Annotated in this window: 57 protein-coding genes and 3 tRNA genes (1 of these 60 only partly in view); 16 read left to right on the forward strand and 44 right to left on the reverse strand. The window is 51.5% G+C overall.

Annotated elements, in window-relative coordinates:
- Positions 1-24: 24 nt before the first annotated feature.
- From FDW96_RS15975 to aspS, 3 genes are read right to left on the reverse strand one after another with little or no spacing between them, the layout of a single operon-like run.
- Positions 25-768: a YebC/PmpR family DNA-binding transcriptional regulator gene (locus FDW96_RS15975; protein WP_006684137.1), complete on the reverse strand. Its 744-nt coding sequence runs from the start codon at positions 766-768 to the stop codon at positions 25-27.
- Positions 769-796: 28 nt separating this feature from the next.
- Entirely contained in the window at positions 797-1,240 is a 444-nt protein-coding gene (nudB, locus tag FDW96_RS15980) for a dihydroneopterin triphosphate diphosphatase (protein WP_042307807.1), read from the reverse strand.
- A gap of 1 nt (position 1,241) precedes the next feature.
- Positions 1,242-3,014: an aspartate--tRNA ligase gene (gene aspS / locus FDW96_RS15985; RefSeq protein WP_042307805.1), complete on the reverse strand. Its 1,773-nt coding sequence runs from the start codon at positions 3,012-3,014 to the stop codon at positions 1,242-1,244.
- 266 nt (positions 3,015-3,280) lie between these two features.
- Here aspS and FDW96_RS15995 point away from each other — a divergent pair, with 266 nt between their 5' ends.
- Genes FDW96_RS15995 through cmoB form a run of 5 tightly spaced genes read left to right on the forward strand, consistent with a single transcriptional unit; the run spans position 3,281 to position 6,858 of the window.
- Positions 3,281-3,847, forward strand: coding sequence for a hydrolase (locus tag FDW96_RS15995; protein ID WP_079223715.1), 567 nt, complete (start codon positions 3,281-3,283; stop codon positions 3,845-3,847).
- Positions 3,844-4,662: a DUF72 domain-containing protein gene (locus FDW96_RS16000; protein ID WP_137348895.1), complete on the forward strand. Its 819-nt coding sequence runs from the start codon at positions 3,844-3,846 to the stop codon at positions 4,660-4,662. The genes FDW96_RS15995 and FDW96_RS16000 overlap by 4 nt, the downstream gene beginning before the upstream one ends.
- A 51-nt stretch (positions 4,663-4,713) precedes the next feature.
- Positions 4,714-5,109, forward strand: a complete 396-nt coding sequence (locus FDW96_RS16005; RefSeq protein WP_003833847.1) for an MAPEG family protein — start codon at positions 4,714-4,716, stop codon at positions 5,107-5,109.
- Positions 5,110-5,149: 40 nt separating this feature from the next.
- Complete coding sequence (gene cmoA / locus FDW96_RS16010; protein WP_042307799.1) at positions 5,150-5,893, forward strand: carboxy-S-adenosyl-L-methionine synthase CmoA; 744 nt, start codon at positions 5,150-5,152, stop codon at positions 5,891-5,893.
- Positions 5,890-6,858 (forward strand): tRNA 5-methoxyuridine(34)/uridine 5-oxyacetic acid(34) synthase CmoB, encoded by a 969-nt coding sequence (gene cmoB, locus FDW96_RS16015; protein WP_038641441.1) that lies wholly within the window; start codon positions 5,890-5,892, stop codon positions 6,856-6,858. The genes cmoA and cmoB overlap by 4 nt, the downstream gene beginning before the upstream one ends.
- 235 nt (positions 6,859-7,093) lie before the next feature.
- Here the strand turns inward: cmoB and cutC are convergent, their stop codons facing one another.
- Together cutC and FDW96_RS16025 are read right to left on the reverse strand one after the other, a co-directional pair.
- Positions 7,094-7,840, reverse strand: a complete 747-nt coding sequence (gene cutC / locus FDW96_RS16020) for a copper homeostasis protein CutC (protein WP_137365939.1) — start codon at positions 7,838-7,840, stop codon at positions 7,094-7,096.
- A 2-nt stretch (positions 7,841-7,842) separates the two neighbouring features.
- Positions 7,843-8,409, reverse strand: coding sequence for a VOC family protein (locus tag FDW96_RS16025; RefSeq protein ID WP_042307793.1), 567 nt, complete (start codon positions 8,407-8,409; stop codon positions 7,843-7,845).
- A 238-nt stretch (positions 8,410-8,647) separates the two neighbouring features.
- On the opposite strand from FDW96_RS16025, the gene argS reads away from it, so the two are divergent.
- Together argS and mrdA are read left to right on the forward strand one after the other, a co-directional pair.
- A complete protein-coding gene (gene argS, locus FDW96_RS16030; protein WP_079223710.1) occupies positions 8,648-10,381 on the forward strand; it encodes an arginine--tRNA ligase in 1,734 nt (577 codons plus the stop codon).
- Between the two features lie 182 nt (positions 10,382-10,563).
- Positions 10,564-12,495, forward strand: coding sequence for a penicillin-binding protein 2 (mrdA, locus tag FDW96_RS16035; RefSeq protein ID WP_137365940.1), 1,932 nt, complete (start codon positions 10,564-10,566; stop codon positions 12,493-12,495).
- On the opposite strand, the gene FDW96_RS16040 is transcribed toward mrdA, so the two are convergent.
- The 11 genes from FDW96_RS16040 to tar form a co-directional block, all read right to left on the reverse strand.
- Entirely contained in the window at positions 12,467-13,606 is a 1,140-nt protein-coding gene (locus FDW96_RS16040) for a glycoside hydrolase family 105 protein (RefSeq protein ID WP_137365941.1), read from the reverse strand. The two genes, mrdA and FDW96_RS16040, sit on opposite strands and share 29 nt — an antisense overlap.
- Entirely contained in the window at positions 13,607-15,193 is a 1,587-nt protein-coding gene (locus FDW96_RS16045) for an MFS transporter (protein ID WP_137365942.1), read from the reverse strand.
- 261 nt (positions 15,194-15,454) lie between these two features.
- A complete protein-coding gene (flhe, locus tag FDW96_RS16050; protein WP_061381096.1) occupies positions 15,455-15,847 on the reverse strand; it encodes a flagellar protein FlhE in 393 nt (130 codons plus the stop codon).
- Complete coding sequence (gene flhA / locus FDW96_RS16055; protein WP_042307781.1) at positions 15,847-17,925, reverse strand: flagellar biosynthesis protein FlhA; 2,079 nt, start codon at positions 17,923-17,925, stop codon at positions 15,847-15,849. Before flhA ends, flhe begins: the two co-directional genes overlap by 1 nt.
- Positions 17,918-19,069, reverse strand: a complete 1,152-nt coding sequence (gene flhB, locus FDW96_RS16060) for a flagellar biosynthesis protein FlhB (protein WP_042307779.1) — start codon at positions 19,067-19,069, stop codon at positions 17,918-17,920. The genes flhA and flhB overlap by 8 nt, the downstream gene beginning before the upstream one ends.
- 157 nt (positions 19,070-19,226) lie before the next feature.
- Positions 19,227-19,871, reverse strand: a complete 645-nt coding sequence (gene cheZ, locus FDW96_RS16065) for a protein phosphatase CheZ (RefSeq protein ID WP_029139578.1) — start codon at positions 19,869-19,871, stop codon at positions 19,227-19,229.
- Between the two features lie 13 nt (positions 19,872-19,884).
- On the reverse strand, positions 19,885-20,274 hold the full coding sequence (gene cheY / locus FDW96_RS16070; RefSeq protein ID WP_042307777.1) for a chemotaxis response regulator CheY: 390 nt from the start codon (positions 20,272-20,274) through the stop codon (positions 19,885-19,887).
- An 18-nt stretch (positions 20,275-20,292) separates the two neighbouring features.
- On the reverse strand, positions 20,293-21,342 hold the full coding sequence (locus FDW96_RS16075) for a chemotaxis response regulator protein-glutamate methylesterase (protein ID WP_038641470.1): 1,050 nt from the start codon (positions 21,340-21,342) through the stop codon (positions 20,293-20,295).
- Positions 21,339-22,211, reverse strand: coding sequence for a protein-glutamate O-methyltransferase CheR (cheR, locus tag FDW96_RS16080; RefSeq protein ID WP_038641472.1), 873 nt, complete (start codon positions 22,209-22,211; stop codon positions 21,339-21,341). The genes FDW96_RS16075 and cheR overlap by 4 nt, the downstream gene beginning before the upstream one ends.
- 19 nt (positions 22,212-22,230) lie before the next feature.
- Complete coding sequence (gene tap / locus FDW96_RS16085) at positions 22,231-23,832, reverse strand: methyl-accepting chemotaxis protein IV (protein WP_137365943.1); 1,602 nt, start codon at positions 23,830-23,832, stop codon at positions 22,231-22,233.
- 43 nt (positions 23,833-23,875) lie between these two features.
- Positions 23,876-25,537, reverse strand: a complete 1,662-nt coding sequence (tar, locus tag FDW96_RS16090) for a methyl-accepting chemotaxis protein II (RefSeq protein ID WP_061381095.1) — start codon at positions 25,535-25,537, stop codon at positions 23,876-23,878.
- Between the two features lie 406 nt (positions 25,538-25,943).
- Here tar and FDW96_RS16095 point away from each other — a divergent pair, with 406 nt between their 5' ends.
- Positions 25,944-27,203, forward strand: a complete 1,260-nt coding sequence (locus tag FDW96_RS16095) for a dicarboxylate/amino acid:cation symporter (protein ID WP_042307769.1) — start codon at positions 25,944-25,946, stop codon at positions 27,201-27,203.
- Between the two features lie 79 nt (positions 27,204-27,282).
- Here FDW96_RS16095 and cheW read toward each other — a convergent pair whose 3' ends face one another.
- From cheW to flhD, 6 genes are all read right to left on the reverse strand, one after another.
- Entirely contained in the window at positions 27,283-27,786 is a 504-nt protein-coding gene (gene cheW / locus FDW96_RS16100; protein ID WP_042307767.1) for a chemotaxis protein CheW, read from the reverse strand.
- 21 nt (positions 27,787-27,807) lie between these two features.
- The gene (cheA, locus tag FDW96_RS16105; protein ID WP_137365944.1) at positions 27,808-29,856 is read right to left on the reverse strand and encodes a chemotaxis protein CheA; all 2,049 of its coding nucleotides are present in this window, start codon (positions 29,854-29,856) and stop codon (positions 27,808-27,810) included.
- 4 nt (positions 29,857-29,860) lie between these two features.
- Positions 29,861-30,790 carry a flagellar motor protein MotB gene (gene motB, locus FDW96_RS16110; protein ID WP_042307763.1) on the reverse strand — a complete coding sequence of 310 codons (930 nt, stop codon included), beginning with the start codon at positions 30,788-30,790 and terminating at the stop codon, positions 29,861-29,863.
- A complete protein-coding gene (gene motA, locus FDW96_RS16115; RefSeq protein WP_032939611.1) occupies positions 30,787-31,674 on the reverse strand; it encodes a flagellar motor stator protein MotA in 888 nt (295 codons plus the stop codon). Before motA ends, motB begins: the two co-directional genes overlap by 4 nt.
- A 124-nt stretch (positions 31,675-31,798) precedes the next feature.
- Entirely contained in the window at positions 31,799-32,377 is a 579-nt protein-coding gene (flhC, locus tag FDW96_RS16120; protein WP_042307995.1) for a flagellar transcriptional regulator FlhC, read from the reverse strand.
- Positions 32,378-32,379: 2 nt separating this feature from the next.
- A complete protein-coding gene (flhD, locus tag FDW96_RS16125; protein WP_003034622.1) occupies positions 32,380-32,721 on the reverse strand; it encodes a flagellar transcriptional regulator FlhD in 342 nt (113 codons plus the stop codon).
- A 793-nt stretch (positions 32,722-33,514) separates the two neighbouring features.
- Here flhD and uspC point away from each other — a divergent pair.
- On the forward strand, positions 33,515-33,943 hold the full coding sequence (uspC, locus tag FDW96_RS16135) for a universal stress protein UspC (protein ID WP_042307761.1): 429 nt from the start codon (positions 33,515-33,517) through the stop codon (positions 33,941-33,943).
- A gap of 16 nt (positions 33,944-33,959) precedes the next feature.
- Here the strand turns inward: uspC and otsA are convergent, their stop codons facing one another.
- The 6 genes from otsA to FDW96_RS16165 form a co-directional block, all read right to left on the reverse strand.
- Positions 33,960-35,381, reverse strand: coding sequence for an alpha,alpha-trehalose-phosphate synthase (otsA, locus tag FDW96_RS16140; RefSeq protein ID WP_137365945.1), 1,422 nt, complete (start codon positions 35,379-35,381; stop codon positions 33,960-33,962).
- A complete protein-coding gene (otsB, locus tag FDW96_RS16145; protein ID WP_079223699.1) occupies positions 35,356-36,159 on the reverse strand; it encodes a trehalose-phosphatase in 804 nt (267 codons plus the stop codon). Before otsB ends, otsA begins: the two co-directional genes overlap by 26 nt.
- A 175-nt stretch (positions 36,160-36,334) precedes the next feature.
- A complete protein-coding gene (gene araH / locus FDW96_RS16150; protein WP_042307755.1) occupies positions 36,335-37,321 on the reverse strand; it encodes an L-arabinose ABC transporter permease AraH in 987 nt (328 codons plus the stop codon).
- A 14-nt stretch (positions 37,322-37,335) separates the two neighbouring features.
- Positions 37,336-38,850, reverse strand: coding sequence for an arabinose ABC transporter ATP-binding protein AraG (gene araG / locus FDW96_RS16155; RefSeq protein ID WP_038641495.1), 1,515 nt, complete (start codon positions 38,848-38,850; stop codon positions 37,336-37,338).
- A 115-nt stretch (positions 38,851-38,965) separates the two neighbouring features.
- Complete coding sequence (locus FDW96_RS16160) at positions 38,966-39,955, reverse strand: arabinose ABC transporter substrate-binding protein (RefSeq protein WP_042307751.1); 990 nt, start codon at positions 39,953-39,955, stop codon at positions 38,966-38,968.
- A 318-nt stretch (positions 39,956-40,273) separates the two neighbouring features.
- Positions 40,274-40,831 (reverse strand): DJ-1/PfpI family protein, encoded by a 558-nt coding sequence (locus FDW96_RS16165; RefSeq protein ID WP_137365946.1) that lies wholly within the window; start codon positions 40,829-40,831, stop codon positions 40,274-40,276.
- A 556-nt stretch (positions 40,832-41,387) separates the two neighbouring features.
- On the opposite strand from FDW96_RS16165, the gene FDW96_RS16170 reads away from it, so the two are divergent.
- Entirely contained in the window at positions 41,388-41,891 is a 504-nt protein-coding gene (locus tag FDW96_RS16170) for a non-heme ferritin-like protein (protein ID WP_038641501.1), read from the forward strand.
- Positions 41,892-42,029: 138 nt separating this feature from the next.
- On the opposite strand, the gene FDW96_RS16175 is transcribed toward FDW96_RS16170, so the two are convergent.
- On the reverse strand, positions 42,030-42,281 hold the full coding sequence (locus tag FDW96_RS16175; RefSeq protein WP_005127709.1) for a DUF2766 family protein: 252 nt from the start codon (positions 42,279-42,281) through the stop codon (positions 42,030-42,032).
- A 129-nt stretch (positions 42,282-42,410) separates the two neighbouring features.
- Between FDW96_RS16175 and FDW96_RS16180 the strand changes: the two genes are divergently transcribed.
- A complete protein-coding gene (locus FDW96_RS16180; protein WP_137365947.1) occupies positions 42,411-43,832 on the forward strand; it encodes an MFS transporter in 1,422 nt (473 codons plus the stop codon).
- A 33-nt stretch (positions 43,833-43,865) separates the two neighbouring features.
- Here the strand turns inward: FDW96_RS16180 and FDW96_RS16185 are convergent, their stop codons facing one another.
- Positions 43,866-44,504 (reverse strand): RpiB/LacA/LacB family sugar-phosphate isomerase, encoded by a 639-nt coding sequence (locus FDW96_RS16185; RefSeq protein WP_042307745.1) that lies wholly within the window; start codon positions 44,502-44,504, stop codon positions 43,866-43,868.
- A 267-nt stretch (positions 44,505-44,771) separates the two neighbouring features.
- On the opposite strand from FDW96_RS16185, the gene yecR reads away from it, so the two are divergent.
- Both yecR and ftnA read left to right on the forward strand, forming a co-directional pair.
- Positions 44,772-45,107 (forward strand): YecR family lipoprotein, encoded by a 336-nt coding sequence (gene yecR, locus FDW96_RS16190; protein ID WP_137365948.1) that lies wholly within the window; start codon positions 44,772-44,774, stop codon positions 45,105-45,107.
- Between the two features lie 192 nt (positions 45,108-45,299).
- On the forward strand, positions 45,300-45,797 hold the full coding sequence (ftnA, locus tag FDW96_RS16195; protein ID WP_042307740.1) for a non-heme ferritin: 498 nt from the start codon (positions 45,300-45,302) through the stop codon (positions 45,795-45,797).
- Positions 45,798-45,842: 45 nt separating this feature from the next.
- Here the strand turns inward: ftnA and FDW96_RS16200 are convergent, their stop codons facing one another.
- Positions 45,843-46,082, reverse strand: a complete 240-nt coding sequence (locus tag FDW96_RS16200; protein WP_042307738.1) for a YecH family metal-binding protein — start codon at positions 46,080-46,082, stop codon at positions 45,843-45,845.
- Between the two features lie 226 nt (positions 46,083-46,308).
- Here FDW96_RS16200 and tyrP point away from each other — a divergent pair, with 226 nt between their 5' ends.
- Complete coding sequence (gene tyrP / locus FDW96_RS16205) at positions 46,309-47,520, forward strand: tyrosine transporter TyrP (RefSeq protein ID WP_042307736.1); 1,212 nt, start codon at positions 46,309-46,311, stop codon at positions 47,518-47,520.
- Between the two features lie 27 nt (positions 47,521-47,547).
- On the opposite strand, the gene FDW96_RS16210 is transcribed toward tyrP, so the two are convergent.
- From FDW96_RS16210 to FDW96_RS16230, 5 genes are all read right to left on the reverse strand, one after another.
- Positions 47,548-48,213: a YecA family protein gene (locus tag FDW96_RS16210; protein WP_042307734.1), complete on the reverse strand. Its 666-nt coding sequence runs from the start codon at positions 48,211-48,213 to the stop codon at positions 47,548-47,550.
- A 208-nt stretch (positions 48,214-48,421) separates the two neighbouring features.
- Complete coding sequence (locus FDW96_RS16215) at positions 48,422-48,703, reverse strand: heavy-metal-associated domain-containing protein (RefSeq protein WP_061381081.1); 282 nt, start codon at positions 48,701-48,703, stop codon at positions 48,422-48,424.
- Positions 48,700-49,056 (reverse strand): mercuric transporter MerT family protein, encoded by a 357-nt coding sequence (locus FDW96_RS16220; protein WP_061381080.1) that lies wholly within the window; start codon positions 49,054-49,056, stop codon positions 48,700-48,702. The genes FDW96_RS16215 and FDW96_RS16220 overlap by 4 nt, the downstream gene beginning before the upstream one ends.
- The gene (locus FDW96_RS16225) at positions 49,034-50,176 is read right to left on the reverse strand and encodes a transglutaminase-like domain-containing protein (RefSeq protein WP_137365949.1); all 1,143 of its coding nucleotides are present in this window, start codon (positions 50,174-50,176) and stop codon (positions 49,034-49,036) included. Before FDW96_RS16225 ends, FDW96_RS16220 begins: the two co-directional genes overlap by 23 nt.
- 206 nt (positions 50,177-50,382) lie before the next feature.
- Complete coding sequence (locus FDW96_RS16230; RefSeq protein ID WP_137365950.1) at positions 50,383-50,853, reverse strand: SRPBCC family protein; 471 nt, start codon at positions 50,851-50,853, stop codon at positions 50,383-50,385.
- Between the two features lie 326 nt (positions 50,854-51,179).
- Here FDW96_RS16230 and FDW96_RS16240 point away from each other — a divergent pair, with 326 nt between their 5' ends.
- Entirely contained in the window at positions 51,180-51,524 is a 345-nt protein-coding gene (locus tag FDW96_RS16240) for a hypothetical protein (RefSeq protein ID WP_061381077.1), read from the forward strand.
- Between the two features lie 142 nt (positions 51,525-51,666).
- Here the strand turns inward: FDW96_RS16240 and FDW96_RS16245 are convergent.
- The 6 genes from FDW96_RS16245 to uvrY form a co-directional block, all read right to left on the reverse strand.
- Positions 51,667-51,753: transfer RNA gene (locus FDW96_RS16245), tRNA-Leu, on the reverse strand.
- Between the two features lie 12 nt (positions 51,754-51,765).
- A tRNA-Cys gene (locus FDW96_RS16250) sits at positions 51,766-51,839 on the reverse strand.
- A 51-nt stretch (positions 51,840-51,890) separates the two neighbouring features.
- Positions 51,891-51,966: transfer RNA gene (locus tag FDW96_RS16255), tRNA-Gly, on the reverse strand.
- A 151-nt stretch (positions 51,967-52,117) separates the two neighbouring features.
- Complete coding sequence (gene pgsA / locus FDW96_RS16260; RefSeq protein WP_038641531.1) at positions 52,118-52,666, reverse strand: CDP-diacylglycerol--glycerol-3-phosphate 3-phosphatidyltransferase; 549 nt, start codon at positions 52,664-52,666, stop codon at positions 52,118-52,120.
- Between the two features lie 55 nt (positions 52,667-52,721).
- The gene (gene uvrC, locus FDW96_RS16265; RefSeq protein WP_137348877.1) at positions 52,722-54,554 is read right to left on the reverse strand and encodes an excinuclease ABC subunit UvrC; all 1,833 of its coding nucleotides are present in this window, start codon (positions 54,552-54,554) and stop codon (positions 52,722-52,724) included.
- A complete protein-coding gene (gene uvrY / locus FDW96_RS16270; RefSeq protein ID WP_006684079.1) occupies positions 54,551-55,207 on the reverse strand; it encodes a UvrY/SirA/GacA family response regulator transcription factor in 657 nt (218 codons plus the stop codon). Before uvrY ends, uvrC begins: the two co-directional genes overlap by 4 nt.
- Positions 55,208-55,667: 460 nt before the next feature.
- Between uvrY and FDW96_RS16275 the strand changes: the two genes are divergently transcribed.
- Entirely contained in the window at positions 55,668-55,892 is a 225-nt protein-coding gene (locus tag FDW96_RS16275) for a DUF2594 family protein (RefSeq protein ID WP_006684077.1), read from the forward strand.
- 66 nt (positions 55,893-55,958) lie between these two features.
- On the opposite strand, the gene sdiA is transcribed toward FDW96_RS16275, so the two are convergent.
- Positions 55,959-56,681, reverse strand: coding sequence for a transcriptional regulator SdiA (sdiA, locus tag FDW96_RS16280; protein ID WP_042307713.1), 723 nt, complete (start codon positions 56,679-56,681; stop codon positions 55,959-55,961).
- Positions 56,682-56,911: 230 nt separating this feature from the next.
- Positions 56,912-57,479 carry the 3' portion of an L-cystine ABC transporter ATP-binding protein TcyN gene (gene tcyN, locus FDW96_RS16285; protein ID WP_003030477.1) on the reverse strand. It continues 185 nt past the right edge of the window, so the window shows 568 of its 753 coding nt (coding positions 186-753); its start codon lies off the right edge, out of view; the stop codon is at positions 56,912-56,914.

Consider the following 57,479-nt stretch of genomic DNA (forward strand, 5'->3'; position numbering starts at 1 on the left):
CTGTTACTTTATGGCTTAACCACATCATTCTAAGGTCGCAGCGACCTCATCGGAGATTTCACCGTTGTGGTAAACTTCCTGTACGTCGTCGCAGTCTTCCAGCATATCGATCAGACGCATCAGTTTCGGTGCCGTTTCAGCATCCATGTCCGCTTTAGTGGATGGGATCATCGTCACTTCAGCGCTGTCTGCTTTCAGGCCAGCCGCTTCCAGCGCGTCACGCACTTTGCCCATCTCTTCCCACGCGGTGTAAACATCAATCGCGCCGTCGTCGTAGGTCACTACATCTTCAGCACCGGCTTCCAGCGCCGCTTCCATGATGGTGTCTTCGTCGCCTTTCTCAAAAGAGATCACGCCTTTTTTGCTGAACAGGTAAGCCACGGAGCCGTCGGTGCCCAGATTACCGCCGGTTTTGCTGAACGCATGACGCACTTCAGCCACGGTACGGTTACGGTTGTCAGACAGGCATTCAATCATCACGGCTGTGCCGCCAGGACCGTAACCTTCATAGATGATGGTTTCCATGTTCGAGTCTTCATCACCGCCCACGCCACGCGCGATGGCACGGTTCAGGGTGTCACGGGTCATGTTGTTGGACAGCGCTTTATCCACCGCCGCGCGCAGACGCGGGTTAGCATCCGGATCGCCACCGCCCAGTTTAGCCGCCGTTACCAGCTCGCGAATGATTTTGGTAAAAATTTTACCGCGTTTAGCATCCTGAGCGGCTTTACGATGTCTGGTGTTGGCCCATTTACTATGACCTGCCATAAATAATATCTCCAAAAAGCGCGCCTTCTCAGGCGACGTTAATCACAAATTCTTCAATCGCCTGCCGATTACTCCACGACTTGGTTAACTGGGCGGCTTCAACCGCATTAACCCAACGATAGGTCAGATGTTCGGTGAACACGATCTCTCGTTCTGAGGGAAGAGCGAGGCAAAACCAGGATTCAGTATTACGCTCAATTCCCGGCGCATAGCGATGACGTAAATGGCGAAAAATCTCAAACTCCACCGTGCGCTGACAGTCAATTAAGGTCAGTTGCTCAGTCGCAACATCAATGGCGACCTCTTCCTTTACTTCGCGCATGGCAGCCTGCGACGCGGTTTCACCCTCTTCCAGGCTGCCGGTAACCGACTGCCAGAAGTCAGGATCGTCGCGTCGCTGTAACATCAGCACTCTCCCGGTGTCCTTTGCATAAATCACGACCAACACCGAGACAGGCTGTTTGTACTTCATATCAGTTATTCTCGGCCTTCTTCACAACCTGAATGCTCAGTTCCGCCAGCGCAGCTTCATTGGCGAAGCTTGGCGCTTCAGTCATCAGACACGCGGCTGCCGTCGTTTTCGGGAAGGCAATAACGTCGCGAATGTTATCAGTACCCGTCAGCAACATGGTCAGACGATCCAGACCAAACGCCAGGCCCGCATGCGGCGGTGTACCATATTTTAGCGCATCCAGCAGGAAGCCGAATTTCTCGCGCTGCTCTTGCTCGTTAATGCCCAGAATACCGAATACGGTCTGCTGCATATCACCGTTGTGAATACGGACGGAACCACCACCGACTTCATAGCCGTTGATAACCATATCGTAAGCGTTGGCAACCGCATCTTCCGGCGCAGCTTTCAGCTCAGCAGCGGTCATGTCTTTCGGCGAGGTGAACGGGTGGTGCATCGCGGTCAGACCGCCTTCACCATCGTCTTCAAACATCGGGAAGTCGATGACCCACAGCGGCGCCCATTTCGACTCGTCGGTAATGCTCAGATCTTTGCCCAGTTTCAGACGCAGCGCGCCCATCGCGTCGGCAACCACTTTCTTGTTGTCGGCACCGAAGAAAATCATGTCGCCGTCTTGCGCACCGGTACGCGCCAGAATCGCTTCCACGATTTCTGCGTTCAGGAACTTAGCCACCGGGCTGGTGATACCTTCCAGACCTTTCGCGCGCTCGGTGACTTTGATGTAAGCCAGGCCTTTCGCGCCGTAGATCTTAATAAAGTTACCGTAATCATCGATCTGCTTACGGCTTAAGCTCGCACCGCCCGGTACGCGCAGGGCTGCGACACGGCCTTTCGGATCGTTCGCCGGACCAGAGAACACCGCGAACTCAACGTCTTTTACCAGATCGGCGACGTCAACCAGCTCCATTGGGTTACGCAGGTCTGGTTTATCGGAGCCGTAACGGCGCTCAGCCTCGGCAAAGGTCATGATCGGGAAATCACCGAGATCCACACCTTTCACTTCCAGCCACAGATTACGCACTAACGCTTCCATCACTTCTCGCACCTGCGGCGCAGTCATGAAGGATGTCTCCACATCGATCTGGGTAAATTCAGGCTGACGGTCAGCACGTAAGTCTTCATCGCGGAAGCATTTTACGATCTGATAGTAGCGGTCAAAGCCAGACATCATCAGCAGCTGTTTGAACAGCTGAGGAGATTGCGGCAGCGCGTAAAACTTGCCTTTATGAACGCGGGAAGGCACCAGATAGTCGCGCGCACCTTCCGGCGTCGCTTTGGTCAACATCGGGGTTTCGATGTCGAGGAAGCCGTGATCGTCCATAAAACGACGAACCAGGCTGGTAATTTTGGCGCGTGTTTTCAGGCGCTGCGCCATTTCAGGACGACGCAGATCCAGATAACGATACTTCAGACGCGCTTCTTCGGTATTGACGTGGTTAGAGTCCAGCGGCAGTGAGTCTGAGCGGTTGATGATGGTCAGATCGGACGCCAGTACTTCAATTTCGCCAGTCGCCATATCGGCATTGACGTTTTTCGCATCACGCGCACGCACGGTGCCCGTAACCTGGATGCAGAACTCATTACGCAGTTCGGAGGCCAGCTTTAACGCGTCCGCACGGTCCGGATCGAAAAATACCTGCACGATACCTTCGCGGTCGCGCATATCGATAAAGATCAGGCTACCAAGATCACGACGACGGTTGACCCAACCACACAGAGTCACCTGCTGCCCCTCGTGGGACAGACGTAGCTGCCCGCAATATTCTGTACGCATGAGATATCCCTTAACTTTGCCGCAGGCGGATTGTCACCTGTCTCGCAGATGACGAAGTCGCAGCTTTAGCTGAATGTCACAACTGAATGAAAAAAGGCGGCTATTATACTGGAAATTCTGCCGCACGATAAGTCCGGTACTGACTGTACGCCTGTTTCCTCGACGGGCATTGCGTAATCTCACAAAAAATAACAAAAATTGTCGCCCCTTTCACACTGATTCGCGATTAAGGTGTAACGGAATTCTTATTTTTTACTGGAGTGACCATGCTGGAACTGAACGCAACAACAACCGCCCTTGTCGTTATTGACTTACAGGAAGGGATCCTGCCTTTCGCTGGCGGACCACATACGGCACACGATGTGGTTACCCGCGCCGCACGGTTGGCGGAAAAATTTCGTGCTAAGGGTTCTCCAGTAGTAATGGTACGCGTTGGCTGGTCTGACGATTACGCCGAAGCGCTGAAACAACCGGTTGATGCCCAGGCTCCGGCCAAAGCGTTACCCGACAACTGGTGGGATTACCCGCAAGCTCTGGGCAAATGCGCCAGCGATCTGGAAGTCACCAAACGTCAGTGGGGAGCGTTCTACGGTACCGATCTCGAGCTACAGTTGCGCCGTCGGGGTATCAATACCATCGTTCTGTGTGGCATCTCCACGAATATTGGCGTGGAATCCACCGCACGAAACGCATGGGAGCTAGGTTTTAATCTGATCGTTGCGGAAGATGCCTGTAGCGCCGCCAGTGCTGATCAGCATCAGGGCAGCATGACACACATTTTCCCACGTATCGCGCGCGTTCGCAGCGTGGACGAGATCCTGCAAGCGTTATGATCTATATCGGCTTACCCCAGTGGTCGCACCCGAAATGGGTGCGACTTGGGATCACCAGCCTGGAAGAGTATGCCCGCCACTTTAACTGTGTGGAGGGCAATACCACGCTATATGCGCTGCCAAAAGCCGAGATTGTCACCCGCTGGCATGCACAAACCACCGATGCGTTTCGATTTTGTTTTAAGTTTCCGGCCACTATTTCACATCAGGCCGCGTTGCGTAACTGTGATGATTTGGTACAGGAATTTTTCACGCGCATGTCACCGCTGGAAGCGCGCATCGGGCAATACTGGTTGCAATTACCCGCCACCTTCGCCCCACGCGACCTGTCTGCTCTGTGGCCGTTTCTCGACGCGCTCCCCAAATCCTTTACCTACGGTGTCGAAGTTCGCCATCCGGATTTCTTTGCCAAAGGCGAAGCCGAGCAGCAACTGAATCGCGGCCTGCATGAACGAGGTGTAAATAGGGTTATCCTGGACAGTCGCCCAGTGCATGCCGCCATCCCGCATACTGAAGCGATACGCGAAGCACAACGTAAAAAACCGAAGGTTCCGGTTCATGCAGTGGTAACGGCCAATCATCCGATGGTGCGTTTTATCGGTAGCGATGATATGGCACAAAACCGACAGTTATTTGCAGTTTGGTTAACCAAACTGGCGCTGTGGCAACAGTCCACGACGCCGTATTTATTTTTGCATACGCCGGATATCGCGCAGGCCCCGGAGCTTGTAGACACGTTATGGGCGGATTTACGTAACGCCCTGCCAGAGATCGGATCAGCACCGTCTATTCCACAGCAATCTTCTCTTTTCTGAAATTGCCACCTATCATAGAGAGTGCCATCTGCCATTTTAAAGGGAGTTTGTATGGTAAGCGCGCTTTATGCCGTATTGGGTGCGTTATTGTTAATAAAGTTCTCATTTGACGTAGTTCGCCTGCGTATGCAGTACCGCGTTGCTTATGGTGACGGTGGTTTTAGCGAACTGCAAAGCGCTATCCGTATTCATGGTAATGCGGTGGAGTATATTCCTGTCGCGTTAGTGCTGTTGTTATTTATGGAAATGAACGGCGCAGAAACGTGGATGGTGCATATTTGCGGACTGATGTTGATTGCCGGACGACTGATGCATTATTACGGATTCCACCACCGGCTTTTCCGCTGGCGGCGTTCAGGCATGAGCGCGACCTGGTGTTCGCTGTTGCTAATGGTGCTGGCGAATCTTTGGTATATGCCCTGGGAGTTGGTTTTCTCCCTGCATTAGCGCACAATACGCCACTTTATTTTTCCCGGATTTTTACGTTATGTCTCACCGCGACACGCTTTTTTCTGCGCCTATCGCCAGTCTGGGTGACTGGACCTTTGATGAACGGGTAGCTGAAGTCTTCCCGGATATGATCCAGCGTTCCGTTCCCGGCTACTCCAATATCATTTCGATGATTGGCATGCTGGCCGAACGTTTCGTCCAACCCAACACGCAGGTCTACGATCTCGGCTGCTCTCTGGGCGCGGCGACGCTCTCAGTGCGTCGCAATATTCATCACGAGAATTGCAAAATTATTGCCATTGATAATTCCCCGGCGATGGTGGAGCGCTGCCGTCGCCATATTGACGCTTATAAGGCCCCTACTCCGGTTGAAGTCATCGAAGGCGATATTCGCGACATTACTCTCGAAAACGCCTCGATGGTGGTGCTGAATTTTACCCTGCAGTTCCTTGAGCCAGCTGAGCGCCAGGCATTGTTGGATAAGATTTATCAGGGACTGAATCCCGGTGGCGCGCTGGTGCTGTCGGAAAAATTCAGTTTCGAAGACGCTCAAGTTGGCGAGCTGCTGTTCAACATGCACCACGACTTCAAACGCGCAAACGGCTATAGCGAACTGGAAATCAGCCAGAAGCGCAGCATGCTGGAGAACGTGATGTTGACCGACTCCGTAGAAACACACAAAGCGCGCCTGCATCAGGCTGGTTTTGAGCACAGCGAATTGTGGTTCCAGTGCTTCAACTTTGGTTCCCTAGTGGCGCTGAAAGCTGAGGTCAGCGCATGATCGACTTTGGTAACTTTTATCAACTGATTGCCAAAAATCACCTTTCCCATTGGCTGGAAACGCTTCCGGCGCAAATCGCTGCCTGGCAGCGCGATCAGCATGGCTTATTTAAGCAGTGGTCGAATGCGGTGGAGTTTTTGCCAGAGTTAACGCCGTATCGTCTGGACTTACTGCATAGCGTCACCGCAGAAAGCGAGCAACCGCTCAGCGACGGTCAACTCAAACGCATCGACACTCTGATGCGGAACCTGATGCCATGGCGGAAAGGGCCATACTCGCTGTACGGCGTCAATATCGATACCGAATGGCGCTCAGACTGGAAATGGGATCGCGTCCTGCCGCATTTATCGGATCTCACCGGGCGTACCATTCTCGATGTCGGCTGCGGCAGCGGATATCACATGTGGCGTATGATTGGCGCGGGGGCGCACCTGGCGGTTGGCATCGATCCTACGCAATTGTTCCTGTGCCAGTTTGAAGCGGTGCGTAAACTGCTGGGCAACGATCAGCGTGCGCATCTGCTACCGCTGGGTATTGAACAGCTTCCGGCGCTCAACGCCTTTGATACCGTGTTTTCCATGGGCGTTCTGTATCATCGGCGTTCCCCGCTGGAACACCTGTGGCAGTTGAAAGATCAGTTGGTTAAAGAGGGTGAACTGGTACTGGAAACGCTGGTAGTCGAGGGTGATGAAAATACCGTACTGGTGCCGGGTGACCGCTACGCGCAGATGCGTAACGTCTATTTTATCCCGTCTGCGTTGGCGCTAAAAAACTGGCTGGAAAAATGCGGATTTGTTGATGTACGCATCGCCGATGTCTGCGTCACCACTACCGAAGAGCAGCGTCGCACCGAGTGGATGATAACCGAATCGCTGGCCGATTTCCTCGACCCGAACGACCACAGTAAAACGGTAGAAGGCTACCCCGCCCCATTACGTGCGGTATTGATTGCGCGTAAGCCGTAATGGATTGCCGAATGACCGTTACGTATAGCACCGTTTCTCCAAAATAGTTCAAGTTGCAGCAAGGCGACAACGCAGCAAATCCCCGGGAGCGTAGATAACTACGTGACCGGGGTGCGCGAGGCGGCTAACGCTGCTGCGGCTTGAAATATGAAGGAGAAAAAAAGGCCCCTGTTGAAATTGCAGGGGCCTGGTACGAGCAAGCATCATATTGGGCGACATGATGCAACGGTAAAAATCAGCTGGCCTGATGGCGTGCCATGATTGCTTTCATTTCAGCAACCGCCGCTCCGTCTACCGCATAGCGAGAATACTCATCCGCCTGCGTATCCGAAGACATCGACAACCCCGAATTGCGATAACGCATTGGGGAAGCCAGCCATACTCCGGCAGAACTATGGACTTCCTGCACTCCAGCATCCAGGAACAGGGACAAATTCGAGGCGCGAACCCCCGCTCCGGCCATAATGATTGGAGCACCCGCCAGCGCAATAAGTTCCATTATTTTTGTTAAACCTTGCACTGCATCTGATTTTTGCCCAGAAGTCAGCACTCTGGCGATGCCCAATTCAGCTAATTTTTGTAACGCATTGAGTGGGTTAGCGCACATATCAAACGCCCGATGAAAAGTGACATTCAGCGGACCGGCAGCAGCCATTATTTTTTCCATGCGCGGCATATCGACATTGCCATCCACATCTAAAATACCGGTCACCAGCCCTGGAAATCCCAGTTCTCTGACCATCGCAATATCATCCAGCATTGCCGCGAATTCACCGTCGGTATAACAAAAATCCCCTCCACGTGGGCGGATAATGGGGTTGACGGGAATAGCCACATGTTGGCGAACCGAACGCAATACGCCCAGTGACGGCGTTAAGCCCCCTTCTTTGGGCGCCGCGCAAAGCTCAATGCGATCCGCGCCGTTTTGCTGCGCCGTAAGCGCGCATTCCATGCTGTAACAGCAAACTTCCAGTAAGGCCATGTTCACTCCTGTCGCTCACTTGCCACAATGGTTTCAATCGACCACGGATGAAACTTTATCGTCACACTGCCATCGCTGACCGCCAGCGTAGGATTCGGTAAGCGCTCCCGCTCTCCTTTCGGTGAGCTGGTTTTCACAAAGATGCCCGGCTGACTCAGGCCTTGATCGGAAAGCAGCGCCAACGCTCGCGCATTCAGCGTCTCCGCATCTCCCGGCAGGACAATCTCAATATGTTCCCAACCTTCATGTGGATAACGCTTTTCTCCCGGCCACGGCAGCTCTACGATAGAAAATGTCCAGTGCAGGACGCAAACCGGCTCATGGAGTTTGAACAGGCAAATGGGTCTGCCATTGATGATGTTCTCTGACAATAATTCACCGCACTGCTCAAATCCACGACGCCAGCGCTCTGCGGTAGTATTTTGATGACAACGCAAAGAAATGTGATCGGCTTCAAGCGGTGTGACATCCAGACCAAGACGGGTGGAAAGTTCCGTTAACGCCTGCGCGAAATGCGGTAAATCTGCGGAAATATCATGCAGTTCTGCAACTGTTTGCCAGTTCGCCATAATAAAAGCTCATATCCATGTTCAAAGCCGCTAATTTACTCTGTTGCGCTGCGCCATCCAACCGCTGTTTTTTTCGAACGCAATATGCATAATTATACGTAATTGCGTTGCTTTCATTTCCGACAGCGCACAGTACTCGCGATGCTGACGACAACGGGCATTTGCAGTATACTCCCGCCCTAAATTCTTAAACTGGCGCGGTGAATTTTATCCCGCTTCATAAATGTAAGGTATTCCGGTGAATATTCAGGCTCTTCTCTCAGAAAAAGTCAGTCAGGCCATGATTGCTGCAGGCGCGCCTGCAGATTGCGAACCGCAGGTTCGTCAGTCAGCAAAAATACAGTTCGGTGACTATCAGGCCAACGGCATGATGGCTGTCGCTAAAAAACTGGGTATGGCGCCGCGACAACTGGCTGAGCAGGTGCTGACTCATCTGGATCTCAACGGGATTGCCAGCAAGGTTGAAATTGCTGGCCCGGGCTTTATCAATATTTTTCTCGATCCGGCATTTCTGGCGCAGCATGTTCAGCAGGCGCTGGCCTCCGATCGTCTGGGCGTAACTCAACCGGCTAAACAAACCGTTGTTGTTGACTACTCCGCGCCTAACGTAGCGAAAGAGATGCACGTGGGTCACCTGCGTTCCACCATCATCGGTGACGCAGCGGTGCGTACGCTGGAGTTCCTCGGCCACAATGTTATTCGTGCTAACCACGTCGGCGACTGGGGTACTCAGTTTGGTATGCTGATCGCATGGCTGGAAAAACAGCAGCAAGAAAACGCCGGAGAGATGGCGCTGGCTGACCTTGAAGGTTTCTACCGTGACGCGAAAAAGCATTACGACGAAGATGAAGCCTTCGCAGAACGCGCCCGTAGCTATGTTGTTAAACTGCAAGGCGGCGACGAATATTTCCGTGAGATGTGGCGCAAACTGGTCGACATTACCATGTCGCAGAACCAGTTAACTTACGATCGCCTGAACGTCACGCTGACCCGTGACGACGTCATGGGTGAAAGCCTGTACAACCCGATGCTGCCAGGTATCGTGGCAGATCTGAAAGCTAAGGGCCTGGCCGTTGAGAGTGAAGGCGCTACCGTCGTATTCCTTGATGAGTATAAGAACAAGGAAGGCGAACCGATGGGCGTTATCATTCAGAAAAAAGATGGCGGCTATCTCTACACCACCACCGACATCGCCTGCGCCAAATATCGTTACGAAACGCTGCATGCTGACCGCGTTCTCTATTACATCGATTCCCGTCAGCATCAGCACTTAATGCAGGCCTGGACCATCGTCCGTAAAGCCGGCTATGTGCCGGATTCCGTGCCGCTGGAACACCACATGTTCGGTATGATGCTGGGTAAAGACGGTAAGCCGTTCAAAACCCGCGCGGGCGGTACGGTTAAACTGGCCGATCTGCTGGATGAAGCGCTGGAACGCGCTCGTCGTCTGGTGGCTGAGAAGAACCCGGATATGCCTGCCGATGAGCTGGAAAAGCTGGCGAATGCGGTCGGTATCGGCGCGGTGAAATATGCGGACTTGTCCAAAAACCGTACCACTGACTACATCTTCGACTGGGACAATATGCTGGCGTTCGAAGGCAACACCGCGCCGTACATGCAGTATGCCTACACCCGCGTACTGTCCGTGTTCCGTAAAGCGGATATCGACGAGAACGCGCTGGCAAATGCGCAGGTCATTATCCGTGAAGATCGCGAGGCCCAACTGGCCGCTCGTCTTCTGCAGTTTGAAGAAACGCTCACCGTCGTTGCCCGTGAAGGTACGCCGCACGTGATGTGTGCCTACCTGTACGACGTAGCGGGTCTGTTCTCCGGCTTCTACGAGCATTGCCCTATCCTCAGCGCTGAGAACGAAGAGATTCGTAACAGCCGTCTGAAGCTGGCGCAGTTGACTGCGAAAACCCTGAAGCTGGGTCTGGATACGCTGGGTATCGAAACCGTAGAGCGCATGTAAGTTCGCAAGGATTGAGGCCTGAGTCTGTAACGCGGACTCAGGCCTTTTTTATTTCCGTAACAGGCTATCTGTAACAACTCACAAGGAATGACACATTTCCGTAGAGATATGGAACATATTTGGCCTGTCATCCCGTTTGAGCCTCCGTATCATTAGGCGGCGAATTAATCGGGTACGGGTCAATGACATTCAGAGATTTTGAGGCGGAAGAAAAACTCTTCCAGCGGCGTGTAATAGTGGCCTTTGGCGTGGTGGTCATCTGTTTTGGCATCCTGATTTACAATCTCTACAACCTACAAATCCGTCAGCACCAGTATTACACCACCCGGTCGGATGCAAACGACATCAAAATGCTGCCAGTCGCCCCAACGCGAGGCATGATTTACGATCGCAACGGCATCCCGCTGGTGCGCAACGTAACCTGGTACGACATTTCCGTTACGCCTTATAAAATCAGCGATATGGATGCCCTAATCAGGCAGTTAACGCCGATCGTTGACCTTACCCCGGATGACATTGACCAGTTCCGCCATGAGCTAAAATCCAGCAGCCGTTATCGCCCGGTAGTGCTAAAAAATGCGCTGACCGATGTAGAAATCGCCCGTTTCTCGGTTAACCAGTTTCATTTCAGTGGCGTCAATATCAATAGCTATGAAGACCGCCAGTATCCCTATGGCGCCGCACTGGCGCATGTCCTTGGCTATGTTTCAAAAATCAACGACAACGATCTGAAAGCACTGGATAAAAAAGGTCTGGCAGAAAACTACGCCGCCGATCACAACATCGGCAAGCAGGGTATTGAGCACTATTACGAAAACGAACTGCATGGAAAAACCGGTTATCAGGAGGTGGAAGTCGATAACCACGGACGCATCGTCCGCTTGATCAAGGATGTGCCGCCCGTTGCCGGAAAAGATATCCATCTGACGCTGGATTTACATTTACAGCAATACATTGAGAGTCTGCTGGCGGGCCAGCGTGCGGCAGTACTGGTGGAAGATCCGCACGATGGTTCCGTGCTGGCGATGGTCTCAAACCCCAGCTATGACCCCAATCCGTTTGTCAAAGGCATCAGCTATCAGGACTATAACAAGCTGCTGCAGGATAAAGACCTGCCTTTAATCAACCGCGTCACGCAGGGGCTGTATCCTCCCGCCTCCACGGTCAAACCTTACATGGCGATGTCTGCTTTACTGGACGGAGTCATCACCCCGCAGACCAGTTTCTTCGGTGCCCCCACCTGGACGCTCCCCGGCACCGAGCGGCATTATCGTGACTGGAAAAAAACCGGTCACGGTATGCTGGACGTCACCAAAGCGATTGAAGAATCCGCCGATACCTTCTTCTATCAGGTGGCGTATATGATGGGGATCGACCGGATTAACAGCATGCTCAGCCAGTTTGGTTACGGTAAACCGACCGGTATCGATCTTGATGAGGAGTATGACGGCCTGCTCCCGAGCCGCGAATGGAAGCAGAAAGTACATAAAAAAGCATGGTATCAAGGGGATACCATTTCTGTTGGTATCGGCCAGGGCTACTGGATTGCCACGCCAATCCAGATGGTAAAGGCTATGGTAGCACTGATTAACAACGGCAAAGTCATCGCCCCTCACCTGCTACTTGATGAAGAAAGCGGCAAAATCCACACACCGTACCAGGCACCTGAAGCACCGTCGCAAATCGCCTCTGCATCGTCACCCTACTGGGGGCTGGTGCGTCAGGCGATGTTCGGCATGGCAAATGAACCAAACGGCACCGGGTATAAGTTCTTTCACACCGCACCTTACGGCATTGCGGCGAAAAGTGGCACATCACAGGTCTTCAGTCTGAAAGAAAATCAGACCTACAATGCGAAAATGATTCCGGTCCGTTTGCGCGACCATGTGTTTTATACCGCGTTTGCGCCCTATAAGAACCCGAAAGTCGCCGTGGCATTAATCCTCGAAAATGGCGGCAGCGACGGCGTAACCGCCGCGCCGGTCATGCGGCAAATCATGGATCATCTGTTTGCGCCGCAGGATAATGCCGCGCAAACAGAGGTGCCCCAACAAGCAGGTCCGTTAGCGGCATCTGCCAACGAGTTCAAAAATACTTACGCAAGTATTCGGTAAGGCACAGTATCGCCATTGCCTGTCCATATGGCATGGAGGTCCGCGGGATATTGCGGTAAAAATCGAGATTGTGCCCCATTCCGGTACCAAACGAGGTGTGCAACAATTCTCCTTCTGGTGAGATATGTTGCACAATGCCTCTGATGGCTTTTTCGGCCACCGCAGCATACTCGTGGCCGACATAGCGTTTACGTACCGCTTTGAGGATCCCATACGCAAATCCGGCTGTGGCTGACGCTTCCAGATACGACTGCGGATCGTCCAGCAGCGTGTGCCACAATCCACTTTCATCCTGGCACGTAGCCAGCGCCGCGATTTGCGCGTGCAGAACCTGAACCAGATAGCGGCGAACGGCACTGTTTTCTGGTAAATCGAGCAGTTCGAGGAAGTCCGGGATCACGATAGTTAACCAGCTGTTGCCACGCGCCCAGCGGGCGTTGGCAAAATTATGCTGTCCTTCATAACTCCAGCCGTGGAACCACAGCCCCGTTTCTTTATCCATCAGGTTTTGTACATGCAGCAGGAACTGATAGGTTGCCTCTTCAATATATTCTGGACGGTTGAGCAACTTGCCGATTTTCGCCAGTGGCAAAACCGTCATCATCAGCGTGTCATCCCACATTTGCTGATGATTCTCTTCCGCCAGCGTAATGTGCTGCATACCGCCGAATTTGGTACGCGGCATATCATGCATTGCCCATTCAGCCCAGCTGTCGAGCCACGGCAGATACGCGGGGTTACGCGTCTCTTCATAGCGGTATGCCAGCGTTAAAAACGGTGCCATAGTGTTAACGTTTTTGGTGGTAGCGCCTTCAGCAAAGCGTTCGGCAAACCAGTTGTCGATGATATCGCGCATCGTTTCATCGCCGGTTTGCTGATAATACTGATACATCCCGTACAGGCCGACACCGTGCGTCCACTCCCATCCCGCCCAGCCTTTGGTATCAATAACGCGTCCGTCGTCCAGACGCAGCAGGAATTCGCCCGTCTCGTCATGAATATTGACCAGGTTATGCGTCACCTTTTTGATCAACGTTTTTAATTCATCCCTGGCAATAAAATGGTCTGGTTGACGCAATAACGGACTGTGTTTAACGGGGTAAACAATCATTTACTTCACCTCTGTCAATGTCGAATTCAATGCGGCACCCTTTTCCAGTTTCGGTGCAGCTGGCTTATTACGATTCAGGTAACCAATATTGTTGTTACCCCAAAGTGATTCATATGGCATGCCTGACAGCACCTCTACGGTCGCGCGGCCTTTGGCAGAGAGTCCCTCCGGCACGGGGCGTCCCGACGCCCGCATTTTTGCGGTCTCTTCACGCAGGATACTGTGGGTTTGCAGGTTCAGTTTGAAGCGTAGGGAAACCAGGAAACCCAGCGCCAGAACAATTAGCGTACCGCAGCTCAGAATTAACAGAATGGTATGGCTGACCGCCGCGGGTTGTACGTTGTGACCGGAGACAAAACCGGACATCTGCATGACAATCCCTACCAGCATCACCGCTCCCGCCTGCGACGCCTTACGCGTTAACGTCATGATGCCAGCGAAAATTCCTTCCCGGCGCTGGCCGGTAATCACTTCATCAACATCGGCAATATAGGTATAGGTATTCCAGGGAACATAATTGATCCCGCCGCGTCCCAGGCCCGCAATGGCAGAGACCAGCAGCAACAGAGAATAAACATCGCTTAACCCGGCATAATAAAGCAGCGCATAAGAGAGAGAACTCGCGCCAAACAGGACAACGACCATCCGGTATGATGGCGCGGGTCCAAAGCGGATACACAATGGGATCATGGCGATAACGGCAATAAACTGGAAGATAGCCATCGTTCCCAGCAGGTTTGACGCCATCGAGGCTTCCTGCATCAGCACAAACACCACATAGTAAGTAAAGACGGCGTTAAAAACGTCCTGCGCTATATAGCCGCCGAGATACATTCCTAAATGCTGACGGAAGATACGGATGCGCAGTGTTGAACTCAGTTCAACGAACAGGCGGTTCATGCTTTGGCTAAAGGTCAGCTTTTTCTTCTCTTCTTCGGCTCGCAGCGCGGCTTCAGTCCACTCAGCACGTGGGCGCTCCCAGGTAAAGAACCAGACGAAAGTCAGCATCAGCGCGCACAGCACAGAGAACACCAGGCTGGCATAGAAAAAAGACACCGGGTTATCTTTGCCAAACAGCGTTAGCAGAACGCCGGGTAAGAACGAGGCCAGAATAGCTGACATTTGCGCCATCGAAATACGTGCGCCAGAAAACTTGGTTTTCTGTTTAAAGTCATCGGTCATTTCGGGCACCAGCGTTTCATAAGGCACCAGAATCATGGTGTAGACCACGTCAAAAATCAGATAGGTCAGCAGGTAATAGCAGAACCCCATGTCACCCACCCACATCAGCGAGTAGCTAAAGACGCAGGGGATCCCCAACAGAATAAAAAACTTACGTCGCCCGAAGCGTTTACCGAGCCAGGTGGAACCAAAGTTATCGGTTAAAAAACCCATTAACGGGCTAACCACGGCATCCAGCACCCTGGCGGTGGCAAAAATGAAGGTCGCCTCGATAGGCGTCAGACCACAAAACGTAGTGTAAAAATAGAGCAGCCAGGCGGCGGTTAATGCCGTGGTGCCTGCGCCTAAAAAATCCCCCGAACCGTAGGCAAAATAGTTAACCAATCCGATTTTACGTGTCTTCATTGCCGTTACCCCTGCACATTATTGGGAGGCCCCGCAATCCTCGCATTGATATTGGGCGTCCTTTCAGGGTCACAGTAAAAGCTAACAGCAAGTGAAACCTTTCTGTTTCTGCCAGGGATGTTCGCGAAATGGCAACAGCACAAAGAGTCCGGCAACGTATGTCACCAATTTTATAAAACAGCGTTTCTTTTTAATCAAAGCGGAGGGCTAAAATTGCGAAGCAGCCAGCAGTTTCTGCTGCTGGCCTAATGAAGAGAGGCGTTAACGATAGTTCACAATCACCTGATTGCTCTGTACTTGTAAGGCGGGGATCAGGCGACCGCCGCCAGGAACTTCCCAGACAAAATGCATAGGTTCAATGGCAGGAACATTATTGAACCCGTTGGTGGTGCCACTTTGCCCGTCCAGCTCGACACAACGAGACTGAGAGCATAAACGCACACGTAACCCTGCAGGAGTTGGGCCATTAAGCTCATAGCGCCACGCCACTAAGGTCATCAAACCCGAGACTGGTTGGCTCGGAACCAGAGGTGCAGACGACGCTGACTGACCACGGTGGTTTAAGGTGATCCCCATCCCGCTTGCCTGCCATGCCCCTTCTCCGGCTGCCTGTACCGCCAGAGGAAACAACAACAGCCACAGTAAGTTACGCATTATTTACCTCCAATAGTCGCCGTCATGCGGATATGGCGGTTATCAGAAAGCTCCATGTTCGATAACACCACCAACTGCGGAATGCTGCGACGTAAAAAGCGTGCCAGTAACGGACGTAACGCGTGATTAACCAGCAATACCGGCGGCGCGCCCAACATTTCCTGGCGGGAGAGCGCTTCCTGGGTTTGGGCCAGCAGCCGGTCCGCCAGACCAGGCTCCAGACCGCCGCCGCCCTGTAATGCTTGCAGCAGCAGACGTTCAAGCGGGGTATCCAGGCCAATAACCTGAACCTCTTCATTACCCGGGAACCATTGCTGGGTGATGGCGCGCCCCAGCGCAACACGGACTACCGCAGTAAGCTCATGCGGATCGTTTTGCAGCGGCGCATGTTCAGCCAGCGTTTCGAGAATGGTGCGCATATCGCGAATCGGTACTTTTTCGTCCAGTAAGTTCTGCAGTACTTTGTGCAGTGTGGTCAGCGTCACAACCCCAGGGACCAGATCTTCGGTTAGCTTTGGCATCTCCTGTGAGACGCGGTCCAGGAGCTGTTGCGCTTCCTGGCGCCCGAACAGCTCCGCGGCAAACTGACCAATCAGGTGATTCAGATGCGTAGCGACAACGGTACTGGCTTCAACCACCGTAAAGCCCTGAATCTGCGCCTGTTCCTTCAATGCGCTCTCAATCCAGATAGCGTCCAGACCGAAAGCCGGATCGACCGTTTTCTCACCCGGCAACGAACCTGCCGCCGTCCCTGGATTAATGGCCAACCAACGTCCGGGATAAGCGTCCCCGCTGCCGATTTCCACCCCTTTCATCAGAATGCGATAGCGGGCGGGTTGCAGATCCATATTGTCGCGGATGTGGACCACCGGCGGCAGGAAACCCATATCCTGGGCAAATTTCTTACGAATACTGCGAATGCGCCCCAGAAGCTCGCCATCCTGCTGAAAATCCACCATTGGGATCAGGCGGTAACCCACCTCCATTCCCAGTGAATCCTCCAGTTGAACATCGTTCCAGGTGGCTTCCACCACAGAGTTATTTTCCGGCATTTTCACCGGCTGAGGCTCAGCAGGCGCTTTAAGTTCGCGACCACGCATCCACCAGGCCAGACCCAGTAACGCAGCGGTAAACATCAAAAATACCAGGTTTGGCATACCAGGTACCAGGCCCAGCAAACCCAGCACCGCTGCACTAAGCAGCATAACGCTTGGATTACTGAACAGTTGGGTCACCATCTGTTCGCCTACATCCTGGTCGGTACTCACGCGGGTCACAATAACACCCGCCGCTGTTGAGATGACCAGCGCGGGGATCTGCGCGACCAGGCCGTCACCGATAGTCAGCAGGGTATAACTTTCCGCTGCGCTTCCCATGCTCATGCCATGCTGTAACACCCCGACCAACAGGCCGCCGACGACGTTGATCACCATGATCAAAATACCGGCGATGGCATCTCCGCGTACGAATTTACTCGCACCGTCCATCGAACCGTAGAAGTCCGCTTCCTGCGTCACTTCCGAACGTCGTTTTTTGGCTTCATCTTCACCAATCAGTCCGGCATTCAAGTCGGCATCAATCGCCATCTGCTTGCCGGGCATACCATCCAGCACGAAGCGCGCGCCAACTTCAGCAATACGACCAGCGCCTTTGGTGATAACCATAAAGTTAATGATGACGAGAATAACGAAGACCACGATACCGATGGCAAAGTTACCGCCCACCAGGAAGTGACCAAAGGCTTCAACCACCTTCCCCGCCGCCGCCGCACCGGTATGTCCTTCCATCAAAATGATACGCGTAGACGCGACGTTCAGGGCCAGGCGCAGTAATGTGGTGAACAGCAAAATCGTCGGGAATGCAGCAAACTCAAGCGTGCGCTGTGTAAACATCGCGACCAGCAGCACCATGATCGACAGCGCAATGTTAAACGTAAACAGCAGATCGAGGATGAAAGCCGGCAGCGGCAGTACCATCATCGACAGGATCAGCAGAATGAGGATCGGCCCGGCAAGGATTTGCCATTGCGTGGATTTCATGTTGCCGGGCAGGCGCAGCATCGCGACCAGATTAGCCATCAGTATTCTTCTCGTTCATAAAATCCAGTGCGTCAGGCACCGGAAGGTTTTCAGGTTGTGGTGGCGGCTTGCCGCCTGCCAGACGCCAGCGTTTTAACTGCCATACCCATGCCAGCACTTCGGCAACGGCGGCATATAATTGACCCGGTATTTGCTGACCAATCTCCGCATGGCGATATAATGCACGCGCCAGCGGTGGTGCTTCTAACGTTGGAACACGATGCTCGGCGCCAATCTCACGAATACGCAGCGCCACCAGCCCCGCGCCTTTGGCAACAACTTTCGGCGCACTCATTTTGTTCTCGTCATACTGCAACGCCACCGAGTAGTGCGTTGGGTTGGTCACAATGACGTCCGCTTTCGGTACATCCGCCATCATGCGACGCTGTGCCGCCGCGCGCTGCATTTGGCGTATTTTGCCCTTAACGTGCGGGTCGCCTTCGCTTTGCTTAAATTCGTCACGGATATCCTGACGCGACATGCGCAACTTTTTCACATGGCTATAAATCTGGAAAAAAACGTCGAATCCGACCATGGGAATGACGCCCAGCACCACCAACAACGCGCACATACCGACTAAATCCAGGGCGTTGCCCATCGCCGTAATCGGAGATTCCGCCATCAGCCGCATCATCGCTGGCCAGTTATGCCAAAGATAAAATCCGGCCACGCTTCCCACCAACGTGGACTTCAGTATCGCTTTGAGTAGTTCGGCACCGGTTTGCGCGGAAAACATGCGTTTAATGCCCGGCAGCGGATTCAGCTTAGAGAACTTGGGTTGCAGAGATTTACCACTGAAGATCAAGCCACCAAGCATCACGGGTGAGATCAATGCCACCAGAACGACGCCAGTAATCAACGGCAACAGCGCAATCATCGCGTCTTTAATCAGCAGGATGATTTGGCTGAGGATCAGATTTGGGTCATTGACCATACTGTGGTCAAACCGTAGCCCAGCCGACAGCATGCCAGCCAGTCTGCGGGCCAGCGACTCCCCGCCAATCCAGATAATGCATACTCCCACCAGCAAAATAAGCAGTGAAGTCAGCTCTTTGGATCGGGGGATCTGCCCTTCCTCCCGTGCTTTTTCAAGTCGGTGGGGTGTGGGGGCTTCTGTTTTGTCGTCGTCGCTTTCTTCTGCCACGCATCAGACCCTGGATAGACGTATAGGCGAGAATGATGCCAGAACAGCTATCCGGCAATGGGCAGAGTAAGCGGTAAAAAAGACGGGATTTATGGCTTTAAGCAGAATTGCGCGTAAGCCGGATGAGAGGTCACGCCCCACATCCGGCAAATACTCATCAGAAACCGAGGCTGTCCAGCAGGTCGTCAACCTGATCCTGACTTGCCACCACGCCAGCTTTTGAGGTGTCAACCTGCGGGCCGTTCAGCAAGCTTTCGTTTTCGCGTTTTGGACGAGCGCCCTGCTCCGGAATGTTTTCCAGCAGAACCATCAGCAACTGACGTTCAATCTCCTGAATAACATCCATCATGCGCTTGATGACCTGACCAGTGAGGTCCTGGAAATCCTGCGCCATCATGATGTCCAGCAGCTGGGCATTAGTAAAGCTGGTATGTCCAGGCACGTCACCAAGGAACTGACGGGTGTCGGTAACCAGTTCACGGGCATCAGACAGCTCGATCGGATTTTCGAACCATTCATCCCAGCGTTTGGTCAGGTCTTTGGCACCTTTTTCCATCGCGTCCTGGTGCGGCTGCGAAGCTTCCACGCTGTTCAGCGCGCGCTCTGCCGCCTGCGCGGTCATTTGCACAACGTAATCGAGACGATCGCGGGCATCAGGAATCGCTTCCGCCGCTTCGGCAATGGCCTGATCCAGCCCCAGTTCGCGCAGGCTGTCGCGCAGCATTCGGGTCAAACTGCCGATGCGCGCGATGATGTCCCCTGCTGAGTGTTCGTCAGCAGGTTTAATTTGTGGTTGCATCATCATTATCACACCCTCACATGCCCAGTTTCTCAAAGATCTTATTGAGTTTTTCTTCCAGCGTCGCCGCAGTAAACGGTTTCACGACATAACCACTGGCTCCTGCCTGTGCTGCCGCAATGATGTTTTCTTTTTTCGCTTCTGCCGTAACCATCAGCACCGGCAGGGAGGACATTCCGCCATCTGCGCGAATGGTTTTCAGCAGTTCCAGGCCGTCCATGTTCGGCATGTTCCAGTCGGAAATGACAAAACCAAATCCCCCAGCCTGCAGCTTATTCAGCGCATCCACGCCGTCTTCCGCTTCTTCAACATTGTTGAACCCCAGCTCTTTGAGCAGGTTACGCACGATGCGACGCATGGTGGAAAAGTCATCCACAACCAAAAACTTAAGCTCTTTATCCGCCATAAAAAATAGACTCCTGATTCAAATACGTATTGCCTGTCCGGCACTGATTTTCGCCAACATTTGCTGGCTTACCTGGCTAAGATCGACCACTTCGCTTACGCCACCCATATTGATGGCCTCGCGCGGCATGCCGAACACCACACAACTTGCTTCATTTTGCGCAATGGTCCAGGCGCCAGCCTGGTTCATCGCTAACATTCCGGCGGCGCCATCGTTGCCCATACCGGTCAGGATCACTCCCACGGCATTGCGCCCCGCATGTTTTGCCACCGAATGGAACAGCACATCCACTGAAGGCCGGTGTCGGTTAACCGGCGGGCCGTCATGAATTTTGATTTGGTAGTTCGCGCCGCTGCGCGCCAGTTCCATATGTTTGTCACCGGGCGCAATATACGCATGCCCCGGGAGAACGCGTTCCCCGTCTTCTGCTTCTTTCACCGTGATCTGACACAGTTTGTTCAGACGTTCGGCGAACGAGCGGGTAAATCCTGGCGGCATATGCTGGGTGATAAGAATACCCGGACTTGAAAGCGGCAATGGCTGGAGTACATGGCGAATTGCCTCTGTTCCTCCGGTTGAGGCGCCAATCACCAGCAATTTTTCCGAACTGAGTAACGGCCCTGCCTTCAAGGTCGTCGGTGCAGCCATGGGCTTATGGGCCGCCAGTTTTGCCCGCGACGCGGTGCGGATCTTCTCCGCGATCATTTCGCTGTAGGCCAGCATCCCTTCACGGATCCCCAGTTGTGGTTTGGTGACAAAATCAATTGCCCCCAACTCCAGCGCCCGCAGCGTAACCTCTGAACCTTTACCGGTCAGCGAAGAAACCATGACTACCGGCATCGGACGCAGACGCATCAACTTCTCAAGAAAGTCGAGGCCGTCCATGCGCGGCATTTCCACATCCAGCGTCAGGACGTCGGGATTGTATTTTTTGATTAAATCCCGGGCGACCAATGGATCCGGTGCCGTCGCCACCATTTCCATATCGCTGTGGCTATTAATAATTTCGGTCATGATTTGACGCATCAATGCAGAATCATCAACCGACAACACCCTGATTTTACTCATGCTTTATCCTTACCTGGCGCATGTGCATACACGGTCTGTCCACGCAGGCTAAACTCGCGCACGAGGTTGCTAAAGTTTTCTGAATGACCTGCAAATAGCAGCCCATCGGGTTTAAGAAGTGGAACAAAACGGTGCAAAATATCCTGTTGCGTCGTTTTATCGAAGTAGATCATTACGTTACGGCAAAATATGGCATCGAAGGGCCCTGGCACGTTGTACTGCTTATCCAGTAAATTCACGCTGGAAAATTCAACATGCCCCGCCAGCTCCTGCCGGACGCGTACCAGCCCTTCATGCGGTCCGGTGCCGCGCATGAAATAACGCTGCAACTGCTGGGGTGACAGCGTCTTCAGCTCATCAAGACGGTAAATGCCGCTTCTGGCCTTTTCCAGCACTTCGGTATCAATGTCGCTGGCAAAAACACGCCAGCGCCCCGGCGCCATACCTAAGGTATCGGCGAGCGTAATGGCAATGCTGTACGGCTCTTCTCCGGTTGACGCTGCCGCACTCCAGACACGATATTCACCGCTACGCCGACGAGCATGATCTGACAGCACCGGAAAATGGTGCCCTTCGCGAAAAAACGCGGTCAGGTTGGTGGTCAGAGAGTTAATAAAAGCCTGCCACTCAGCACTGTTCTGGTTAGCTTCCAGCATGCTGAGATAGCGACCAAAGTCATCCAGTCCCAGGGTTCGCAGACGGCGGACCAGGCGGTTATACACCATGTCCCGTTTATGGTCGGCCAGTACGATCCCCGCACGCTGGTAGATTAATTGACATATCCGACGAAAATGCGCGTCAGACAGCGCGAGGCGCTGTGTCATCTGTAACAATAATGACGTTTGCCCGGAGGGCAGAGATGATGTCATAGCGCCTTCTCAATCACATTCAGGATACAACGGGCACAACCTGCGGCTGCGCCAACTCTTGTTTTGCTACGTTTTGCTCTTCAAGCTTAAAAAATGCGACACAGGCAGAAAGATGATCGGCCTGCGTGGCGAGTTGTCCGGTGGCGGATGCGGCTTCTTCAACCAGCCCGGCGTTTTGCTGCGTCACGGAGTCCATCTGGCTGACGGCCTGCGCCACCTGTTCAATGCCTCTGCGTTGTTCATCGGACGCCGAGGCAATCTCCCCCATGATGTCGTTCACCCGGGTAACGGAGCTGACAATTTCTGTCATCGTGCGCGCCGCCATATCCACCAGTTGCGATCCCTGCTGAACCCGGGTGACAGACTCCTCAATCAGTCCCTTAATTTCCTTTGCTGCCTGTGCGCTCCGGCTGGCCAGATTGCGCACTTCTCCAGCAACAACGGCAAAACCGCGCCCCTGTTCCCCCGCTCGGGCAGCCTCTACTGCGGCATTCAGCGCCAGGATATTGGTCTGAAAGGCAATGCTGTCAATCACCCCGATAATGTCGCCAATTTTCTGCGAGCTGGCGGAAATCTCATGCATCGTACTGGCGACCCGCGAGGTCTGCTCCCCACCTTTATGCGCTGTATCTGCCGCACTTTTAGCAATTCCTGAAGCCTGGCGCGCGTTATCCGCATTCTGCCCAACGGTGGCAGTGAGTTGTTCCATACTGGCGGCCGTTTGCGCCAGTGCAGCCGCCTGCTGTTCAGTTCGTGAAGACAAATCGTTATTGCCCATCGCGATCTCTGAAATGCCGCTATGCATGGCTGAGCTACCCTGGCGAACTTCACTCACCGTTTCACGCAGCGCCTGCTGCATCTTCTTCAGGCTGGCAAAAATGGCCGAGATCTCATTGCGACCATAAACCACTACCGGCCGTGCCAGGTTACCCGCGGCAATACTGTCGAAATGGCTGCCGATAATCGCCAGCGGCTGGACAATCATCTTGCGCGACCAGTACAACGCCGCACTGGTTAACAGCACCGCCAGTACCACCATGACAGCGAAAATCACCCCCGACATATGATAATTTCGCTGGCTGAGATCCCCTGCTGTTTGCAACACGCGGTCGATGTTGCTCTGCCACGCATTAACATTCGCATCAAAAGCAGCCTGCGAAGCCTGCACCGGCGCGGTCAGAAAATCCGACAATTGGTTGTTCTCAAGCCAGGTTGCCTGATGAACCAGATCGCTATGCCATTGGCTAAAGCTTTTCTCCGTCGCGCCAATCAGCGCCTTCCCTTGTTCTGTGGTATCCGACGTCGCCATAAAGCGTTTAAACATTGACTCGGACTGCGTCAGGCTATCGCGCGCAAGCGTCATCAAGGCTTTGATATCCTCTGGCGGATAGCTCAGGGCTGTCAGCGTTCCTGCCTTATTCAGGGCCGTACTGGCCTGTAATAACACAGCACGGGTTTGGGCCAGCGCAGCGCGTTGCTGGTTACTCCGTTCGACCTGATTCAGGTTTTGAAAACCGTCCCGAAATGCCCAAAAGGACAAGCCATTACTGCCAATCTGCAAAACACCGCAGAGGATTAAAATCAAAAACAGCGTGGTCGAAATTCGAATACGATTAAACATCAACGCTCCCATCAGGCGGCGCAGGCCGCGGTTTAACTACCAGTCAAAATGTTTCCCAATTCGTATCTTGTTCAATATTCTGGCGCGGAGATGATGCAGTCACAGTCGCCGCCGCAGGTAACCGTGTATCACGGGGTTTAGCCGACGCCGGGCGTGACGCGAGACGGAAAATCGACACCGACTGGGTTAGGCGACTAGCCTGTTCTTCGAGCGCTGCCGCTGCGGCAGCCGATTCCTGAACCAGCGAGGCGTTCTGTTGCGTCACACGATCCATTTCAGATACTGCGAGCGCAACCTGATCTATCCCGCGGCTCTGCTCGTCTGAAGCGGAGGCGATTTCCCCCATAATGTCGGTCACCCGCGTCACCGCGTTGACAATGTCATTCATGGTTTCCCCGGCGCTCTCTACCAGTACAGAACCGGTATCCACTCGGGAAACAGAGTCTTCAATTAATGCTTTGATCTCTTTCGCCGCCTGCGCACTACGGCTCGCCAGATTACGCACTTCGCCTGCGACTACGGCAAAACCACGCCCCTGTTCACCGGCACGCGCCGCTTCAACAGCCGCATTCAGTGCGAGAATGTTGGTCTGGAAAGCAATGCCATCGATGACGCTGATGATGTCGGCAATTTTCTTCGAACTATCGGCAATTTCATGCATGGTGTTCACCACGCTATCAACCACTTTGCCGCCATGCTGTGCGGTATCGGAGGCGCTTTTCGCCAATTGCGAGGCCTGACGCGCGTTATCCGCATTTTGCTTCACGGTTGCGGTCAGTTGTTCCATGCTGGCTGCGGTCTCTTCCAGCGCAGACGCCTGTTGCTCAGTACGGGAGGAAAGATCGGTGTTACCGCTGGCAATTTCGCTGGTACCGGAATAAATCGCATCAGAGCCTTCACGTACCAGGGTGACAGTTTCCGTCAGCGAACGTTGCATATGGTCAACCGTACTGGCCAGCTCACCAATCTCGTTACGTCCATGGACCGTCAGCGTCGCGGTTAAATTACCGCTGGCGATCTCACGGATATGAGCAATAACGCGCGCCAGAGGGTTGAGCAAGGTATGACGGATGCCATACCACACCACCACCAGAATCAGCACCAGCACCACGGCCAGAATGCCGAGCTGCCATTGAGCGAAGTGGTAATCACGCGCGCTTTGATCGAATGCCTGAACGTAAAGCTTCTCGCTAACGCTGGCATACTTACCCAACGCCTCGCCGAGCGCATTTTGCATTCCCTGAGTAGGTTGCGCGAAATAGGCGTCCATATTGCCGTTTTCCAGAAACTGGACCAGTTCTGATAAGGCCGCATGGTACTGCTGATACTTCTCATCGACACTGCCGCTGGCTTCTGCCATCTCCGGCAACGGCGTGATGTTTTTAAATTTTGCGTAATGCGTTTCTGCCTGCGCCAGCGATGCTTTCGCATTCTTCAGCAGATCGTTTTTCGCGCTGCTTTGCTGATTGGACGCATCCATCATCATACGCGCGGAAGAACGGCTTAAATTAATTCGTGTCTGCAGCATCAGATCCCATGTCGAGGTGAGTTCGCTTTGCTGCTGTCGAAGATCGTTAGAAATAACAAAACTTTGCTGATTCTGCTGCAATGAAGAAAACAACAGACCACCGGAAACAAGCTGTAGCAGTGCGAAAACCCCCAGCACCATCATCAGCATTGTGACAACGCGGATACGGTTAAACATAAGGCACCTTCCTGAAAACGAGTTATCAACGTTATCGGCACTCGCTGAGATAACTTTACGTTTGCGAAAGGGAAATACAGGAAGGAAATAAAGTCAGGCAGAACCACTGAACAGCAGTTGAACGGCCACTACAAGTCATTCACATAAAAACATCATAATTATCATATAAATAACATTTATTTCTGCCTGTTCTTGTGGCCAGATGAGAACAATCATGCATTTTATCGTGACAGAGATCACATATTGACCTTGTAAATACCACAACAAAATGAATAAAAAATTAAAAAAAGTTGTATCCGCTTACGCTTTAATTCAATTTATATGATGAATATTTAGTTACCACTTAATAAGTATAAAAAATGAGTAACCGAACAATAAATGTTAAATCCTTACTGAGGGCTTTTTAGTGGCAAATGCAAACAAACTCACGTTGTTTATTGTGATCTTCATGCTGGCGGGGATCCTGTCGGGTGCAGTCATCCACTCTTATGCCTCCCCCGGCATTGTTACCGCCTGGGCTGATAATATTACGCTTCTCACTGACATCTTTTTACGCCTGATTAAGATGGTGATTGCGCCTTTAGTCTTCAGCACCCTGACCGTGGGTATTATGCGCCTGGGCGAAACCTCAACCATCGGGCGCGTGGGCGGCAAAGCGATGATCTGGTTTATCAGCTCTTCTATTCTGTCTATTCTGGTCGGTCTGTTTGTGGTCTCGCTCGAACAACCTGGCAGCGGCCTGAATCTGGCGATTCCGCTGGAAGCCACTGATACCGGCCTGGCTGTGGGCGGTATGAGCCTGAAAGGTTTTCTGACTCACACCATCCCCACCAGCATCGCCGAGGCGATGGCCAATAATGAGATCCTGCAAATCGTCGTGTTCTCGATGTTCTTCGGTATTGGTGGAGCATCGCTCGGCGAAAAATTTAACGCCCCGCTGGTTGCCGCGCTGGATGTCGTCTCCCACATTATGTTGAAGGTAACCGGTTACGTGATGTATGTTGCGCCGCTGGCTATTTTTGCCGCCATTTCCTCCGTTATCTCTACCCAGGGCCTGGGGATCCTGCTCAACTATGCGTCGTTCATTGGTGGTTATTATGTGGCCATTTTGCTGACCTGTCTGGTCCTGCTGGCCGTGGGTTATGTGATGCTGAAAAAAGAGGTGTTCCGCCTGGTCAGCATGCTGAAAGACCCGGTTCTGGTCGCCTTTACCACCAGCAGTTCCGAAGCCGCTTATCCGAAAACGCTGGAGCAATTAACCAAATTTGGTTGCTCGCCCAATATCGTGTCATTTGTACTGCCTATCGGTTATTCGTTTAACCTGGTGGGTTCTATGGTCTACTGCTCATTTGCATCTATGTTTATCGCACAGGCCTACAATATCCATCTCTCCTTTGCAGAAATCACCGTCCTGATGTTGACCCTGATGCTGGCGTCCAAAGGGATTGCCGGTGTGCCGCGTTCTGCGCTGGTGGTGCTGGCGGCAACCATCCCAAGCTTTAATATTCCGGTTGCAGGAATTTTGCTACTGATGGGTATCGACCATTTCCTCGATATGGGTCGTTCAGCGATTAACGTATTGGGTAACGGGATTGCAACGGCGATGCTGGCACAGGATGAAGGTTTACTGGAAGAAGAACCGGAGCTGGTTGAGCGGAAAGCGTAAGAAGGAAAGTTGCCGGATGCGCTACGCTTATCCGGCCTACAACAGCAATTATTGTAGGCCGGATAATATGTTTACTTGTTTATGCCATATGAGCGGCGGCAATATCTAACAACGCCATCTCTTCACTGTTCAGCAGTTTCTCAATGTTGACCAGAATCAGCATCCGGTCTCCCAGCGCGCCCAGTCCCGTCAGATATTCCGTTGACAGCGTAACCGCGAATTCCGGTGCCGGTCGGATTTGATCGGTTGTCAGCGACAGCACGTCAGATACGCCATCCACCACAATCCCAACCACTCGTTGTCCCAGATTCAGCACAATCACCACGGTGTTTTCGTTGTAATCCACATCGCTCTGGCTAAACTTCACGCGCAGATCAACAATCGGCACAATCACACCGCGCAGGTTCGTGACGCCTTTGATGAACGCTGGCGTGTTAGCAATGCGGGTTACCTGATCGTAACCACGGATTTCCTGCACTTTCAGGATATCGATACCGTACTCTTCATCCCCCAGCGTAAACACGAGGAATTCCTGACCTGACGGTTCGCCGGCCAGTTTAGTTACATTACTCATACCGGTCATATTATTCCCTTTCTTACTCAATCAGGCGGCTGTGATCGCCACACGTTGTTCGCGGTTTAACCCCTGCAATGCAGAAACATCAACAATCAACGCGACGCTACCGTCGCCGAGAATTGTTGCTGCAGAAATACCTGGCACTTTGCGGTAGTTACTTTCCAGGTTTTTGACCACCACCTGGTGTTGGCCAATTAACTGATCGACCAGCAGCGCATAGCGACGCCCTGCGCTTTGTAAAATCACCACGATGCCCTGCGTTGCTTCGGTTTTAGCGCCTTCAACTTCGAAGACTTTCCACAACTCAACCAGCGGCAAATATTCGCCACGCACTTCCAGAACGCGTTCTCCTCCGGCCAGCGGATGGAGATCTTCTTCGCGCGGTTGCAGTGACTCCATAACGGCATTCAGCGGCAGAATAAAGACTTCGTCCGCCACGCGTACGGACATCCCGTCAAGGATCGCCAGCGTCAGCGGCAGCAAAATTCGGATGGTCGTTCCCTGCCCTTGCTTCGATTGGATCTCAACATGGCCGCCCATCTCCTGAATATTTCGTTTCACCACATCCATACCCACACCGCGACCAGAGACATCCGTCACCTGCTCGGCCGTTGAGAAGCCCGGAGCGAAAATCAGCATACCGACTTCGTCATCGCTCATATTTTCGTGGATCGGCATCCCCTGGGAGATCGCTTTGGCGAGGATTCGTTCGCGGTTCAGACCAGCGCCATCATCGGTCACTTCAATACAAATATTCCCACCCTGGTGTTCGGCGGAAAGCGTCAGATTGCCAATGGGGCTTTTCCCGGCTTCGAGACGTTTTTCCGGCAGTTCAATACCGTGGTCCAGGCTGTTACGCACCAGATGCGTCAATGGATCGATGATGCGTTCAATCAGGCTTTTATCGAGTTCTGTTGAACTCCCCACCTGCGTCAGCTCAACCTGTTTACCCAATTTACCGGCCAGGTCGCGGACCAGGCGTGGGAAACGGCTGAACACGTACTCCATCGGCATCATACGAATCGACATCACCGACTCTTGCAAATCGCGGGCGTTACGTTGTAACTGCCCCATACTGGTGATCAGATCGCCGTGATTAACAGGATCCAGTTCATTAGAACGCTGGGCCAGCATTGACTGGGTAATCACCAGCTCACCGACCAGGTTAATGAGCTGATCAACCTTCTCAACCGCTACGCGGATGCTGGTCGATTCACTGGCGCGGGCTGGTTTGTCTCGCTCTGTGCGGGCGTGTGGCGCTTCACTGGCGGCGGCTTTAGCCGCAGGCGCAACGGCAACCGGCTGCGGCGTCGCAACCTCGGCTACCGCTTCACTTTCCGCTTTTGTATCAACAGCCACGGGCGCTGCGCTGACGGTTTCGAATTCAATCTGGTCAGCTTCAATTACGAAGCAGAGCACCGCAATGATGTCATCTTCCGCGAGGTTGCCATCCAGCGTTGCTGACAACGTGTCGCTCCCTTTCACTACATCGGTTAAGGTCGCCAGATTCCCCAGTTCCTCTTCCAGCAGATCGACTTCACTGGATTTCAGACGCGAGAGAATAATGCGTTTCTTGCTCTCTTCGCTGGCCGCAGCGGGATTGGCAACGGCTTCTTCCTGTATCGCCGCGCTGTCAACAACGCTCAGCTTTGCGGTATTGACGAGCGCGGGTGAGGTTTCACCTTTTGCTTCAAGCGCTAACTGTCGTAACGCATTACAAATGTACTCAAAGCTGGCGGCATCCGGCTCTTCTGAGTTTTTATAGGCGTCGAGCTGTTCCTGCATAATATCTTTCGTTTCCAAAAACAGGTTGATAATGTCGGCATTAAGCTGCATCTCGCCACGCCGCGCTTCATCCAGCAGGTTTTCCATCAGATGGGTCGTTTCCTGCAAAATGGTAAAGCCGAAGGTGCCCGCGCCGCCTTTTATCGAGTGCGCGGCACGAAAAATGGCATTCAGCTGTTCGGAATCCGGGGCCTCAGGAACCAAATCGAGCAGGTGTTGCTCCATGTCGGCCAACAGTTCGTCGGCTTCATCAAAAAAAGTCTGATAAAAATCGCTAATATCCATGCTCACGCTATCACCTCGGATTGGCTGGTGGCGATGTGGGAACGCTTACCGGCGGAAGTTCCGCTGGCTGTTGTAAGACACTTACCGGCTCATTCTGGCTTTCAGCGTTTTCATGCAAAATGGCCTCTTCTGCCTGCTTGTTGAGAACCAGCAGGCTAATACGGCGGTTGATGGCGTCCTCAGGACCGCGATCGCTCAGACGCATCGTGGCGGCCATGCCTACCACCCGTAATACTTTTCCATCATCCAGACCGCCGCTAACCAGCTCGCGACGCGACGCATTAGCGCGATCGGCAGACAGTTCCCAGTTGCTGTACCCTTTCTCACCGTTGGCGTAAGGGTAATCATCCGTATGCCCAGAAAGACTAATTCGGTTAGGGATGCCGTTGAGCACCGGCGCAATAGCCCGCAGGATATCGCGCATATACGGTTCAACTTCAGCGCTGCCGGTCTTAAACATTGGTCGGTTCTGACTGTCGATAATCTGGATCCGCAGCCCTTCCTGAACTAAATCAATTTTCAAATGCGGACGCAGCGCACGCAGTTTGGGGTCCGATTCAATCAGTTGATCGAGATCGCCGCGAAGTTTGCTTAAACGACTTTGCTCCATGCGTTTTCTCAAATCATCAATATTCGGCTGCTTGTGCACCTCTCCCTGCTGCTGGGTGTAATCATCACCTCCACCTGGAATGGGGCTTTCGCTATTCGAAATGCGATTACCACCAGTCACCGCGGTAGCCAGTGGGGTACGGAAATATTCGGCAATCTGGATCAATTCTTTAGGGCTGGAGATGGAAATGAGCCACATCACCAGAAAGAAGGCCATCATCGCGGTCATAAAATCGGCGTAGGCGATTTTCCACGAACCATGCGCCCCACCACCGTGACCTTTATGTTTGCGTCGCTTTACGACGATAATGGGATGGGCCTGATTTTTCATGCGTCCTCGGTCGTCTGCTGCGCAGCTGGATTTCTCACCGCACGAACATGCTCTTCCAGTTCGATAAACGAAGGACGTTCGCTGGAATACAATGTTTTACGACCAAATTCGACGGCAATCGGCGGGGCGTAACCATTCAGGTTGGAGAGCAGCGTGATCTTCACACACTGCATCATCTTGGTTGTTTCAGCACTTTTCTGACGCAGGACGCTGGCAAGTGGAGAAATAAAACCATAGGCCAGTAAAATACCGAGGAATGTCCCCACCATCGCATGCGCAATCAGCGAACCCAGCTCAGCTGCCGGACGATCGGCAGAAGCCAGCGCGTGGACAACGCCCATAACCGCCGCCACGATCCCGAAGGCCGGTAGCGAGTCGCCAACCATCGCCAGACTATTAGCCGGCACTTCGGCTTCGCTCTCATGAGTCTCAATTTCTTCGTCCATCAGCGCTTCAATTTCAAACGTATTCATGTTGCCGCTGATGATCAGACGCAGATAATCGACAATAAAATCAAGCATCACGGCATCCGCAAGAATGCGTGGATAGCTGGCGAAGATTTCACTCTCTTTAGGGTTTTCGATATCACGTTCGAGAGAGAACATGCCCTGCTGACGTGACTTAGCCATCAGGCGATAGAGCAGCGCCAGCAGATCCATATACATCGCTTTGGTGTATTTCGAACGGCGAAAAAGCATCGGGATCGCTTTCATCGTCCCTTTGATGGCTTTTCCGTTATTGCCGACGATGAACGCCCCAATACCCGCGCCACCGATAATCACCAGCTCAGCCGGTTGATAGAGTGCCCCAAGGTGTCCGCCGGTCATCATGTAGCCGCCGAAAACTGTACCAATAACAACCAGGTAACCTAATAAGATAAGCACGACATCATCCTTTCGCAATTGACTATGACAGGATGCGCAGTCGGGTAGTTAACTTGAGGTCAGGACAAAAAAAAGCAGCGGTAATCGCTTACCGCTGCTGGAGTGTTTATCCACACCGTATCAGTTAAACAGCCTGTTCGATCTGTTCATCCAGCAGTTGTGGAATAATATCGGCAGCATTCTGAGAAAGTTTACGTCTTTTTACGGCCCGTGATGGCGGCTGGCATAAACTGCAGGCAAAGCTGCCTGCGGGTTGATGTGCGTGAGTGATAAAGTTCCCGCCGCAGCAGTTGCATGTGGACAATTCCAGCAATCCGCTGTCTACAAAACGAACCAGCGTCCATGCGCGAGTTAACGCCAGCAGGGGGCCTTCTTCCGGCTGCGGACACTGCTCAAGATATAAACGATACGCTTTAATTACGGCATCCACACCGCTACACAACCCTGTTTTGAGCAAAAATTGCCAGGCATTGCAAAACATCGAAGCATGGATATTTTGTTCCCACGTCATAAACCAATCGGTGGAGAAAGGAAGCATCCCTTTTGGCGGAGGACTGCCGCGTAATTCTTTGTACAGCTTGATAAGTCGACCACGGCTTAATTGCGTTTCGCTTTCCAGCATTTGCAAACGGGCGCCCAATGTGATTAATTCCATTGCCAACTGGATATCACGCGCTTCCTGAACAATGCTTTTTTCGCTCATCATCAAGCCCTTTTCTTGCGCGCTGCATCATCGATGTCGCTTAACAGTCGCGTAGAAAGCATGATGCCGGTATGAATTTGCTGGAGATCGTCAACGCGGGAGTCTTGCGTCAGGCGAGTAACAGTCTGGTGATCGTCGAAACGGAAATGACACACCAGTTGGTTTGTTTCAGCCAGTTTGACCATTTGAGGAAGTGTTAATGTTGCCAACGTGTCCGCCATCTCTTCGCTGATACCAAGGCGAAACATCGCAGATGCTTTGTCCTGAACGATCAAACGCTGTGCAAGCAATAAATATGACAAATTGATGTCATAAATGTGTTTCAGCAACTCGGATGTATGCATTATTTGCATCCATAATAACCAACATTATTTTCATGCGGTAAAACCGCACCCCGTGATGTCGCCGGGAAGCCCCGGTAAAAAAAAGCAAAAGGTCAAATACATAGCAGCGTGATGACACATACACGTTGTGTAAACCAGCCCTTTTGAAGAATGCGCACTTCTTACAAGCTCACATCAATTCTTACAATTGTCTAAGATTTTTCCTAATTCGACGCAACTCTACCCGCCGCCAGTTACACATACAACGGAACCGTGCTGCGAATTTAAAGAATATGTGACACAGATCACATAAATCAACTAAACACTTAACATAAATCCATCAGCGTAGCTTTTACTTTGCTTATTTTTTAAACCAAGATTCATCTTTTCAATTCCTGGCTAACGAATATTCTTGCAATAAAAGCGAATAGTATTTTGTTCACAAACGTTAATATCACACCATGAAATAGCGAGCTGGATCACATATTTCATGCAAAACACTTTTTCAATTAAATTGTTTATAAACAAGAACTTAAATATTAAGGGTGATTAACTAATACCGCGTGGTGATAACTCGCCAAATGTTAATTTTTGTTTGTTTTTTATTAACGCATTGTTTTCATTAGCGGCGAGTTTTACTTAAGTTCGCTGAACGTATTTGCAAAAGATGTGAAGCAATTATTCTATTTATAAGAATAATTAATGAATAATCATGATGGCATTCACACTATGTGAAGAGGAAACGTTGCAGTATGGAGTAAGCTGAGTAAAGCAGAAAAGTTCTCTCATAATTCTTGAAAAAAAGGAGCGAGTTATGAGCTATGCGCACATTCTGGTGGCGGTTGCCGCCACCCCTGAAAGCCAGCAGTTGTTAGCCAAGGCAGTTTCTATCGCTCGCCCTGTCAACGCTCGTATTAGCCTGATCACATTGGTCTCAGACCCTGAAATGTATAACCAGTTTGCCGCCCCCATGCTGGAAGATCTGCGTGAACTAATGCAAGAGGAGACCCAGGATTTTATCGATAAACTCAGCAAAGAAGCGCAGTACCCCATCGAACATACTTTTATTACCTATGGGGCACTGAATGAACATATTCTCGACGTTTGCCGTAAACACGCAGTCGATCTGGTCATTTACGGCAACCATAACCAGAGCTTCTTTTCGCGCGCTTCGTGCTCAGCAAAAAGCGTGGTCGGTGCCAGCCTGGTGGATGTTCTGCTGGTTCCTCTGGCTGGAGATTAATACCGCCTTCAGGTCTTCACGCCAGTTTCGAACAGGGAGTCACATTGTCTGACAACTGGCGTTTGCTCTGGCGCGACGTCACTTTTCTTAGATCGCATATAAATCTCGCCTGCCAGTTGTCGATATCGTTTTTAACAATAGTCTCGAGCATTTCAGCATGTCGAGAGACACGTTCAGCAAGCGACATCGTCAGCGCCTGGTTTAGAGCGCCAGCCACTTCATCCCGATCATAAGGATTCACGATAAGCGCAGAAGTTAGCTCATTTGCTGCCCCGGCAAATTGCGATAACACCAGAACGCCAGGGTTGGCAGGATCCTGTGCAGCCACATACTCTTTCGCCACCAGGTTCATACCATCGCGCAACGGCGTTACCAACCCTACGTCCGAATAGCGGAATATTTTCATCAGCAATTTGCGGTCAAAATACTGGTTCAGATAGTAAAGCGGCGTCCAGCCCAACTGCCCATATTTACCGTTAATCCGCCCAGCCTCTGTCTCTAGTTGGTGGCGAATGTCCTGGTAGGCCTGCACTTCTCCGCGCGAGGTTGGCGCTATCTGCGTATAGCGAATTTTGCCATGGTGCTGCGGGTAATGCTCCAGCAGTGCCTCATAGGCCTGGAAGCGCTCTGGCAAGCCCTTGGAGTAATCCAAACGCTCAACAGAGAATATATTCTTCACATTTTTAAGCTCATCCTTTAACTGCGCCATTTTCGGCGGCAAAGGACCAGAAGCCTGGCGTGCGATTTCCTCCGGCTCAATGCCGATGGGATACACTTCTGTGCGAAACGCTTTATCCCATGCTTTGTGGTGCTTATCGCTCCGGGTAGTGACCTGAGTCTGGACTGCCAGACAATCCAGAAAAGCCTGGCGATCGTTTTCGGTCTGGAAACCCAGTAAATCAAAATCACACATCTGCTCAAGCAGGACCTGATGTGGAGGTAGCGCGTTAAAAATTTCCGGCGTCGGGAAAGGGATATGCAGGAAAAAACCGATGCGATTATTCACGCCGCGTTTACGCAACTCATAGGCAAACGGTAACAGGTGGTAATCATGAACCCAAATAATGTCATCTTCGCTCAGTAGCGGCAGCAGTTTATCTACCAGCAAGGCATTAACCCGCTGATACCCTTCCCAGGCCGGGCGCTGAAACTGAACTAAATCCAACCGGTAGTGGAATGCAGGCCATAAAACGGCATTCGAAAACTGGCAGTAATACTCTTCGTAATCCTGCTCGCTCAAATTAAACGAGGCCCAGGTAATATTGCCACGAGTGACTTTTTTTAACGGTTTATCTTCATTACCGATATCACCACTCCAGCCAAACCACAGTCCACCAGCAGTTTTTAATGCGCCCAACACACCGACCGCGAGCCCACCTGCGCTCCCTTTGTCATCTGGCGAGGCGATACGATTAGATACTACGACTAAACGACCCATAGTCACCTCTTCTGTTGTTTGTTGTATTCGATTGTTGCTGCGAAGAGTTAATTTGCTCCAGCCAACGCCAGACATCCCTGACGCCATCCAGACGCCATGTCGCCTGCGTCGCCCCGCTCCCCACCTTCACTGAAATACCGCCTGCGCGGTTAACTACCTCGAAACCTGTTTCATCCGTTAGATCATCACCGAAAAATACGGGGAGCCGTCCGGCAAAAGGCGCTTCCTGCATAAATGCAGCAATCGCGTCGCCTTTATTCGCACCTTTAGGTTTTATTTCAACGACACATTTTCCATGCTGCAATGCAAGCTGCGGCCATGTATGCGTGATGCATTCAGCCAGCGTTATCAGCGCCGCTTCATGCTCTGGCGCCTGACGATAGTGCAGCGCGAAAGCCATACCTTTTGCTTCCAGCGTCGTGCCAGGCAGCTTCGACAGCGCCGTCTGTAACAATGCGCCGGCTTCACGTTCAATACCTGCGGCCAGGCGTACTATATGGGTTTGACCATTGATGTCACGGCGTTCTGCCCCATGCACTCCGGCGAGCGGAAAACGAAAGGGAGTGGTGAGACCGTCAAGCTCAGCCATCGAGCGCCCTGAAATCAATGCCAGCGCACCCGCGTTACGCGTCGCCAACTGATGTAATAATTGCAGGATTGTCTTAGGGACAACGACCTGGTCAGGATAGGGCTTGATCTCAGCCAGAGTCCCATCGAGATCAAAAAAATAAGCACAGTTTGCAGATTGTTCAGGGGGTAATGTCAGTGATGCTGTCACCCGGTTATCCTCCTCATCATGGTTTGTACGCCGCGCGGATCGCGCCGTATAGATGATGTATGACGGATATAAGTATAGACAGTGTGACCATGCTCGCCATTTGGAAAAACAATCGCCAGCCGGGTAGCGGCTGGCGATTAGCAGAAGCTAGACTGAAAAGTTGGGGCTTAAATCATCAAATGGTGCGCTTCGCTTTTTGCTTGTAACGGTCGAAGATTACCGCCGCCAGCAGGATGAGACCACGTACGACGTACTGCGCAAAAGGAGAGATGTTCAGCAGGTTCATCGCGTTCTCAACCGTCCCCAGAATCAACACCCCAGCGACCACATATGAGATTTTTCCGATGCCACCTTTCAGCGATACGCCCCCTAAAACACATGCAGAAATCACGATCAGCTCATAACCAATTGAGGTCATTGGCTGGCCGCTGGTCATACGCGATGCGAGGATAATTCCCGCAATTGCAGATACCAGACCGGAAAGAATAAAGATAATAATCTTGGTGCGAACAACCGGAACCCCGGCCAGGCGCGCAGCCTCCTCATTCCCACCAATAGCCAGCGTGTTACGACCAAACGTGGTTTTATTCAACAGTAAGCCAAATACGATGAAACAAACGATTGTTATCCAGATAGGTGCCGGCAGCCCAAACCAGTTAGCATAGCCAAGGGTGAAGAATCGCTCATCTTCAATCCCGACCGCCTTGCCGTCAGAGATAATGTAGGCCAGACCGCGGACAATCTGCATCGTCGCCAGAGTGGTGATCAGGGCGTTGATTTTTAACCGTGCAATCACAAATCCATTCACCAGACCGCATAAAATCCCCAGCAACAGCCCGGCAGCGACGCCAATCCACAGGCTCTCGGTCATGTTGATGACCACGGCCGTGGTGACCCCGGCACAGGCAATGACCGACGCGACGGACAGGTCAAAGTCACCGGATGCCAGGCAAAATAGCATCCCACATGCGACCATACCCGACATCGATACCGCCAGCCCCAGCCCCTTCATGTTGATAAAGGTGGCAAAGTTTGGCACGAAGATAGCACACACCAGGAACAACGCGGCGAACACCACCAGCATCCCGTATTGATCCCAAATGCGGCCAAGATTTAGCGCCGACTTCGCAGCACCTGAACCCGATGTAGAAACGGAAGACATCATACTCTCCTTATTCAGGCCACAGCCTGGCTGACTTTAGGCATTGCAAGGCTCAACGCCTGGCGTTCATCCGCCTGTTCATGAAGTAACTCACCGGCAATCTCGCCTTCCCTCATCACCACGATACGATCGGCGACACCGAGAACTTCTGGCAGGTCACTGGATGCAAACAGCACGGCCACGCCGCGCGCCGCGAGGGCATAAATCACGTTATAAATTTCATGCTTGGCGCCCACATCAATGCCGCGGGTAGGTTCATCCAGCAAAATCACTTTCATCTCTTCCGATAACCACCGGCCAAGAATAGCCTTCTGTTGATTACCGCCAGAGAGGTTCATGATCAGTTGCTCCGCCCCCGGTGTTTTGATGTTGAGCGAACGAATATGGTGATCGGCATTGGTTTCTTCCCAGCCGTTATTGATCACGCATCCGCCCAAGACATGTTTACGACGCGCGCTAATGTTGATGTTGTTACGCACCGAATGAACCGGAATAATCCCTTCGGCTTTGCGATCCTCCGGACACAGCATCATCCCTGCTTCAATGGCGTGGCTCGGTTTGCGGATATCAATTGGCTGTTCATCAATAAACACCTGGCCTGCGGTGATACGCGTGCCGCCAAACAACCCTTTCATTAATTCGCTACGTCCAGCGCCCACCAACCCAAACAGTCCGACGATTTCACCGCTACGCACTGATAAACTGATCGGCGTCCGCACGCCGGGGGCTTTGACCTCATGCAAACGCAGACGCTCTGCGCCATAAGGCCTGGATTTCCAGCCATAAATATCACCCAGGTCACGCCCCACCATCGCCTGCACCAGCGCGTCGTGATCAACCTGCTGCATGTCCGTAAACGTTTTAACGTAATGCCCATCTTTAAATACGGTAATGGCATCGCTAAGGGCAAAAATCTCTTCCATACGGTGCGAGACATACAGAATGATGCGCCCTTCGTTGCGCAGCTCACGGATAACGCGAAACAGATTCTCAATCTCGCGTGCCGACAGGGAACTGGTCGGTTCATCAAAAGCGATAATTTTGGCGTTACGCGCCAACGCTTTTGCAATCTCCACCATCTGCCATTGACCAATGGAGAGGTATTTCAATGGCGTATCGGGATCGATATCCATGCCCAGATGCTTAAGCTGTAGCCCCGCTTCATAGTTCAACAGCGAGCGGTTCACAATGCCGCCTTTATGCGGCAGTTGCCCTAAATAGATATTTTCGGCAACGGTCATCTCCGGGACGAGATGCAGTTCCTGGTAAATAATGGCGACACCGGCGTTCAACGCGGCTGTGGTATCCGCAAACGAAACTTCTTGACCGCGGATCGCCAGAGATCCCGTCGTTGGCGCATAGTTACCGCTGAGAATTTTTAAGAGTGTTGATTTTCCGGCGCCATTTTCGCCCATCAGCGCATGCACCTGACCGGCATAGCAATCGAAACTGATATCCGTAAGCGCTTTAACGCCGGGGAACGTTTTGCCAATGCCGCGAAATGAGAGATACGGGGTAGACTGTTGCATAACGTCTCCGTGATTCAGATCTTTATACCGGATGGCGGCTTTGCCTTATCCGGCCTACTGAGTACGTAATTCGTAGGCCGGATCAGACGCTTTGGCGACGCATCCGGCATTGATGTTACTTACCGCCTAAACCTTTCTTCGCCAGTTCTTCTTTGAAGTTATCGCGGGTAATCAGCACCACATCCGTCACTTCAGTAAACGCTGGTGGCTCTGCACCTTTCGTCACCCAGTTGTAGAGCATTTGGCTTGATTTATAGCCGTGAACGTCCGGGCTTGGCAGCAGTGAACCGTAGAACCCGGTCGCTTCCCCTTTGGACAGTTCACTCACCGCATCAACGCCGTTAATACCGATACCAATCACGTTTGGCGCTTTAAAGCCCTGCCCTTCGGTCGCACGCACGCCGCCCAGTACGGTGTTATCGTTCATGCCAACAATCAGCCAGTGTTTAACTTCAGGATGCTGAACAAGCATGGAGTTGGCGGCGTCGAATGCGCCGGGGATATCATTCGATTTGGTTGGGACCTGGTAGATCTGTTTTTCCGGGAAGCCTGCAGCTTTAAGCGCTTCCATTGAACCCGAAGTACGGCGACGCGCGGTATCCAGTTCGTTCGCAGTAATGGCCATTACCGCGGTAGATTTCACATCCCAACCGCGCTTTTGCATCTCCTTGTACAGTTCCTGGCCCTGGCGTTCACCAATTTTTGTTGCCGCCATCATTACCAGCGGCACGGTGTCCATCGGTTTTCCTTTCGCGTTGGCAAACTGGTCATCGACGGCAATGACTTTCATATCGTAGCCGCGCGCCTTCGCCATAATGGCAGGCCCGAGTTTGGGATCCGGCGTACAAATCACAAACCCTTTCGCGCCACTGGCAGCCAGGCTGTCAATCGCGTTAAGGGTTTTCTCACCATCCGGGACGGCGATTTTAATCACCTCAAAACCAAGGTCTTTACCGGCCTTATCGGCAAATTTCCATTCTGTCTGGAACCACGGTTCTTCCGGTTGTTTGACAAGGAAACCGAGCTTCATGGACTCAGCGATAGCGGATTGTGACATAATGGCAGCCAGGCCGATGGCAGCCAGCGCTTTAGTGAATTTGTGCATGGTCAACTCCAGCTTTAACGTTCTTTTATGTAGGGTAAAATCAGACGATTTTTTGTAATTCGGACATAAAACAAGGCATTACCTTTTATTGATAAGATCAATGCCAGTGCTGGGAGTATTTTTAGCGGGAAATTGATTCTCCATAAGAGAGCGGCATCACACCACAGAATTACAGTAATTGCGTACATAAATTCAGCGAGAAATGACATAAAAAAACGCGATTTTGACGAAGAAGAAAAAGAGAAATAGCATATTAGTCCATAACATCAGTCAGCAAATCCTTGTCCCCGAATGCTCAAGCATTCGGGAGAACAATGTTTACCATGGGTAATAAATGTGGTCGGCGTGATCGCGAACCGGAATATCATCTCCCAACAGACGCGCCGAAAGCGTAAACGCAAAATCAAAAATATGTCCTAATCCTTTGCCGCTAATAAGATTGCCATCCTCGACAACGGGCGCATTGATATATTCCCCATCCGTGACGTTTTGCCACAAATCTCCCGAGCACACGTAGCGACGCCCCTTTAGCAGACCGTTGCCACCCAGCACGCGCGCGGCAGCAGAGCACACCGGACAAATAAATTTTCCCGCCTCATCATGGCGGATGACAAACTGGATGACTGCCTCACTGGCGGCAAGATTAACGCTGCCCTGCGGACCGCCAGGCAACACGACTGCATCGTAGAGATGCGCCTGACGCGCGACCAACGTGCTGTCGGTCACCATCGGCACGTCATGATAGCTCACCACCGCACGTGACTCAGCGCAGGCCAGTGTTTCGACTTCGATATTCAGGCGACGCAGAATATCAACAGCAACTATCGCTTCCGCCTCTTCAAAACCGGGCGCCAGCAGCACCGCAACCTTTTTCATTTGTAATCCCTCGCTTTATCCACATAGAGCCAAACAATCAATGCTGAATCGTACAGGCCATTAAAGTTATTAATTTCGGCAAAAATGATCTGGCGCAAAAAATTAGCCATCTGGTAACTTTCAATTACCTCGCCAGTCGTGAAGTTTCTACAACCAGAGCGGGTCGAAAATCACCAAAGACAAGACGATAACCGAACGTTAAATTTTATTTTGTGATATGAAACATCATTTCATAAATGAAATTAAGATTTAACTTCATTGATATCAAAGAATTACATTCACCAACCCTATATTAAGGAATACCTGCATTAAGAATATTGCTATAACAATATGTAAAAAAACATAAATACGCAGATTTAAGGATTTTCTTATTCCGGGTCACGCGCTATGCTGATTCTCGATCGGAAGCGAATATAATTCGTGATCACTAAAGGACCGGCGGAACGGATTTATTCTGCTAACAGTTTTAATTGTACGTAGATGTGAAGTGCGGCGGCAGCCCGTTGCACTGACGTTAGTAACGTACACTCTCCTTTCTGGAAATAAGGATATTGATATGGCTGCTGTTGGAATTGTTCATAAACTCAACACACAAATGAATCTTGAGTTCTACGCATCGAATCTTTACCTGCACCTTAGCGAGTGGTGCTACGAACATAGCCTGACAGGCACCGCAACGTTTCTACGCACGCAGGCGCAGGGTAACGTAACTCAAATGATGCGTATGTTTAATTTTATGAAAAGCGCCGGGGCTAACCCCATCGTCAAGGCCATCGATGTTCCGGGTGATGAACTGACTTCCCTGGAAGAACTGTTTCAGAAAACACTGGATGAGTACCAACAGCGTTCGAGTAAGCTTTCACGCTTAACCAATGAAGCAGAAGCATTGAACGATGAGCCAACCGTTGATTTTCTCCACGATCTGGAAAAAGAGCAACAGCAGGATGGCGTGCTGTTACAAACAATTCTTGATGAAGTCCGCAGCGCGAAACGCGCGGGGCTGTGCATGGCGCAAACCGATAAGCATCTGCTGAACGTCGTAAACTACCAACATCATTAATCTTCAATTTTCATAACGCTCGCCGGATAGTGATGCCACGCATCTTATCCGGCGAGCGCTCAATGCTCTCTACGCTCGCGCCTCTCATTCTCAGAGACGCAAAAAAAGCCTTTCTAAAACCTGAAACAACGGTTTATTTTAGTGAGACTCATTCTGCGGCGTGAATTTCAACTCGATCAAGGCAACCGCTTTTTGGATTGCGCGCATAGTTACCGGATCGGCGCCCGCAGGGTGACTGGAAAAGTCGATGCTTTTCAGCTGGCTGGACATTTTCTCCCGAACTTCTACCGGGGCGATAACATCAATAACATCCAGAATTTGTTTGATAACTAACTGACAGGCAACAACGTCCGAGAGCAGTTCCTGATCGGCATTCAGTGTTTGGGACATAATGAGCTCCTTATAGAAAGGTCGTCATAGTACCCATTCAGCGATCGAAACGATAGCGGTGTACGCATAGCGGATACGCTGAAAATAAAAATAGTTCCAGTCAGTTTCTTTTGAGATGGCAAGCACAACATGAGTGAACATTTAGCGGTTGAGAATAAACGCGGTCTCTCCCCGGCGGCATTACTTGTTGCCGGCGCTTTCTTTATGGAGTTTATTGACGGCACGGTGATCGCCACCGCCCTACCCGACATGGCCAAAAGCTTTGGCGTACAGGCGGTTGACCTCAACATCGGTATCAGCGCCTACCTGATCACCCTCGCCGTACTTATCCCCGCCAGCGGCTGGATTGCGGACCGCTTCGGCGCCAGAAAAGTGTTTACCCTCGCACTGGCGATATTTACCCTCGCCTCAATCTTATGCGGTTTGTCCACCCGTCTTGAGAGCTTTGTCGCCATGCGAATCTTACAGGGCGTGGGCGGCGCGCTAATGGTTCCAGTTGGCCGCCTCGCAGTACTACGCACCACGCCAAAACATCAGTTAATCACCGCCATTGCGACTCTGACCTGGCCCGCGTTAGTCGCGCCCATCATCGGTCCTCCGCTTGGCGGATTCATCACCAGCTATGCCAACTGGCGCTGGATCTTTTTCATTAACGTCCCACTGGGAATACTGGCGATAGCGCTGGCGCTACGTTTTATTCCGGATATTCATGACGACGAGCGCCGTCCGTTTGATATAGCGGGTTTTGTCGCAACCTCTGTTGCCATGGTGAGCCTGGTGTATGCCATGGAATTGCTGGGAACCCAGCAGCCGCAGGGTTGGCTAACTGCCGGACTTCTCACGCTGGGAATAGCAACCTTCCTGTTTGCCCTACGCCATTTTCGTCGCGCCGCCTGGCCGATGATTCGTCTTGATGCCATGAGCGTCCCGACTTTTCGCGTCACGATGTACGGCGGGTCGCTGTTTCGCGCCTCTATCAGCGCCGTACCATTTCTGCTGCCGTTAATGTTCCAGGTAGGCTTTGGCATGAACGCTTTTCACGCAGGTTCGCTGGTGCTGGCGGTGTTTGTGGGCAATCTGACGATAAAACCTGCCACCACACCGTTGATACGCTGGCTGGGCTTTAAAAAATTGCTGCTGATCAACGGGGCGCTCAACGTCCTGGCGCTGCTGGCCTGTGCATTGATAACGCCGCAAACTCCCGTGTGGGTTATTTTGCTGGTACTGTATCTGGGCGGCGTATTCCGTTCAATCCAGTTTACCGGCGTCAGTACGCTTGCCTTTGCGGACGTCCCCGCGCCGCAAATGAGCTACGCCAATACGCTGTTCAGTACGGCAACACAGTTAGCTGTGGGATTGGGGATTTCATTAGCCGCTATTGGGATCCGTATCGGCGATGAAGTCAGTGAATGGCTGGCACTGGGCAATATTCCGGGGATCAGCTTCCGTCTGGCCTTTGTGGTTATCGCCATAATTTGTCTGATAGGTATGGTCGATACGCTGCGGCTTACCCGTGATGCGGGAAGCGCAGTCTCTGATAAGAACAGATAGCCCGGCAGGTGAACACCGCCGGGCCAGCAGGATTTAGCCAATAATCTCGCGCACGAACGCTTCGATAGACTTGTCCTGGCAGTTATCGAAGAAGCATTGCTGGAAGCGTGGACCCGACACGGCGGTTTTCACCAGTTCAGGATCGATAGCGCGCAATGTATCCAGATAATTCTCTTTTACCACTGCCGCTTTCACCTGATTCAGAATACCGGCGTTACGCACCTGCGGTACTTTACGTTCCGGTGGGTAACCTTCCCCGGTACGTCCAGTAAACGCTTTTTCAAACATATAGCGCACATTCAGCTCGGCGCCCCAGCCAAAACCCTTGGCGAAGGCCAGTGAAAGCGCGTTACCGTTGTTGATCTGAGAAAACAAGAATGCGTCCGCCGGATCAAGGCAGTACCCACACACCACTCCCGGATGGATATTCAGTGACATCATTGCGCCCTGACCCGTACCGCAGCCCGTGACCACAAAATCCACGGCTTTGGAATTAAGCAGAATGCTGGCCATAATCCCTAAATGAATGTAGGTCAGATGATGGTCATTTTCATCGCTCATACCGACGTTAAAAACGGGAAAACCTTTCTCATCCGCAACGGCTTTAAGCTCGTTATGAATGATGGCGTTTTTGCTTGCCTGACTGTTTTCCATCATCAATGCAATTTTCATTCTGTCATCTCCTGAATGCGTAGCGGGGACTGCTGAAAGTCATAACATTCAGGCCACATTACTATTTTGCAAACTCACTTTCAAATTTAATGAACTTTTGTTTTATAAATTAATGTAGTGCTCACATTTTTCCCTCAGCAGCCCAGAATAGCCTCAAGAACCAGACGTCGTTGCGATTAATCGCAGGTGATTTTCAGGCTATTCAAGCCATTGATACGTCAACACGTATGCCATGATAGCCTATCTCCGAACTTTCAGAGCGATCACATGAAGACCTTTATCCTTGCCCTTTTGCCGCTCGTGCTGACAGGATGCACTATTACCAAACAGGCGCAGGTCAGCGAAGCCAGCGCTATCACCGGTGTGGTTCGACTGACCTACAACCAGGCCATGTTACAAACGGCACGAACCGATGACTACGTAACCCAGGGAACAGCCACCAAAGAGTGCCAGCGTATGGGCTACGCCAGCGCCGCAACATTTGGTCAACCGGTGTCAACCTGTAGCGTATATGCCGGTTCTTTGTGTTTGAATACCAAAATTACGCTCGCCTGGCAGTGTCACGGCGTCGCGGTATCTCAAGCGCCCTCATTCAATTATTAATATTTCGACCAGCATTTTTTTGCTGGTCATTAGTTACTTCGTTATTTATATCCTCCGCTTAATAGCGTTAATGCGTTTTATTCCCATTCGTATTTTTAATAAATAAATTTATTATTTTACCTTTTGCAAATAATTAAATAACAAATTATAGTGGCGCCACGTAATATTTAATGACGTTTGTGGAGCAGAACCATGCTGAAAACAGAAATGATCGACCAACTGAATGAGCAAATGAACCTTGAATTATATTCATCTCTGCTCTACCAACAGATGAGCGCGTGGTGCAGCTATCACAGCTTCGAAGGTGCTGCCGCGTTTCTGCGCCGTCACGCCCAGGAAGAGATGACGCATATGCAGCGTCTGTTCGACTACCTGACTGACACCGGTAGCTTACCGCGTATTAATGCCGTCTCTTCCCCTTTCGCTGAATATGCTTCTCTGGACGAACTGTTCCGTGTAACTTACGAACATGAACAGCTGATCACGCAGAAAATTAATGAACTGGCACATGCGGCAATGACCCACCAGGATTATCCGACGTTTAATTTCCTGCAATGGTATGTTGCTGAGCAGCATGAAGAAGAGAAATTATTTAAATCTGTTATTGATAAGCTATCACTGGCAGGAAAAAGCGGTGAAGGTCTTTATTTCATCGACAAAGAGCTGGCTACGCTCGATACACAGAATTAATTCTGTTAGATAACGGTGGTGAGTTGCCACCGTTATTCGATAATCTTAATGGCGGCAGATCTTGCTTTCGTGCGTAGAGAAGCCGTCTTCTTTTGCAATAAACTTCCCCTTCGCCGCTAAAAATGCCACCAGCTCGGCCGCCGTCATACCTTGCGCAGAACAGGTGTGAAAACGTGCGTGCTCGCCAAAACGTGCCGTAATTGCCGCTTCAAGACTGCCATTTGAATACTGCTCGCCAGATTCAATCATCATATTGAGCACTTCATGACCGTGAATAGATTCCATACTACCTCCTCAATAAAGGGCATAGCCTAATGTGAACCGCAGGGCGCTGCTTTGCGCTAACACAGGTTTACCAGCAGATAAATGTTATTTCGTATGCATCTTAAAATATCAAATAATCGTAAAGTTTAATGTACACGTATTGTAACGGTGATTTGACGAAAATAACGTTTTGCCTTAACCTGCGCCGCAGATATAACCGTTGATTATCTCCGGGACAGAGGAAAGCGTGAAAAACAGAACCCTGGGTAGTATTTTTATCGTGGCGGGAACCACGATTGGTGCCGGAATGTTGGCAATGCCGCTGGCTGCGGCAGGCGTGGGGTTTAGCGTCACGCTGGTATTATTAGTCAGTCTTTGGGCGTTGATGTGCTACACCGCGCTGTTGCTGCTTGAAGTGTATCAACACGTACCGGCTGACACCGGGCTGGGTACCCTGGCGAAACGTTATCTTGGTCGTTACGGACAATGGGTAACGGGCTTTAGCATGATGTTTTTGATGTACGCGCTGACAGCGGCGTATATCAGTGGCGCAGGAGAACTGCTGGCCTCCAGCATAAGCGACTGGACCGGGACAGCTATCTCTCCAACCACAGGTGTGCTGCTGTTCACCTTTGTTGCCGGTGGTGTGGTTTGCGTTGGGACGTCGCTGGTCGATCTGTTCAACCGTCTGTTGTTTAGTGCCAAGATAATTTTCCTGGTGGCGATGCTGGCCCTGTTAATGCCGCATATCCATAAAGTGAATCTGCTTACGCTGCCGCTTCAGCAAGGGCTGGCGCTGTCCGCGATCCCGGTTATCTTCACGTCGTTCGGTTTTCACGGCAGCGTTCCGAGTATCGTCAGCTATATGAACGGTAACATCCGTAAACTGCGCTGGGTATTTATCACCGGTAGCGCCATTCCTCTAATCGCCTATATTTTCTGGCAACTGGCTACACTTGGCAGCATTAACTCGTCCACGTTCATGGGACTGTTAGCCAACCATGCTGGTTTAAACGGATTGTTACAGGCATTACGTGAAGTTGTGGCGTCACCGCACGTTGAACTGGCGGTGCATTTGTTTGCCGATCTTGCGCTGGCGACCTCTTTCCTCGGCGTCGCGCTGGGATTGTTTGACTATCTGGCAGACCTTTTCCAGCGCCGAAATACCGTAGCAGGAAGGATGCAAACCGGCGTGGTGACTTTCCTGCCGCCGCTGGCATTTGCGCTGTTCTATCCCCGTGGCTTCGTGATGGCGCTGGGATATGCAGGCGTTGCCCTCGCGGTACTGGCGCTGCTGATCCCCGCCATGCTGGCGTGGCAAAGCAGAAAACATAACCCGCAGGCTAACTACCGCGTGGCAGGTGGCGCACCGGCGCTGGCGCTGGTGTTTATGTGCGGAATTGTGGTGATAGCGGTACAGTTTTCCATTGCAGCAGGGTTACTCCCCGAAGTGGGTTAAACAAAAGGGGCTTTACGCCCCTTTCTGTTAATGCAGACAGCACTGCTTGTATTTTTTCCCACTGCCGCACGGGCACGGATCGTTACGTCCGACCTTGGCATCCACTTTTACCGGCACCTTCACCGGCGTTTCCTGCGGATGCGCCATCCACCAGGCATGCAGATCCAATGCTGCCAGACGGATAGCGTCCACGCTTTCCTCAAACTCTTCTGGCGTCAGTTTCTCAACCACAGCAAAGTTTTCTTCCGTACCGTGCAGCGCAATAGCCTCGAGCGCCGGTTTTAAGGTATCCGGTAATGCGGACCAGTCCGACAACGCGACGCCGCGCATATAACCAAAGCACCACTCTTCAACGATGGTCAGTTCATGCTCGTCAATTTCACGCAGACCAAACAGCGGCTCAAACTGCTCAGGATATTCGTCCAGACGATCGGCCGTATCCGCCATGTGCTGAAACGCCAGGTTCATGAAACGCGTCATTTCTTTTTCGGAGGACCAGCGCGGCACATATTGCGCGCCACCCCAAATTGCAACCAGCCACTGCTCCGGTTCAATTTCATACGGTGAACTGAGCACCGCCGTCAGCAAACCATCCAGTTCTGACACATCCAGAATAGCTTTGTCCGTATTGTACTTAGTCAGTACATCATCCAGCCATTCCAGTTCGCTCTCGTTTAATGGTCCCGTTTTCATAACGCTTTTCCTTAGTCAAAAATTCTTGCCTGTGATCATCCTACATGGCTGGAGGGATAACAGATACAAATGGGCGTGGGCGGTTTACAGCTACCGCCAGTTCAGGTTAACAGGATACGAGGGGAATTCCGGTAGTTAACGCACAAAAGAGAACACCAGGCCGCCGGGCATCATACCGGGAAAACAGAACAAAACCACCCGTAGGTGGTTATTGTTGCTCAATACGGTTAAGCGTCGCGCTATACCCGGTTTTTGCTACCGCTTTAAGGAGAGTATCGGTAGGAAAACCTTCAGGTACGATCGCTTCTGCCTGCCTTGTCTTGAGAGAGGATTTCGCCTTAATGACGCCATCAGTTTCGCGTAACGCCTGATTGACAGAAATTACGCATAACGAGCAGGTCATATTTTGTATATCAAGCACCACTTTTTGATTGGCTGCCTGACCACATAACGGCAACAATAAGCCTGCCACTAACATGAAAACCTTCATTCAAACACCTCATAAAACCAGGCAACCAGCGTTGGGTAAAATAACACTGGTAAAATCAACGCCAGCGCACACCAGTAGAGAACGCGCGCCTGTTTCAGGGTTAGCCAGCCAGAACACCACAACCGCCTGGAGAAATAGAGTCGCCAGAAAACACGCAGTAGTAATCCCAATGACAGCAGCATAAAAGGAATTCGTAAAAACTCAAACCGGGTTAAAACAGCAAAGCTCGCCGCTGAGATACCAAACAGCAGATATAACAGCGGCCCAACACAGCATAAGCCGGCAGTGACGGCAGCCGCAGCGGCCGTCAGCAGGGTCAGTCCCGCGCCTTTAGCGTTGTTCTGTGGCGACATAGCGGTAGGAGAACGCTTTAGGATCGTAGAAATTGATCGGGTCGCCATCGACTTCGGCGTAAGGATAACCAAAGTTGTTCATAGCTCCCTGCTCTGTCGCCGGATACAGCTCGAAATCACGTCCGTAGTTGAATCCTACCCAGTTCATTTCCCAGTTACCAAACAGGTAGGCGTTGACGGCCTGGACATCGGCATCCTGGTGCGATTTTTTCTCAGCCAGACGCATTTTGGTCACGTCAGCGGGATCGCACGGTAACCAACCGTAACCTGCGAGATAGAATTCGGCGCGACAGTGTTGTCCACCGCTGACATCGGCAACGCCTGCGCTGTCGGCTTTGCCAAAGGCGCTTGTCGAGTAACGCTCGAGCTTATTGGCTTTGCCCAGACGGATGCCAAACAATTCGCGTGCGGGAATACCACTGGCGCGTGCCAAAGCAACAAAAACGGAGCTCATATCGGTACATTTTCCCTTGAGCTTGCCACTTTTTAAGATCTCTGCCACATCACCGGTACCACAGCCAATAACGTCATTATCCCGTTCCATATGGCTGCTCACCCACTCGTAAATGAGACGCGCTTTTTTCAGCGGATCTTGCTCATTACCGGTAATTTTGCGCGCAGTTTCCAGAACCCCCCCATCCACTGGAGTATGTGCCGTCGGTAACAAGTAGGGTTTTACATCCAGCGGATAAATAATCTGCTCCGGTGCTTGCCAGGTTTTTAGCGCATCCTGCTGCAACGGCTCCCAGTCGGCGGTTTCAATATCGATATCAACGTTAATCAACAATTCGCCCTGGGAGTCTGGCCAGGTGGCGAACAGCGTCTTCGCGCCATAGGCATTGTTGGTGGTGACATACGCCTGCTGATAGTTCCCGCTAAAGGCAAGGGCTGTCATTTGTTGAAACACAGTATCTACAGGTAGCGGGATCCAGAGTTTCACCACCCCGCGCGATCCCTTAGGAGGATTGAGTTTATACGTTTGTGATAAGACAAAGCGTCGACGCGCGACAGACGCGACTGTTGGCTCTGCGGCATGTACCGTCTGGCTAACAATCGTAGGGCCGACTAAACCGGCGGCGGAAAGGAGAACGCTATTTTTGAGAAATTGGCGACGTTGCATTGCTGTCTGTCCATGTTGTAAGAGTTGAGCTACGGCCCATTGGGAAACCGTATGCGATCATCACAGCAGACAGACGCTGACTTAAAAAGGCGAGCAGATGGAGGTTATTCATCAATAACAGACCTGTTAACTGTGAATGAAATGAGAAACTACAAGACCGCTATTAAGCCATTTACAGGCAAAAAAGTACAGCAGTGAGAGCGCCTTCAAAATATATGCACATTGGTTGCCAGCTTACGGGCTAGCCCTCTGGCCCCCTCGCGCATGACCATATCGTGATTCCAACGAAATACAGGTGCTGCCAGCGGGGCAAGATAATTCATCCAACGGATCGTGGTACGGACATTCCAGTCATATTTGACAATAGTCTCTTTGCCACTCGCAGTAAAAGACCACACGCCTCGCCCTTCTACCGCCCCGCTGGCTTGTCCTTCAAGCAGAGAGCAAGGCAGAATATTCAATACGTTGATATCAAAGGTTAAGCGATAAGGTAGAACGCCTTTCCAGGTATAACGATGCAGCGCGCCAATGCCCTGTAAATCCCCCTTCTTGATCTCAACGATGCGTTCCAGACTTACCCACCATTCCGGCCACTGATCGGGATGAGAAAAAATATCCCATACCTCCTGAATAGAAGCCTCAACCCGCCAGACCGTGGAAAAATGATACTCAGCCATAGTACAGGCTCCCTCAAGGCGTGAAGAAATTAGCGGGAAAATGGATGTTAATAACCATCGCTTCCAGAAGATCGATTTCTAATCGCTGCCCATCTGGAGCATAGCAGATCACTTTGGCAGGGAGTCCGTGATAATTATCCAGTCAGACGTCATAGCGGGGAACGCCATCAACCGCCATTGTTCCCGACCTAACCACAGACACGCGCGTCGTCTCCCCCCCCTCAGACTTAGTATGGACAGCTGGCTTAAATTGTTGGTTTTCTTTTCAGTTGGGATGGCAACAAAAAGCTATACTTTAATAGCCGCACTCTTAACAGGTATTAATCATGAAACTGCCATCGGTATTTTCATGCGCCGTTCTCATATTACTGCTACTGGCGTCATCATCTGCCACTGCCAACGCGTTACAAAACCAGGCCGCAAGAGAGCAAGAGTTAAGCGCAGCACTCCGTGCCGGTAATGGCATCATCATTATTGGCGGGACGGATGATTCTGCATTCACGTTGCGGGCACGAAACCGAATCCACAGACATTTATCGATTCAGGATGACTTTGGCGATCCCATCATGATCAATGGTTTCCAGGACCACAACGATAATCCTGCCCGTAATGGTTTTATCAACAACCCTGCACAAGGGGGCTTTATGTTTAACGCACCGATTCGTCGATAGAGTGATTATCTATAGCAAGCAAGTGTTTGAAGGCGATTTTACGTATCACGCAGGATAAAACGATGGATTGCAGGCACAAAAAAACCACCCGTAGGTGGTTTCACGACACTGCTTATTGCTTTGATTATTCTATTCTTTCCCATGGTACCCGGAGTGGGACTTGAACCCACACAGCGCGAACGCCGAGGGATTTTAAATCCCTTGTGTCTACCGATTCCACCATCCGGGCTCGGGAAGAAATTGGAGGCGCGTTCCGGAGTCGAACCGGACTAGACGGATTTGCAATCCGCTACATAACCGCTTTGCTAACGCGCCGAAATCTTCTGGCTTTTCAGCCGACACCCGCTATTGCCGATGTCTTTAATTTGGAGCGGGAAACGAGACTCGAACTCGCGACCCCGACCTTGGCAAGGTCGTGCTCTACCAACTGAGCTATTCCCGCATCATCAAGTAACTTGGTTAATCACTTGATTTTGTTATCGTCTGGCAATCAGTGCTGCCGTTCGATGCGTTGCATTCTACTTACCTGACGCAATGAGTCAACGATATTTTTCACCACCGACGATCGTTTGCTGAAATTTGCGCCGAAACGATCACTGTTCAAGCAAATCTCCCCATGCAGCGCTCAAATACTGGAACATTGACCACAAAGTCAGTACCGCGGCAACGAAGAAAAGTGCGATCCCGGCATACTCTACCCAGATATTTGGACGCCACAGCAGCCACGCCAGTGCAGCCATTTGCGAAGTGGTTTTCACTTTACCGATCCAGGACACTGCAACACTGCTGCGTTTGCCCAGCTCAGCCATCCATTCACGTAGCGCAGAGATGATAATTTCACGCGCGATCATCGTGGCGGCAGGAAGCGTCACCCACCAGCTGTGATAGTGCTCCGTCACCAGCACCATCGCGATAGCCACCAGCACTTTATCAGCAACGGGGTCGAGGAAGGCGCCAAAACGCGTGCTTTGGTTCCAGCGACGCGCCAGATAGCCATCAAACCAGTCGGTAACCGCCGCAATACAGAAGATCAGCGCACAAACAAAGGGAGCCCAGGTGAATGGCAGATAAAACGCCAATACAAAGAATGGGATCAGGATGACGCGAAACAGCGTGAGCAACGTAGGGATATTAAATTGCATATGACGGATAACTATCTGTTGTCAGTGAAATTACCCCTATGTTGCTACAGAGGGCCTAATGTTTCAACGAGTAGAAGATCTTTTCTGCCAGAGCTTGCGAAATACCCGGCACTTTTGCAATTTCTTCAATACTTGCGTTACGAAGACCTTGCAAACCGCCCATATATTTCAACAACATCTGCCGACGCTTAGGCCCAACGCCTTCAATGGTCTCAAGCGTACTGGTACTTTTCACCTTCGCGCGTTTTTTCCGGTGTCCGCTGATCGCATGATCGTGAGATTCATCGCGGATATGCTGTATCACATGCAATGCGGGCGAATCCGGCGGCAGACTAAAGCCCTCTCCTTCCGGCTCAAAGAACAACGTTTCCAGACCCGCTTTACGGTCGGCCCCTTTCGCCACCCCCAGCAAAAGTGGGTGCTGTTTATCCCAGGGAACATCCAGCTCAGCAAAAACGGCTTTCGCCTGTCCCAACTGTCCTTTACCGCCATCGATCAATATAACGTCCGGAACCTTACTTTCTTCTATCGCCTTACCGTAACGCCGACGCAGAACCTGATTCATTGCCGCATAATCGTCGCCCGGCGTAATGCCGGTGATGTTGTAACGACGATACTCTGCGCGCAGTGGGCCATTGGCATCAAAAACCACGCAGGAGGCGACCGTCTGCTCGCCCATCGTATGGCTGATGTCAAAACATTCCATGCGTTTTACAGCGGGTAACTTCAGTACCGATGCCAGCGCTGTCAGACGCTGAGTAATGGTCGACTGCTGAGAAAGCCTGGTGGTTAACGCCACCGCTGCGTTGGTACGTGCCAGCTTCAGGTAGCGCGCACGATCCCCGCGCGGTTTCGTCTGGACGTTAATCTTCCGCCCGGCCAGTTCAGACAATGAATCCGCCAGCAGAGTTTTATCAGTAAGATTAAAATCGAGCAGGATCTCACCGGGTAAGGTACGCATCTGACTTCCCTGCAAATAAAACTGCCCGACAAAGGTTTCCACGACCTCACCGAGTTCTGTACCACCCGGTACTTTCGGGAAATAGCTGCGACTGCCCAACACTTTACCCTGACGAATGAACAGTACGTGCACACAAGCCATGCCGGCGTCAAACGCCACGCCGATAACGTCCAGATCGTCTCCGGAATTCGAGACAAACTGTTTTTCGGTGACGCGACGTACCGCCTGAATTTGGTCACGAATACGCGCAGCCTCTTCAAATTCGAGATTTTGGCTGGCCTTTTCCATCCGGGCGATCAGTTGGGTTAATACCTGATCGTCTTTCCCGGATAAGAATAAACGGACGTACTCGACCTGCTGTGCATACTCTTCCTCACTCACCAGGCCCGCTACACATGGACCGAGGCAACGGCCAATCTGATATTGCAGGCAGGGTCGCGAGCGATTGCGATACACGCTGTTTTCGCACTGCCGGATGGGAAAAATTTTCTGCAGCAGCGCCAGCGTTTCTCGTACGGCATAGCCGTTGGGGAACGGTCCAAAGTACTCGCCTTTGGCATGCTTAGCCCCACGATGCATCGCCAGTCGTGGGTGAGTATCGCCGCTGAGGAAAATAAAAGGATAGGATTTATCATCGCGCAGCAATACGTTATAGCGCGGCTGATACAGCTTGATGTAGTTGTGTTCAAGCAATAACGCTTCGGTTTCGGTGTGCGTCACCGTGACATCAATCTGTTGAATTTGCGCGACCAACGCTTCGGTCTTACGCGATGCGAGATTGCTACGGAAGTAACTGGAAAGCCTTTTTTTCAGGTCTTTCGCTTTCCCGACATAGATAACCGTCCCGGCGGTATCATACATACGATAAACGCCGGGCTGACTGGTTACGGTTTTCAGGAACGCTTTGGCATCAAACTGATCGGTCACTGGCTTGTTAATGTCTCCGCATTACACAGGCCATGGCGAATTGCCAAGTGAGTCAACTCGACATCGCCGTGAATGTTTAATTTACTGAACATTCGATAACGATAGCTGTTCACCGTTTTAGGACTCAGATTCAGTTGTTCTGAAATCTCATTGACCTTCTGGCCTTTGGTGATCATCAGCATAATCTGCAACTCGCGTTCAGACAAACTGGCAAACGGGGTTTCCGTTTTCTCAGGTTCAATCTGGCTGAGCGCCATCTGCTGAGCGATATCGGAGGCAATATAACGTTGCCCGGAATAAACCGAACGAATCGCACTCACAACTTCCTGGGGGGCGGCTCCCTTGCTGAGATACCCCGCGGCACCTGCCTGCATGACCTTTGCGGGTAACGGGTTCTCGGTGTGTACCGTCAGCATAATCACTTTAATATCTGCCGTTGAACGCGCAATTTTGCGGGTTGCTTCGAGACCGCCAATACCGGGCATATTCATATCCATCAGCACAACGTCCACGGAATTTGAGCGGCACCATTTCACCGCATCTTCACCGCAGCACGCTTCGCCGACAACTTTTATGCCTTTTATATCTTCCAGAATGCGTCGTATCCCTGCGCGCACCAGTTCGTGGTCATCAACAAGAAAAACGTTGATCAAAGGAATATCTCCAGAATAGGGATAACGCTACCGATAGTATTCGGTCCTATGTTAACGGGTTTTATCTCAACTTTGAAATGTAAAAAACGTCCGACTTTCGATTTTGCTCTCGTTTTTGGAAATTAGATTGTACGACGTGTGGAAACTTGCAGGCCAGATAGCCTGCTGCCACGCTTATATCTGCGTAGCTGTTTCAGAATAGTGACAAAAAATTCATATTCCTGCGCTGAATGCAAAACAGGCAGCCAAACTTGTAACAATAATTAACGAGGAAAATACTCGAAATAAACAACAAGTGGAGAAAATATATGCACTGCAACATGTTGTTTATTTTAATGTCCCTCCCCCCTTTGTTTGCACAAAAAACAACCACTGATATTTTTAGCCTCGCTTATGGTATACTCCGCCGCCTTAAGATTTGACATCGCACTTTTTCATTGAAACATAACGAGGAAAATAAATGAGTACGCCTGACTTTTCCACTGCTGAGAATAACCAGGAACTGGCCAATGAAGTCACCTGCCTGAAAGCCCTGTTAACACTGATGCTGCAGGCAATGGGTCAAGCCGATGCTGGACGCGTGATTCTTAAAATGGAAAAACAGATCGCGCTGATTGAAGATCAATCACAGGCTGCGGTATTTTCCAGCACTGTTAAGCAAATTAAACAGGCCTACCGCCAGTAATAAGAAACCGGCTGAGAGCATTGCTATCAGCCGGTTTTGCGTCTGACACTCAGAACGATAATTAATTCAGATAAGCCCGGTCGCAGCGGCGTAACACGCTATCTGCGTTTTGTTTGGCGCATTGAATTTCTTTTGCATATTCTTCTGGTGAAAATTAACGGTATTTTCAGAGATCGACAGTATTATCGCTATCTCTGAAGACGTCTTCCCCTCTGCGGTCCATTTCAATATTTCTTTTTCCCGCTTGCTAAAGCGCATCTCTGGCGTCATGACCATGTCATCTTCCAGTCGCGTCAGCACCGACAGACTTTCCCGCACCAGAAGCTGCATTCTGAGCTCCACTTCATCATTCGCAAAACGACTATTCCGGATACTCGCTCGCGATACCGATAAAAACCCCAGCGCCCGATTCGGCAACATCAGGCATTGCGTCATCCCTTTGCGTAAACCGTGATTGCGTGCGGCGTCCCACAAAGGTTGGGCATCACGAAACAAGGTATCGTCCCAGGGTAAATGCCCCTGACTGAAGTTTTCAGGCTTCAGCACCGGATCAATGGCGAAATAATTCTCGGACTGATAATGCGCCACCCATGCTTTGGGATAGGTCGTATGAAGTGACGTTTTAGGACGGGTAAAGGGTACGGGATGACGAACACAGAGTGCGTAGAAATCGAACTCTAAATGCTGCGTCTGTTGTTGTAATTCATTATAGACATCCTCTGCCGTCGCCATTTCCTGAAAGCGTAACAGCATGCTCCGTCGCCAGGTGAAGAAATCATGATCCTGCATACTAAGTGGTAATGCCCCTGAGATTGATAATCATCCAAACATATGAAATAAGCTAACACATAAATGTATTTTATATATGCAAATTATCGGACAAATGAAAAATTACTTGAGCGTTACTCAACAGCCAGAGCAAGCAACAGAATCAAGCGTTAATAATAAAGCAATATTTATAAATAGTTATGCTAGCGGCACTCACCACAAACAATGTCGGTGAGTGCTGCTTGTACTATTTACTGCATGAGGAATTTTTCGAGAAACTGACGGGTTCGCGGCTGTTGCGGATGCGTAAATAAAGATTTAGCCGGCCCCTGCTCCACTATTCGTCCTTGATCCATAAATATCGCCCGGTCGGCCACGTCACGAGCAAAGCTCATTTCATGCGTCACAATCACCATGGTGCGTTTTTCCTGCGCCAGCTGGCGAATGGTATTAAGCACCTCGCCAACCAGTTCAGGGTCAAGCGCTGAGGTAGGTTCATCGAATAAAATAACCTCTGGTCGCATCGCCAGCGCCCGGGCAATCGCCACTCGCTGCTGCTGCCCACCGGACAGACGGCGCGGATAGCTGGTTTCTTTTCCCGCCAGCCCGACTTTTGCCAGCAGTTCGCGCGCACGGGCTGTCGCTTCGGCTTTCGGTTCGCCTTTGACAATCACCGGACCTTCAATAATGTTTTCCAGTACCGTACGGTGAGGAAACAAATTAAAGTTCTGGAACACAAAACCTACGTGCTGGCGCAACTGGCGAATCAGCCCTTTCTGCTGAGTTAACGACCGCGCGGTATCAATGGTTATCTCACCC

This window comes from Citrobacter sp. TBCS-15 (assembly GCF_005280815.1).
GTDB lineage: Bacteria > Pseudomonadota > Gammaproteobacteria > Enterobacterales > Enterobacteriaceae > Citrobacter > Citrobacter werkmanii.

What these genes read in the sequence shown, in the direction of transcription:
- yecR (WP_137365948.1), top strand. Translation starts at nt 44,772, where the DNA reads ATGAAGACCTTTATCCTTGCCCTTTTGCCGCTCGTGCTGACAGGATGC.
- FDW96_RS16165 (WP_137365946.1), bottom strand. Translation starts at nt 40,831, where the DNA reads ATGAAAAAGGTTGCGGTGCTGCTGGCGCCCGGTTTTGAAGAGGCGGAA.
- FDW96_RS16000 (WP_137348895.1), top strand. Translation starts at nt 3,844, where the DNA reads ATGATCTATATCGGCTTACCCCAGTGGTCGCACCCGAAATGGGTGCGA.
- FDW96_RS16185 (WP_042307745.1), bottom strand. Translation starts at nt 44,504, where the DNA reads ATGAAAATTGCATTGATGATGGAAAACAGTCAGGCAAGCAAAAACGCC.
- pgsA (WP_038641531.1), bottom strand. Translation starts at nt 52,666, where the DNA reads ATGCAATTTAATATCCCTACGTTGCTCACGCTGTTTCGCGTCATCCTG.
- FDW96_RS16215 (WP_061381081.1), bottom strand. Translation starts at nt 48,703, where the DNA reads ATGAAGGTTTTCATGTTAGTGGCAGGCTTATTGTTGCCGTTATGTGGT.
- FDW96_RS16200 (WP_042307738.1), bottom strand. Translation starts at nt 46,082, where the DNA reads ATGGAATCTATTCACGGTCATGAAGTGCTCAATATGATGATTGAATCT.
- FDW96_RS16225 (WP_137365949.1), bottom strand. Translation starts at nt 50,176, where the DNA reads ATGCAACGTCGCCAATTTCTCAAAAATAGCGTTCTCCTTTCCGCCGCC.
- mrdA (WP_137365940.1), top strand. Translation starts at nt 10,564, where the DNA reads ATGACATTCAGAGATTTTGAGGCGGAAGAAAAACTCTTCCAGCGGCGT.
- ftnA (WP_042307740.1), top strand. Translation starts at nt 45,300, where the DNA reads ATGCTGAAAACAGAAATGATCGACCAACTGAATGAGCAAATGAACCTT.
- FDW96_RS16240 (WP_061381077.1), top strand. Translation starts at nt 51,180, where the DNA reads ATGAAACTGCCATCGGTATTTTCATGCGCCGTTCTCATATTACTGCTA.
- FDW96_RS16045 (WP_137365942.1), bottom strand. Translation starts at nt 15,193, where the DNA reads ATGAAGACACGTAAAATCGGATTGGTTAACTATTTTGCCTACGGTTCG.
- motB (WP_042307763.1), bottom strand. Translation starts at nt 30,790, where the DNA reads ATGAAAAATCAGGCCCATCCCATTATCGTCGTAAAGCGACGCAAACAT.
- uspC (WP_042307761.1), top strand. Translation starts at nt 33,515, where the DNA reads ATGAGCTATGCGCACATTCTGGTGGCGGTTGCCGCCACCCCTGAAAGC.
- tap (WP_137365943.1), bottom strand. Translation starts at nt 23,832, where the DNA reads ATGTTTAATCGTATTCGAATTTCGACCACGCTGTTTTTGATTTTAATC.
- tar (WP_061381095.1), bottom strand. Translation starts at nt 25,537, where the DNA reads ATGTTTAACCGTATCCGCGTTGTCACAATGCTGATGATGGTGCTGGGG.
- nudB (WP_042307807.1), bottom strand. Translation starts at nt 1,240, where the DNA reads ATGAAGTACAAACAGCCTGTCTCGGTGTTGGTCGTGATTTATGCAAAG.
- flhe (WP_061381096.1), bottom strand. Translation starts at nt 15,847, where the DNA reads ATGCGTAACTTACTGTGGCTGTTGTTGTTTCCTCTGGCGGTACAGGCA.
- otsA (WP_137365945.1), bottom strand. Translation starts at nt 35,381, where the DNA reads ATGGGTCGTTTAGTCGTAGTATCTAATCGTATCGCCTCGCCAGATGAC.
- FDW96_RS16220 (WP_061381080.1), bottom strand. Translation starts at nt 49,056, where the DNA reads ATGTCGCCACAGAACAACGCTAAAGGCGCGGGACTGACCCTGCTGACG.
- cheW (WP_042307767.1), bottom strand. Translation starts at nt 27,786, where the DNA reads ATGACCGGTATGAGTAATGTAACTAAACTGGCCGGCGAACCGTCAGGT.
- cheR (WP_038641472.1), bottom strand. Translation starts at nt 22,211, where the DNA reads ATGACATCATCTCTGCCCTCCGGGCAAACGTCATTATTGTTACAGATG.
- FDW96_RS15975 (WP_006684137.1), bottom strand. Translation starts at nt 768, where the DNA reads ATGGCAGGTCATAGTAAATGGGCCAACACCAGACATCGTAAAGCCGCT.
- FDW96_RS16275 (WP_006684077.1), top strand. Translation starts at nt 55,668, where the DNA reads ATGAGTACGCCTGACTTTTCCACTGCTGAGAATAACCAGGAACTGGCC.
- aspS (WP_042307805.1), bottom strand. Translation starts at nt 3,014, where the DNA reads ATGCGTACAGAATATTGCGGGCAGCTACGTCTGTCCCACGAGGGGCAG.
- FDW96_RS16040 (WP_137365941.1), bottom strand. Translation starts at nt 13,606, where the DNA reads ATGATTGTTTACCCCGTTAAACACAGTCCGTTATTGCGTCAACCAGAC.
- araH (WP_042307755.1), bottom strand. Translation starts at nt 37,321, where the DNA reads ATGTCTTCCGTTTCTACATCGGGTTCAGGTGCTGCGAAGTCGGCGCTA.
- FDW96_RS16075 (WP_038641470.1), bottom strand. Translation starts at nt 21,342, where the DNA reads ATGAGTAAAATCAGGGTGTTGTCGGTTGATGATTCTGCATTGATGCGT.
- flhC (WP_042307995.1), bottom strand. Translation starts at nt 32,377, where the DNA reads ATGAGCGAAAAAAGCATTGTTCAGGAAGCGCGTGATATCCAGTTGGCA.
- araG (WP_038641495.1), bottom strand. Translation starts at nt 38,850, where the DNA reads ATGCAACAGTCTACCCCGTATCTCTCATTTCGCGGCATTGGCAAAACG.
- cmoA (WP_042307799.1), top strand. Translation starts at nt 5,150, where the DNA reads ATGTCTCACCGCGACACGCTTTTTTCTGCGCCTATCGCCAGTCTGGGT.
- FDW96_RS15995 (WP_079223715.1), top strand. Translation starts at nt 3,281, where the DNA reads ATGCTGGAACTGAACGCAACAACAACCGCCCTTGTCGTTATTGACTTA.
- FDW96_RS16025 (WP_042307793.1), bottom strand. Translation starts at nt 8,409, where the DNA reads ATGGCGAACTGGCAAACAGTTGCAGAACTGCATGATATTTCCGCAGAT.
- FDW96_RS16005 (WP_003833847.1), top strand. Translation starts at nt 4,714, where the DNA reads ATGGTAAGCGCGCTTTATGCCGTATTGGGTGCGTTATTGTTAATAAAG.
- cutC (WP_137365939.1), bottom strand. Translation starts at nt 7,840, where the DNA reads ATGGCCTTACTGGAAGTTTGCTGTTACAGCATGGAATGCGCGCTTACG.
- flhA (WP_042307781.1), bottom strand. Translation starts at nt 17,925, where the DNA reads ATGGCTAATCTGGTCGCGATGCTGCGCCTGCCCGGCAACATGAAATCC.
- cmoB (WP_038641441.1), top strand. Translation starts at nt 5,890, where the DNA reads ATGATCGACTTTGGTAACTTTTATCAACTGATTGCCAAAAATCACCTT.
- sdiA (WP_042307713.1), bottom strand. Translation starts at nt 56,681, where the DNA reads ATGCAGGATCATGATTTCTTCACCTGGCGACGGAGCATGCTGTTACGC.
- cheY (WP_042307777.1), bottom strand. Translation starts at nt 20,274, where the DNA reads ATGGCGGATAAAGAGCTTAAGTTTTTGGTTGTGGATGACTTTTCCACC.
- FDW96_RS16160 (WP_042307751.1), bottom strand. Translation starts at nt 39,955, where the DNA reads ATGCACAAATTCACTAAAGCGCTGGCTGCCATCGGCCTGGCTGCCATT.
- FDW96_RS16170 (WP_038641501.1), top strand. Translation starts at nt 41,388, where the DNA reads ATGGCTGCTGTTGGAATTGTTCATAAACTCAACACACAAATGAATCTT.
- FDW96_RS16175 (WP_005127709.1), bottom strand. Translation starts at nt 42,281, where the DNA reads ATGTCCCAAACACTGAATGCCGATCAGGAACTGCTCTCGGACGTTGTT.
- FDW96_RS16180 (WP_137365947.1), top strand. Translation starts at nt 42,411, where the DNA reads ATGAGTGAACATTTAGCGGTTGAGAATAAACGCGGTCTCTCCCCGGCG.
- flhD (WP_003034622.1), bottom strand. Translation starts at nt 32,721, where the DNA reads ATGCATACATCCGAGTTGCTGAAACACATTTATGACATCAATTTGTCA.
- FDW96_RS16230 (WP_137365950.1), bottom strand. Translation starts at nt 50,853, where the DNA reads ATGGCTGAGTATCATTTTTCCACGGTCTGGCGGGTTGAGGCTTCTATT.
- FDW96_RS16210 (WP_042307734.1), bottom strand. Translation starts at nt 48,213, where the DNA reads ATGAAAACGGGACCATTAAACGAGAGCGAACTGGAATGGCTGGATGAT.
- cheZ (WP_029139578.1), bottom strand. Translation starts at nt 19,871, where the DNA reads ATGATGCAACCACAAATTAAACCTGCTGACGAACACTCAGCAGGGGAC.